This is a genomic window from Streptomyces hazeniae, from assembly GCF_031845485.1.
Lineage (GTDB): Bacteria > Actinomycetota > Actinomycetes > Streptomycetales > Streptomycetaceae > Streptomyces > Streptomyces hazeniae.
Genome location: NZ_JAVREQ010000031.1, coordinates 1 through 57,671, shown reverse-complemented (window position 1 = coordinate 57,671; position 57,671 = coordinate 1). Strand labels below are relative to the sequence as shown.

General features: G+C 66.3%; 39 protein-coding genes (1 of these 39 running past the window's edge). 34 read left to right on the top strand and 5 right to left on the bottom strand.

Annotated features, from left to right (window positions below):
- A protein-coding gene (locus tag RM572_RS25720; RefSeq protein WP_311675774.1) for a hypothetical protein crosses the window boundary here: on the bottom strand, positions 1-757 show its 5' portion. It extends 470 nt beyond the left edge of the window; only the first 757 of its 1,227 coding nucleotides appear in the window; its start codon is at positions 755-757; its stop codon lies beyond the left edge, outside the window.
- Positions 758-774: 17 nt separating this feature from the next.
- Positions 775-2,004, bottom strand: a complete 1,230-nt coding sequence (locus RM572_RS25715; protein ID WP_311675773.1) for an ATP-grasp domain-containing protein — start codon at positions 2,002-2,004, stop codon at positions 775-777.
- Between the two features lie 879 nt (positions 2,005-2,883).
- On the opposite strand from RM572_RS25715, the gene RM572_RS25710 reads away from it, so the two are divergent.
- From RM572_RS25710 to RM572_RS25580, 27 genes are all read left to right on the top strand, one after another.
- Complete coding sequence (locus RM572_RS25710) at positions 2,884-5,133, top strand: non-ribosomal peptide synthetase (RefSeq protein WP_311675772.1); 2,250 nt, start codon at positions 2,884-2,886, stop codon at positions 5,131-5,133.
- A 98-nt stretch (positions 5,134-5,231) separates the two neighbouring features.
- Complete coding sequence (locus RM572_RS25705; RefSeq protein ID WP_311675771.1) at positions 5,232-6,764, top strand: pyridoxal phosphate-dependent aminotransferase; 1,533 nt, start codon at positions 5,232-5,234, stop codon at positions 6,762-6,764.
- A gap of 53 nt (positions 6,765-6,817) precedes the next feature.
- A complete protein-coding gene (locus RM572_RS25700; RefSeq protein WP_311675770.1) occupies positions 6,818-10,831 on the top strand; it encodes a non-ribosomal peptide synthetase in 4,014 nt (1,337 codons plus the stop codon).
- Positions 10,818-11,651 carry a class II fructose-bisphosphate aldolase gene (locus tag RM572_RS25695; RefSeq protein ID WP_311675769.1) on the top strand — a complete coding sequence of 278 codons (834 nt, stop codon included), beginning with the start codon at positions 10,818-10,820 and terminating at the stop codon, positions 11,649-11,651. The genes RM572_RS25700 and RM572_RS25695 overlap by 14 nt, the downstream gene beginning before the upstream one ends.
- Positions 11,651-12,526, top strand: coding sequence for an HAD-IA family hydrolase (locus RM572_RS25690; RefSeq protein WP_311675768.1), 876 nt, complete (start codon positions 11,651-11,653; stop codon positions 12,524-12,526). Before RM572_RS25695 ends, RM572_RS25690 begins: the two co-directional genes overlap by 1 nt.
- 14 nt (positions 12,527-12,540) lie before the next feature.
- The gene (locus tag RM572_RS25685; protein WP_311675767.1) at positions 12,541-13,674 is read left to right on the top strand and encodes a Rossmann-fold NAD(P)-binding domain-containing protein; all 1,134 of its coding nucleotides are present in this window, start codon (positions 12,541-12,543) and stop codon (positions 13,672-13,674) included.
- 72 nt (positions 13,675-13,746) lie between these two features.
- Complete coding sequence (scoE, locus tag RM572_RS25680) at positions 13,747-14,616, top strand: (3R)-3-[(carboxymethyl)amino]fatty acid oxygenase/decarboxylase (protein WP_311675766.1); 870 nt, start codon at positions 13,747-13,749, stop codon at positions 14,614-14,616.
- 88 nt (positions 14,617-14,704) lie between these two features.
- Positions 14,705-15,928: a methionine adenosyltransferase gene (metK, locus tag RM572_RS25675; RefSeq protein ID WP_311675765.1), complete on the top strand. Its 1,224-nt coding sequence runs from the start codon at positions 14,705-14,707 to the stop codon at positions 15,926-15,928.
- 1 nt (position 15,929) lies between these two features.
- On the top strand, positions 15,930-16,673 hold the full coding sequence (locus RM572_RS25670) for a thioesterase II family protein (protein WP_311675764.1): 744 nt from the start codon (positions 15,930-15,932) through the stop codon (positions 16,671-16,673).
- A gap of 40 nt (positions 16,674-16,713) precedes the next feature.
- A complete protein-coding gene (gene ccrA, locus RM572_RS25665; protein WP_311675763.1) occupies positions 16,714-18,039 on the top strand; it encodes a crotonyl-CoA carboxylase/reductase in 1,326 nt (441 codons plus the stop codon).
- A 38-nt stretch (positions 18,040-18,077) separates the two neighbouring features.
- Positions 18,078-18,617, top strand: a complete 540-nt coding sequence (locus RM572_RS25660; protein ID WP_311675762.1) for an FcoT family thioesterase — start codon at positions 18,078-18,080, stop codon at positions 18,615-18,617.
- Between the two features lie 10 nt (positions 18,618-18,627).
- On the top strand, positions 18,628-18,942 hold the full coding sequence (locus RM572_RS25655; protein WP_311675761.1) for an acyl carrier protein: 315 nt from the start codon (positions 18,628-18,630) through the stop codon (positions 18,940-18,942).
- Positions 18,939-22,865 (top strand): type I polyketide synthase, encoded by a 3,927-nt coding sequence (locus tag RM572_RS25650; RefSeq protein ID WP_311675760.1) that lies wholly within the window; start codon positions 18,939-18,941, stop codon positions 22,863-22,865. The genes RM572_RS25655 and RM572_RS25650 overlap by 4 nt, the downstream gene beginning before the upstream one ends.
- The gene (locus RM572_RS25645; RefSeq protein ID WP_311675759.1) at positions 22,852-24,435 is read left to right on the top strand and encodes a long-chain-fatty-acid--CoA ligase; all 1,584 of its coding nucleotides are present in this window, start codon (positions 22,852-22,854) and stop codon (positions 24,433-24,435) included. Before RM572_RS25650 ends, RM572_RS25645 begins: the two co-directional genes overlap by 14 nt.
- Before the next feature lie 74 nt (positions 24,436-24,509).
- Positions 24,510-26,066, top strand: a complete 1,557-nt coding sequence (gene mtnA, locus RM572_RS25640; protein ID WP_311675758.1) for an S-methyl-5-thioribose-1-phosphate isomerase — start codon at positions 24,510-24,512, stop codon at positions 26,064-26,066.
- A complete protein-coding gene (mtnB, locus tag RM572_RS25635) occupies positions 26,063-26,749 on the top strand; it encodes a methylthioribulose 1-phosphate dehydratase (protein ID WP_311675757.1) in 687 nt (228 codons plus the stop codon). The genes mtnA and mtnB overlap by 4 nt, the downstream gene beginning before the upstream one ends.
- Entirely contained in the window at positions 26,746-27,324 is a 579-nt protein-coding gene (locus tag RM572_RS25630; protein ID WP_311675756.1) for a 1,2-dihydroxy-3-keto-5-methylthiopentene dioxygenase, read from the top strand. The genes mtnB and RM572_RS25630 overlap by 4 nt, the downstream gene beginning before the upstream one ends.
- Positions 27,321-28,040, top strand: coding sequence for an acireductone synthase (gene mtnC / locus RM572_RS25625; RefSeq protein ID WP_311675755.1), 720 nt, complete (start codon positions 27,321-27,323; stop codon positions 28,038-28,040). The genes RM572_RS25630 and mtnC overlap by 4 nt, the downstream gene beginning before the upstream one ends.
- The gene (locus RM572_RS25620; RefSeq protein ID WP_311675754.1) at positions 28,037-28,849 is read left to right on the top strand and encodes an S-methyl-5'-thioadenosine phosphorylase; all 813 of its coding nucleotides are present in this window, start codon (positions 28,037-28,039) and stop codon (positions 28,847-28,849) included. The genes mtnC and RM572_RS25620 overlap by 4 nt, the downstream gene beginning before the upstream one ends.
- A 203-nt stretch (positions 28,850-29,052) precedes the next feature.
- Entirely contained in the window at positions 29,053-32,097 is a 3,045-nt protein-coding gene (locus tag RM572_RS25615; RefSeq protein ID WP_311675753.1) for a non-ribosomal peptide synthetase family protein, read from the top strand.
- Positions 32,098-32,183: 86 nt separating this feature from the next.
- Entirely contained in the window at positions 32,184-32,891 is a 708-nt protein-coding gene (locus tag RM572_RS25610) for a leucyl/phenylalanyl-tRNA--protein transferase (protein WP_311675752.1), read from the top strand.
- Between the two features lie 38 nt (positions 32,892-32,929).
- The gene (locus RM572_RS25605; RefSeq protein WP_311675751.1) at positions 32,930-33,703 is read left to right on the top strand and encodes an N-acetyltransferase; all 774 of its coding nucleotides are present in this window, start codon (positions 32,930-32,932) and stop codon (positions 33,701-33,703) included.
- Positions 33,704-33,783: 80 nt separating this feature from the next.
- Positions 33,784-34,839, top strand: coding sequence for a methyltransferase (locus RM572_RS25600; RefSeq protein ID WP_311675750.1), 1,056 nt, complete (start codon positions 33,784-33,786; stop codon positions 34,837-34,839).
- Positions 34,836-36,644, top strand: a complete 1,809-nt coding sequence (locus tag RM572_RS25595) for an acyl-CoA dehydrogenase family protein (protein ID WP_311675749.1) — start codon at positions 34,836-34,838, stop codon at positions 36,642-36,644. Before RM572_RS25600 ends, RM572_RS25595 begins: the two co-directional genes overlap by 4 nt.
- Positions 36,641-37,312: a thiaminase II/PqqC family protein gene (locus RM572_RS25590; RefSeq protein WP_311675748.1), complete on the top strand. Its 672-nt coding sequence runs from the start codon at positions 36,641-36,643 to the stop codon at positions 37,310-37,312. Before RM572_RS25595 ends, RM572_RS25590 begins: the two co-directional genes overlap by 4 nt.
- A 55-nt stretch (positions 37,313-37,367) precedes the next feature.
- The gene (locus RM572_RS25585; protein ID WP_311675747.1) at positions 37,368-38,597 is read left to right on the top strand and encodes a cytochrome P450 family protein; all 1,230 of its coding nucleotides are present in this window, start codon (positions 37,368-37,370) and stop codon (positions 38,595-38,597) included.
- A 163-nt stretch (positions 38,598-38,760) separates the two neighbouring features.
- A complete protein-coding gene (locus RM572_RS25580) occupies positions 38,761-39,303 on the top strand; it encodes a pyridoxamine 5'-phosphate oxidase family protein (protein WP_311675746.1) in 543 nt (180 codons plus the stop codon).
- Between the two features lie 184 nt (positions 39,304-39,487).
- Here the strand turns inward: RM572_RS25580 and RM572_RS25575 are convergent, their stop codons facing one another.
- Positions 39,488-40,876: an MFS transporter gene (locus RM572_RS25575; protein WP_311675745.1), complete on the bottom strand. Its 1,389-nt coding sequence runs from the start codon at positions 40,874-40,876 to the stop codon at positions 39,488-39,490.
- Positions 40,877-40,973: 97 nt separating this feature from the next.
- Between RM572_RS25575 and RM572_RS25570 the strand changes: the two genes are divergently transcribed.
- Both RM572_RS25570 and RM572_RS25565 read left to right on the top strand, forming a co-directional pair.
- Entirely contained in the window at positions 40,974-41,564 is a 591-nt protein-coding gene (locus tag RM572_RS25570) for a TetR/AcrR family transcriptional regulator (RefSeq protein ID WP_311675744.1), read from the top strand.
- Positions 41,565-41,906: 342 nt separating this feature from the next.
- A complete protein-coding gene (locus RM572_RS25565; RefSeq protein ID WP_311675743.1) occupies positions 41,907-42,191 on the top strand; it encodes a heavy-metal-associated domain-containing protein in 285 nt (94 codons plus the stop codon).
- A 905-nt stretch (positions 42,192-43,096) separates the two neighbouring features.
- On the opposite strand, the gene RM572_RS25560 is transcribed toward RM572_RS25565, so the two are convergent.
- Together RM572_RS25560 and RM572_RS25555 are read right to left on the bottom strand one after the other, a co-directional pair.
- Positions 43,097-43,660, bottom strand: a complete 564-nt coding sequence (locus RM572_RS25560) for a hypothetical protein (protein WP_311675742.1) — start codon at positions 43,658-43,660, stop codon at positions 43,097-43,099.
- Positions 43,661-43,681: 21 nt separating this feature from the next.
- Positions 43,682-44,602 carry a hypothetical protein gene (locus tag RM572_RS25555; RefSeq protein ID WP_311675741.1) on the bottom strand — a complete coding sequence of 307 codons (921 nt, stop codon included), beginning with the start codon at positions 44,600-44,602 and terminating at the stop codon, positions 43,682-43,684.
- Positions 44,603-44,881: 279 nt separating this feature from the next.
- Between RM572_RS25555 and RM572_RS25550 the strand changes: the two genes are divergently transcribed.
- From RM572_RS25550 to RM572_RS25530, 5 genes are all read left to right on the top strand, one after another.
- Positions 44,882-47,326 (top strand): DEAD/DEAH box helicase, encoded by a 2,445-nt coding sequence (locus RM572_RS25550; protein WP_311675740.1) that lies wholly within the window; start codon positions 44,882-44,884, stop codon positions 47,324-47,326.
- An 827-nt stretch (positions 47,327-48,153) separates the two neighbouring features.
- Positions 48,154-49,710 carry a DUF2397 family protein gene (locus RM572_RS25545; RefSeq protein ID WP_311675739.1) on the top strand — a complete coding sequence of 519 codons (1,557 nt, stop codon included), beginning with the start codon at positions 48,154-48,156 and terminating at the stop codon, positions 49,708-49,710.
- Positions 49,707-51,026, top strand: coding sequence for a DUF2398 family protein (locus RM572_RS25540; protein WP_311675738.1), 1,320 nt, complete (start codon positions 49,707-49,709; stop codon positions 51,024-51,026). The genes RM572_RS25545 and RM572_RS25540 overlap by 4 nt, the downstream gene beginning before the upstream one ends.
- Entirely contained in the window at positions 51,023-56,047 is a 5,025-nt protein-coding gene (locus tag RM572_RS25535) for an SbcC/MukB-like Walker B domain-containing protein (RefSeq protein ID WP_311675737.1), read from the top strand. Before RM572_RS25540 ends, RM572_RS25535 begins: the two co-directional genes overlap by 4 nt.
- Positions 56,044-57,300, top strand: coding sequence for a TIGR02679 domain-containing protein (locus tag RM572_RS25530; protein WP_311675736.1), 1,257 nt, complete (start codon positions 56,044-56,046; stop codon positions 57,298-57,300). Before RM572_RS25535 ends, RM572_RS25530 begins: the two co-directional genes overlap by 4 nt.
- Positions 57,301-57,671: the final 371 nt, after the last annotated feature.

Genomic DNA, 57,671 nt, shown 5'->3' with positions numbered 1-57,671 from the left:
CCCAGTCAAGGCCGATCGTGTCAAGGAACCTCATCGCACAGCGCGCTAGCTTCTCGCCGGTCTCGTCATCGAAGGGTGGCGGTGGAGGGACCATGATGTAGCTGGTCACGGAGCTGCCCCGCCCCACGGTCTGCTCAAGGGAGAATGCGATGACGTAGTGTCGGCCGCCGAACGTCACGGTCTCGACGCTGTAGACGGCGTCGCTATCGATGCGCCGCTCAGCGAGGCAGGGACAGGTCTCGCCCCAGGAGTCGGAGTTGATGAGTTTCTTGACATCCTCCGGAGCCCTGAGGTGGTGCACGCTGGCGCTGCCGGCTCCCGTGATCGGCTTCACGATCACATCCGGGCCATGCTCGCGATAGAAATCCTCCAAGTCGATTGCGGAGGTGACCTTGCACCACGGAACGGCGAGGTCGTGGGCGCCTTCGAGCGCCTTTCGCGTCCACACTTTGTCGCGCGTGATCGAGGTGGGCCATGGGGCGAGGCCCTTGATTCCCAGCGCGTCCGCGATGACCGCAGAGGTCTCGATTCCGAATTCGCTGAAGGACACCACGCCCGTGTACGGGCGCTCTTCGTGCAGACGACGGGCGAGGGCCAGACACAGTGCAGGCTGCCCCACCGGCGCTTCCTGGACATGCTCACACTGGGCAAGTACGTCGGCGTCGAGCCAATACCCCGTCTCGGTCGGCCCGAAGTAGGTAAGGTCGAACCCGCAGTCGATCGCCTTCTGGATGCAGTCTGTCCAGCCGCCGATCATGAGGAGACGGGGCCTGCTCACTTGCCCTCCGGCTTCGTGTGGACACCGAGCTTTCCCAGCGCTGATACCACGTTATGAAGGGCTAGTTCCGCACTAGCGCCCGTCGCGAAGAGAACGGCGACTGCTCCGGTCTGGTCTGTCGTCGAGGGAACGAAGTCGCCAGGGCGTCGAAGCGGATAGAGAGTTGGCTCTCCCGGGTGATGGGCCAGAAGCTCCTCCCCGGCGAAGCCCTCGAAGACACCGACCTCCTGGGCGTAGACGAGGACTTGTGCAGTCCCACGCTGAGGCATCAGCTGTGCGTCCATCAGCGCTGGCCGCTTTCCCAAGGCCAGATCGATGAAGGCCTCGTGAACATTGACACCGAACGTCTGGTGGATCGATTCCCCAACGAGTGCTCCGCCCAGCCGCGGATTGATCTCCACGATCTCGAACCCCTCGCTGGTGACAATGAACTCGGTGTGAGTGAAGCCCTCCCGGTAACCCACGGTCGACAGGATGCTGCCGACCCAGTCCACCAACTCCTTCGCCTTGGCCTCGGGAAAGGCGACGGGGAAGCTGAGAGTGTCCTCGCGAAAGTAGGGTTCGGGAGACAGCGACCGGCTCGTGATGCCGAGAATGCGAGTTTCGCCACCCCACGACAGCGTCTCCGCGCTGTACAGAGGCCCGACGAAGTAGGGTTCCGCGGTGAGCGCGCCACCGCGGACCTGCGCCGACTTCCGCGCAGCATCGATCACCGGGCGGAGATCGCTGGGTGTCTTCACCAGCCAGACATTCTGGCTCGAGCTGCCGGCTACGTCCTTCACCACGCAGGGGTAGCCTAGTTGCTTGCTTACCTCCCCAGCCTCAGTGGTGTACGGGTCGAAGACCACACTGGGGGCTCGCGAGAACCCGTGGTTGTGTAGATGGTCGCGCAGCTCTCCTTTGCTGCGCAGGAGTGCAACCGCGTCGCCACTCTGCCGCGGCAGTCCCAGTTGCTCGGCCGCCTCGATAGCAGGCATGCTCCATAGATCTGTCATGCGGACGATGCCTTGAAGGTCAGCGATGTTGCGCAAGGCGGAGACAACCTTGACAACATCAGATGTGTCCACGTCTACGACGTTGACACCCACACTCTCTGCGCGCGCCAGTTCGTGCTGGTAGAAGCCTCTGTTGCAAGTTAACAGGAATAGATCGTGGCCTCGACTGCGAGCCGCATCAACCAAGTACCCCAAGCCGAAATTGAGCGTTTCGATGACGGCAATAGCCATCGGGTTTACCTCCATTGCTGGCAGCTGTTAACGCCATGGGCGAAGCAAGCGAGCGAGAACCGAAATGGCCACCTCCGTGCGCCGAACCATTACATACGGACGGCGACTGCCGGCCCCCCAAGCGGCATAGCTGAAGGTAGACGCTACACGAGACCCGGAGGGGGCTCAATGAAGGCTCTGAGGCCGGCAGAGACAGCCGCGACGTGGCAGAGAATAGGCCACGACAGGCAATAACGAGCCACCTGTTGCCACGAGCAACGTTCAGGATTTTGTTCCACTATGTCCGTTTGTCGATGTCGTGTTCGTATGTCTTGAAACTTGCAGTGGCTCAAAAGTGCCACTGGGGTCGAAGCGCCTTCCGGATGCGCGCATGGCCTCGTTAATTCCGGCCCTGATGCTGTTGCCAACTGCATGCAACAACGACTTTTGGGAAAATGGCAATGGGGTATTCCGCTTATCAAACCGCTTGACCGGTCCGATGCTGCGGTGGCAGGGTTACTCGGGCTCGCTGCTCAGCGCCATGCCTTGAGCTCCATGCACTGTTCGCACTTCACGAATTTCCGAGAAGGACTCTAGTTCGAAGTCTGTGCAAAAAACCGGGGGGACGAGCACGTGATCTCTGATCGCCGTAATGATAAATGCGCAAATCCCGGAGCCGTCGAATGCCAAGAGTCGTTGTTGGCGGCTGTTCGAAAAAAGATGACGGCAACGCCCTTATTTGAGCTACCGCTTCCCCGACGTCACCGGGCCGGGAGGCAGGTCTCGGGAGCCTCAGGGTGTAGCAAGATATCGGGCAATCTCGCATCGAAACTGAAATCCTGCAGTTCGACGTACGAAGTGCCACCCCACGCGGTCCTCTTGACGGCTTTCGCTGTCCTCATGCACCGCTACACCGGTAATGAAAGTATATGCATCAGGACCCGCCTCCGTGCTGGCGGCTCGGAACTGCGTCGCCATGCAGCGCCGGTCTGGTTCTCGGCCGGCTCCGCGGATACCTTCGCTGAGCAGCTTCGTGTCACTTCCCTTGCATTAGCCGACGCGGACGTTATCCCAGATACCGTGGCCATCGCTGACGTTCTCGCCTCTGCGCAGGTAGCCTGCTACTTTGGGGGCCCTGCACCCTCGGAAACGAATGACGGTCACAAAATCGCTGTACAGCTCGTTAGGGAAGTCGACGAGCCCGCAGCCTGGACCCTGCACTGGTACTGCAACGACACCGAAATTAGTGCCACTGCCTTCGAGCGCCTTGTCGGTCACTTCGGGGTCCTGCTGGAATCAGCTCTCACAGCACCGGAAGCCCCGCTCGGTGAATTGTCGATGCTTACGGCAGCCGAGCTCCGCCAACTGGCCGAGTGGACATCCACGGAGGCTGCGAATCCCGAAGGCACCGTCATCGACCTTCTGGAGCGCTGCGCAGCGCGCCTTCCGCACGCGTCGGCAGTAGTCGGTCCCTGGGGAGAGCTCTCGTACGGCGAGCTTGCCCGCCGAGTGACACACCTGGCTGGCCAGCTCCGAACCGCAGGAGTGACTCGTGGAACCAACGTCGGCGTCCTGATGCGGCGATCACCTGGCCTGTACATCGCCATACTGGCGGTTATGAAGGCCGGCGGCGCCTACGTGCCGCTTGACCCCGATCACCCACCGCAGCGCATCGCCACCGTGCTTGACGACTCATCTGCCTCTCTCCTCATCACCGATGGTGCCCCCGGCAGCCACCTCTGCTCGGGGGTCAGTCTCATGCAGGTCGACGCCGGAGGAACTGCAAAAGTACCTCTGTCCGGGCCGTGCACGTTAGAAGGGCCAGCTAGAGACGACGTCGCCTACGTCATCTACACCTCCGGGACAACAGGACTCCCCAAAGGGATACAGGTTCCGCACCGGGCGCTCGCGAACCTTCTCTGGCACTTCGATAATGAAATAGGGCTCCGGGAGGAAGACACCGTGGGCGGCATCACCACCGTCGCCTTTGACATGTCGGTGCTAGAGCTTTTCTTGCCACTCGTCCGCGGATCTCGTCTAGCACTCTTATCGCGTGAAACAGCTACGGACGGGCTGGCGCTACGCGACGCGCTAACCGAGTACTCGATCTCATTCATGCAGGCCACCCCCATGACCTGGCGCATGCTCATCGACGCCGACTGGCAAGGTGACAGTCGTTTCACTGCTGTGTGCGGTGGCGAGACGACACCGCCCGACCTTGCTGAGCAGATCCGGCAGCGAGTCGGCACTGCATGGAACTGCTATGGGCCTACTGAGACAACCGTCTGGTCGACCTCACATCGCATACAGGGACCCGCTAGCCCTATACCAGTCGGTCGTCCCATCGCCAACACAGTCCTGCGCGTACTTGATCGAAACGGACAACTGGTTCCTATCGGGCTTCCTGGCGAGCTGTACATCGGTGGCGCCGGCGTCGCATGTGGCTACCTCGGAAAACCCGATCTAACAGCCCAGCGATTCCTGCTGGACCGCCACGACACCGGCCCACACCGGAAGTTCTATCGCACCGGTGACATCGCGCGCTGGACCGAAAGTGGGGAGCTGGAGTACCTCGGCCGTACAGACCGTCAGGTGAAAGTCCGCGGCTATCGTTTAGAACTTGAGGAAATCGAAGCCGTCCTCAACCTAGACCCACGAGTTCGTCACGGCGTTGTCGACGTCCGCGAGAACGGCTCCGGAGATCAGCAGCTGGTCGGCTACATCGTCCCCGTCGAGCCGGGTGAACCAGAGCTCAGGGAGATCACGGCAAGGCTGAATCGCCTACTTCCGGATTACATGATTCCCCGGCCTCTCATGGCTCTGCCAGAGATTCCGCTGTCAGCCAACGGGAAGGTCCTCCGGAAGCAGCTGCCTTCTCCTCAGGAGACTCGGAGGCCACCCATGGTGCAGTCTTACGAGAGTGAACTCGAAGAGCGGTTGGCCAAAATATGGGCTGAAGTTCTTGCGGTTGAATGCGTGCTTCCAGAAGACAACTTCTTCGACCTCGGAGGGACATCGCTCCTCGCTCAGCGCGTAGCCGCCCGCGTTCGGGAAGAATTCCACGTTCGGCTCAGAATGTCTGCGCTGCTGCAACACCCAACCGTGCCCACACTCGCACAGATTCTCAAAGGTCGAGCTCGCCTCGTCTAACCATGCCACCCCCGGCATCACGCAGCTCAAGCAGAAAGCTGCCGATCCGGAGAACGCCGAATCGCTAGCCCGGCACACAAACCTGCTTGGAGAGAGCCATGTCTGATTCCCGTCAATCCAAAGAGGAAACCGGCCCTCTCTGGGACGCGATCGGCAAGTTCCGACGTGGTCGTGACGCTATTTCCGGGCTGGACAGTAAAGGCAACCAGAGCAGCGCCGGCTGGTTCGATCGCGACGTCATCTCTCTGGCCCACGGCGAGGGAATCCGCAGACCACACCCGACGGTCGTAGGAGCCGGCGTCACGGCGCTCCTGGATTCCGAGGAAAACTCCCTGGACAACTACCTCTACCTGCGCCGGGCCGATGACTTCGAAGACGCCCTCATCAACCTCTTCAAGAGCCAGGACATCCCCGAAGGCATCGCAAGCAACCTCTGCGTGGACAGCGGAGTAACCCGTCTCTTCTTCGGCTTCTTTCACGCCGTCGCCGAACCGGGCGACGTGTTCCTCACCGCCCAGACGTATTACCAAGGCATCAACATGTGGTGCGACCTGGCCAAGGTCCAGTTGGAAAGCGTGGAAACCGACGCCGAGCACGACCACAAACTGACCCGGGCCGCACTGGAGCACTGGTACGAACGCTACGTCTACACCGGTCGTGTACAACGACCTCGCGGGATCATTCTGTTCAACCCCAGCTACACCGGTGCGCTCTACGACGCCGATGAACTCGCCGCACTGGGCGAGTTCATCATCGAGCACGACCTCGTGGTACTGGAAGACGCCATCTTCTTCCGTACTGAGTTCCCCGGACACCGGTCCATCCGGCTCGCATCGCTGCCCGGCATGGCCGAGCGGGTGGTCACTGTGGATGGAGGTTCCAAAGCCTATGGCCTGGCTAACCTCCGCATTGGCTGGGCTTGCGGCCCCAGCGACGTCACGGAGCGCATAAACTACCACACGATGGTCGCTTCCATGACCATCCCCTCTCAGGTCAAAGCCATGGCCCTGGCGGCACTACGCGCTCCCGACGAATACCTCCACGGCAACGCCCGGGAATGCATGGCCCGTGCGGCACTCGTCACCGAATTGGTTCACGCCGTAAACGAAGAAGTCGCCCTCGCTCTCAGCTTCACCCCCCGCACTCCATTTCTGCGCGTAGCACATCAGCCAAAAGCCGGCCACTCCATACTCCTCGACGGCAACGGGATGCGAGGGCTGCGCTTGCCAGACGGTGACCTCATCGAGGACAGCACAGACGTAACCCGGTACTACCTCAAGGAAGAGAAAGTCTGCTTCTCACCGGCGATCTCCAACGGCTTCACCGACTGCATCTTGCGGGTGTCCTACGGCTGCCTGGGCTCCGAACACACCTACGCCCACCCGCAACGAGCCGAGACCACGGCTGCAGCCCGAGCCGTCCTGCATCACGCAGACCCTCGCGTATTCGGAACAGACCTCGACGACCGACTCCGACGGGCTGGCATCGACCCGGACTGGGCCTGTCCCGACGGCACGAACGACGGGTTCGAAGCAGGCCGTTCCATGCTCCGTGAAGCGTTCCTGAACCGCATCACCCCGGCCGCCGTGCGCCTGGCCCTGGACAACAAGGACGCCATCGATCCCCGCTGAGCGGCGAACTCCCTACCTAGTCCTCACCATCCGAAGGCAGTGAGAGAACCGGTATGACCTTCCAGGACACTTGGAACCACACCCAGGGCTCCTCGTACACCTCAGGAACGCCACTACAGCCCACACCGCTGCAGGAGGCGTACCTCGTCGGTCAGAGCGAGTACTTCGAACTCGGCAACGTCAACGCGCACCTCTACGAAGAGTTCGAGGTCACCGACCTGGACCTCGGCAACGCCACGCGCAGCCTGCGCACCCTCATCGACCGGCACGATGTCCTGCGGCTGGTAGCCCGTGCCGACGGCCGGCTGAAGGTACTCGACCGTGTGCCGACCTATGAGATCCCGGTGATCGACGCGACAGCTTGGGACTCCGAGAAGGTGGAGGAAGAACTCGCACAGACGCGGGACCGCTTCGCGCGCCAGGGGCCGCCCACTGACTGCTGGCCCCTGTTCGAAACGCTGTGCTTCCGGCTCGCCGGAGGCCGCTACCACCTCTTCGTGAGCGCCAGCCTGCTGCTGCTCGATGTCCACACCGAGGGACTATTGCTGTCGGAATTTCTTCAGCTGTACCGCGACCCCCACGCTCCACTGCCCCCGTGCTCCCTGACCTACCCCGACTACAGCGACTCGCTCCAAACCGAAGCTGCGGCTGACGAAGAAGAAGCATGGCAGTACTGGAGCGAACGGATCGCTGATCTCCCGCCCGCCCCAGAACTTCCTGTCCAGCAGGCCGACAGGCGCGAAGACGGATCTGCGTTCATCCGCCGGCGATACCGCATGAACGCCGACCAGTGGCAGAAGCTGAAGGACCGGGCCTCAGCCGCCAAGCTCACGCCCACCAGCGTGCTCTGCGCCGCCTACGCGCAGGTGCTGGCCCAGTGGAGCAAGAAGCCCAACTTCACACTCAACGTCCTCGCCTCACGACGCCTGCCGCTGAACGAAGACCTGCCTCACCTGGCAGGCAACTTCGGCACGACCATCCCCCTCGCCGTCGAATGCCAGAGCAACGCCTCCTTCACCGACCGCGCCCGCGCTGTGCAGACGCTCATGTGGGACGCCGTGGAATACGCAAGCGTCAGCGCCATCGACATCTCTCGGGAGGCCGCTCGCCTGCGTGGCTGGAACAGCCAGTCGGCGCTGCCCGTCGTCTTCGCCAGCGGCCTCGACATGGACACCACGGAGCTCGACAACCCGCCCTTCCCAGTGCGGGAAGTCAGCGGCGCCCTCCAGACCCCCCAGGTTCACCTGGACCACCAGGTCTACGAGTTCAACGGCGCCCTGGTATGCAATTGGGACGCGGTGGAGGGGCTGTTCCCTGACGGGCTGCTGGACGAGGCCCTCGACACCTACCACCACCTCCTCAACCGCCTAGCGAACGAAGAGGCGGCCTGGGAAGAACCGGCCGAAAGCCTTCTGCCCGCCCCGCAGGCACGTGACCTCCAGCCGGTTCCGACGGACAGCTGCCAGGGACTGCTGCACACCCAGTTCCTGGAGCAGGCAGCACACCACCCCGACCGTGTCGCCGTCGCCGCGAAGGGCCGGCGAATCAGCTACGGAGAACTGGCCCGCTGGTCCGCCGTCATTGCCGAGCGGTTGCGTGCTGCGGGAGCAGGGCCCGGAAGCCTCGTCCCGGTCGTCATGGACAAGGGGTGGGAGCAAGTCGCCGCCGTAATGGGCGTCGTCCGCTCGGGCGCCGGGTACCTGCCCGTCGATGCCGCCCTCCCCGCTACGCGCATCGAATACCTCCTGGGACAAGCCGAAGGTGGCATCGCGCTAACCCAGCCGTGGGTCGACGAGCAACTGAGCTGGCCCCCCGGGACGAAGCGTCTCATAGTCGACGAACACTTGGAGAAGAGCACGCCAGGGGACTGGCTGGCACCAGGCCCCGCCACTCCGCAGAGCCTCGCATACGTCATCTACACATCCGGGTCTACAGGACTGCCCAAGGGCGTGGCCATCGAGCATGCCGCCGCAGCGAACACCATCGACGACGTCAACACCCGGTTCGCCGTGACCGCGGCGGACAAAGTCCTCGCCCTCTCCTCTTTGAGCTTCGACCTGTCGGTGTACGACGTCTTCGGGCTGTTGGCCGCGGGCGGAACGATCGTGCTCCCGTCAGCGGACCGCATGCGCGACCCAGGCCACTGGCTGCAGCTGCTCCGCGACGAACACGTCACGGTTTGGAACTCCGTGCCAGCCCTGATGGACATGCTCACCAAGTACGCGGCGACAGCACCGAGCGCCGCCTCGGACCTAAGACTGGTCATGATGAGCGGGGACTGGATCCCCGTCACCCTGCCCGACCGCATACGCGCCGAGTTCGACGTGCAAGACGTCATCAGCCTGGGCGGCGCGACGGAAGCCTCCATCTGGTCAATCCTCTACCCCATCGGGCACGTCGACCCAGACTGGCGAAGCATTCCGTACGGCGCGGCCATGGAGAACCAGCGCGTCTACGTCCTCGACGACTCACTCGAACCCCGCCGAACCTGGGCAGTGGGGGAGCTGTTCATCGGCGGGGTGGGTGTCGCGCTCGGCTACTGGCGGGACACAGCACGCACCGAACAGCGCTTCATCACCCATCCCCGGACAGGCGCGCGGCTCTACCGCACCGGCGACCTGGGCCGCTACCTGCCCAGTGGAAACATCGAGTTCCTCGGCCGCGAAGACGGCCAGGTCAAGATCCAGGGCTACCGCATCGAACTGGGCGAAATCGAATCCGCACTGCAGCGGAACCCCGCCGTTCAGGACGCGGTCACCGCCTCCCACAAGACGGCCAACGGCAACGTCCTCGTCGCCTACGTGGTCCCGACCGAACCGCCGCTGAACGCCCAGCAGCTGCGCGAGGACCTTGCCACGCAACTGCCGTCCTACATGGTCCCCACTCGCGTGATCCCCCTCGACCGCCTACCCCTGACCAGTAACGGCAAAGTGGACCGCGGCGCATTGCCCGACCCGGACCTGCGGCACGAGAGCAACCGCCCGGAAGCGGTCGAGCCGCGTGATCACGTCGAGACCGGACTGGTGCGTATCTGGGAGGACATCCTCGATACGACCGGCGTCACCGTCGCGGACAACTTCTTCGACATCGGTGGCAACTCCTTCGCCGCGATGCGGGTCATCGCCGCCATCCGCCGGGACTTCGATGTGGACCTTCCGCTGTCGGTGCTCTTCGAGGGAGCGACGATCGACAGCCTGGCACGAGTCGTCCGCCAGGGCAGGACAACAGCTGACGAAGACTCCCAGCTGCTCGTTCCCATCCAGCCGGAGGGTAGCCGTCTTCCGTTCTACTGCGTGCACCCGGTGGGCGGAAATGTCATGTGCTACAACCCCCTCGCCCGGCTCACCGGAGGCGACCAGCCCTTCTTCGGGCTGGAATCAGCCGGGCTGTCCGCGGCATCGGTGGCCGAACAGAACGTCGAAACGATCGCCGCGTCCTATGCCCGTGCCGTGCTCGACCACAGCGCGGGGAGCCGATTCGCCATCGGCGGATGGTCCATGGGCGGCGTCATCGCCTTCGAAATGGCACGACAGCTGGCTGAAGCAGGACACCCGCCGGCTCACGTGGTGCTCATCGACACTCCCTTCCCCTCCTCGGGGGAGCCCACAGCTCCCCGCAAGGCCGACCTGGCACTGCGATTCCTGACCGACTTCCGCTCCGGTAAGCAGCCGGGGGACAACGAGGCAGCGCAACTCGCGCAGTGCCCGGACGCCGCCACCGCGCTGGACGTGGCCCGACTGATGATCCGCGCCGGCGGCCTGCCGGCGGACACCGACGAGCAGCAGGTGGCGAGGCTCTTCGCGGTTTTGGAAGCCAACACCCTGGCGCTCGCGCAGTACACCGCCGGCCCCTACAGCGGCCCGGTCCGGGAGTTGCGAGCATCCCACGGCGTCAGCAGCGATCACACGGCCGCTACCACCCCATGGGCATCCGTCGCTCCTCAGACCACGGTGCGGGTCTTCAACGGCGATCACTACTCGATCGTCCGCGAGCCCGCTGTCGTCGATGTGGCGCGGGAACTGTCCCAGATCCTCGACGGCCCTGGGAGCACCGATGCAGCTCACTGACCTTCTGGGCCCTGCCCTGCGTGACGGTTATGCCGTGCCCGCCTTCAATGTCGTAGACGGGGCAATGATGGCGGGAGTGGTCGCCGCCGCACACCGCGTGCACTCGCCGGTCATCCTCCAGGTCTCCGAGCGAATAGCCCGGGCACTGGGGCCCAAGCACTTCAAGACTTCCTTCGACCAGCTGGTCGCCGAGACCGACACCACGGCGATTTTGCATCTCGACCACTGCGGTGACCCCGCTCTTGTCGAGGCCTGCCTCAGCGCGGGCTGGGATTCCGCACTCTACGACGCCTCTCACCTCCCATTCGGCGAAGCCGTGCGCACCACCACCGAGGTAGTACGGACGGCAGAACGGTACGGAGCACAGATCGAAGGCGAGTTCGAGCGCATCGGGCGCGTGACTGTGGCCGACGAGCCAGCGGTCCGCCCCGTCTCTGACTCCGTCACGTTCATACGGAAGACCGGCGTCGCGTGCTTCAGCCCCGCAGTGGGCACCTTGCACGGCCGCTACGTGACGGCACCACGCCTGCAACCGGAACGCGTCGAGGAGATAGTGCGAGCCTGCGGGATACCGCAGGTTCTCCACGGAGCCACTGGCTTGGACGACGCCGTGCTTCAGGAATTCGTCGACAGAGGCGTCTCTAAGATCAACTTTTCGACAGTCCTGAAAGGTGCCCACACCGACGCAGTCCGAAGCCACGCCGCGGAACGGGGATACGAGCTGGAGCCCCTCAACCTCTTCCTGGACATACGCACACGGGTGACCAAAGTGGCAGAGCACTACATGGTCGTGCTGCAGAGCCATGGCAGGGCGTCCTGATGCCGGCATTGATCTTCGACTGCGACGGTGTCCTCATCGATACCGAGCAAGGCGGGCATCTACGGGCCTTCAACGAGATGTGGCGCGAGTTCGGCGTTCCGTGGCAGTGGTCTCCTGCCCAGTACGCCGCGAAGCTCAAGATCTCGGGAGGCAAAGAGCGTCTCCGCAGCCTCCGGCATGACGTCGACTTCCGCACGGTATGGGATGTGCCCACTTCCCCTTCCGCCTGGGAGCAGACCGTCGCCGCGTGGCATCGCCGCAAGACGGAAATCTTCCTCGACATCGTCCGAAGCGGAGGAGTCACACCAAGACCGGGCGTCCGCCGCCTCGCGGAGGAAGCAGCGAAAGCCGGATGGTCCCTCGCCATCGCCTCGGCAAGTGCTCAAAGGTCCGTTCAAGCCGTGCTGAAGCACGTCATGGGAAACGAGCTGGCCTGCCGTTTCACTGTGCTGAGCGGAGAGTCCGTGGCAGCCAAGAAACCGGCTCCAGACGTATATGAACTTGCCGCCCGTGCCATCGATGCCAAGCCGTCGGACTGCGTCGTGGTGGAGGACAGCCGCAACGGCCTTGTCGCCGCGTTAGCCGCGGGCATGACATGCGTGGTCACTCCCACGGAGCTCTCCCGCTCTGAGGACTTCTCAGGCGCAGCGCTCGTCATCACCTGCCTCGGAGAGCCGGCGGCCGAACAGGGGTCCGTCCTGGCCAATCCGCACGGCGTCCCGGTCGCCGACCACGTCGACCTCGGCCACCTGCGGCAGCTCCTTCAGACCGCCCAGATGTACCGAACAGCGCTACACCCCCTGCCCCACTCCAACCGACCCCCTACGGACACAAGCCGCCGAGCTCCCAGCGCCGTCCGCACCACCGATTCGTAACCGGAGAAACAAGAATGACGCAGCCCACTGTCATGATCGTTGGCCTTGGCAACATGGGAGGCCACGTCCTGGACATGCTGATCCGCAGGCCCGACAGCCCCCGCATCATCGTCGCCGGCCGAGACGCCGAATACCTCGAGCGCCGAGCGAACCTCTCCGTCCTCGCCGCGACGCACCTGGGCTACCAGCCGAACGTGGAAACCGCGGTCATCGACGTCCACGACATCGACCACACGGCCGAGACCCTGGCACACCTACGACCGGACATCATCCTCAGCACGGTGAGCCTCCAGGCGTGGTGGGTGGTGACCGAACTGCCCAAGCCGATACTCGACGAGCTCAACCAGGCCGAAATCGGCCCCTGGCTCCCGATCCAGCTCACCCTCATCTACAAGCTGATGCAGGCGGTCCGCGCTTCCGGCATCGACACCAAGGTGGCAAACGCCGCCCTGCCCGACGCCACCCACCGGATCCTCGACTCCGTGGGACTCGCCCCGGACATCGGCATCGGCAACGTCGCCAACGCCATACCCGCACTGCGTCGCGCAGCTGCCGAAGAACTCGGTGCACCGCTGCCGCAGGTGACCGTCCGCCTGGTGGCCGAGCACTTCGCCACCACCCGCCTTCCTCGCAAGGGCCACGCCGACGGGGCACCATTCCACTTCTCCGTGTACCGGGACGGCACCGACGTCACCCAGACCGTCGACGTGGACCAGGTCCTCAAGACAGCCGCAGCCCGGTACCCCCGCATCGGCGGAAAGGTGGGCGTGATGCTCACCGCCGCGTCCGCTGTCACCGTTCTCGACGCACTGATGAGTGAAAACGAGATCCTCGTCCACTCTCCCGGAGCGCTGAACCTCATCGGCGGCTACCCAGTCTGGGTCAGTAACAGCAGCGTCTCGCTCGCCCTGCCCGACGACCTAAGCCTAGAAGAAGCCAAGCGCATCAACATGGGCGGACTCGTCTACGAGGGCATCGACGAGATCCGAGACGACGGTTCGGTCCGCTACAGCGAGAAGAACATGGCCGTCATGAAACGGGTCCTGGGCTACGAGTGCTCCACCATGCGCCTCGAAGACAGTGAACACCAGGCGGAAGAGATCGCCGCCCGCTACGCCCAGCTCGTCGAACGCGTCGGCACCGCCTGACTCCGAACCCCATCCCCCCCCAGGTGCCTTCAGCCCTGCATGGCCCGAGCGCACTGCCCCTGGAGCAGCCACATGGACATCACTCCCCAAGAGCACGGCAAGTTCGGAGCAACAGTGGAAGGCTTCGACGCCCTCATCTCTCCGGACGACGACGTCGAGGCCATTAAGCAGACCGCCTACACCCAGAAGATCGTTGTTCTTAAGAACCAGAAGCTGACTCCCCAGCAGTTCGTGGCGCTGGGACGCCGATTCGGTGAGCCCGAGGTGTACTACCAGCCGATGTACCACCACCCCGAATGCAAGGAGATCTTCGTCTCCTCCAACGTCCCGCAGGACGGGGAACGAGTCGGTGTACCGCAGACCGGAAAGTTCTGGCACTCCGACTATTCGTTCATGCCGCGACCCTTCTCACTCACCTTCATCTATCCGCAAGTGGTGCCGAAGAAGAACCGAGGCACCTACTTCATCGACATGGGACGCGCCTACGCGAGCCTGCCAGAGCGACTGAAGCAAGCCGCTGCCGGCACCCGCGCCCGTCACAGCTCCAAGCGCTACTTCAAGATCCGGCCCACCGATGTCTTCCGGCCCATCGGCGAGATACTGGCCGAAATCGAGAAAGAGAACCCGGACGTCTTCCACCCCACAGTGGTCACGCATCCGGTGACGGGCGAAGAGATCCTCTACATCAGTGAGGCGCTGACGCACGAGCTAATGCAGAAGGACGGCACCCCGGTGGACGAAGACGTCCTCCAGGAGCTGTTCGATTCCACAGGGCAGCGGGATACGACGTTCACGCACGACAACATCCATCTGCAGAGCTTCGAAGAGGGCGACCTGCTGATCTGGGACAACCGCAGTCTGATCCACCGGGCGCTCCACACCAGCACCCCGGAGCCGGCGGTGTCCTACAGGGTCACCGTGATGGATATCCACGACTGGTGACAAAAGCGGTCCGGCGGCGGACCAGACCCCCCAGGCCGGTCCGCCGCAACGCATGCGTCAACTCAACCCCGCCACCCCAGGGAGCGATGTGTCCCGCCGCCTGTTCACCTCGGAGTCCGTGACCGAGGGCCACCCCGACAAGATCGCCGACCAGATCAGCGACACCATTCTCGACGCCCTGCTCAAGGACGACCCGACCTCCCGCGTCGCCGTCGAGACGCTGATCACCACCGGTCTGGTCCACGTGGCCGGCGAGGTCACCACCAAGGCCTACGCGCCCCTCTCCACCCTCGTGCGCAACAAGGTCCTCGAGATCGGCTACGACTCGTCCAAGAAGGGCTTCGACGGTGCGTCCTGCGGTGTCTCGGAGTCCATCGGCGCGCAGTCCCCGGACATCGCCCAGGGCGTCGAGGAGGCGTACGAGAAGCGGGTGGAAGCTGCCGCCGCAGGTGAGGACACCGACGAGCTGGACAAGCAGGGTGCCGGCGACCAGGGCCTGATGTTCGGCTACGCCTGCGACGAGACGCCCGAGCTGATGCCGCTGCCCATCACCCTGGCGCACCGCCTCTCCGAGCGGCTCTCGGCCGTCCGGAAGAACGGCACCATCCCCTACCTGCGCCCCGACGGCAAGACGCAGGTCACCATCGAGTACGACGGTGACAAGGCGATCCGTCTGGACACCGTCGTGGTGTCCTCGCAGCACGCGGCGGACATCGACCTCGACTCCCTCCTCGCCCCCGACATCCGCGAGTTCGTGGTGGAGCCGGAGCTGAAGCAGCTCGTCGAGGACGGCATCAAGATCGAGACCGAGGGCTACCGGCTGCTGGTGAACCCCACCGGCCGTTTCGAGATCGGCGGCCCGATGGGCGACGCCGGGCTCACCGGCCGCAAGATCATCATCGACACCTACGGCGGCATGGCCCGCCACGGCGGCGGCGCCTTCTCCGGCAAGGACCCGTCCAAGGTCGACCGCTCCGCCGCCTACGCGATGCGCTGGGTCGCCAAGAACGTCGTCGCCGCGGGCCTCGCCACCCGCTGCGAAGTGCAGGTGGCGTACGCCATCGGCAAGGCCGAACCGGTCGGCCTCTTCGTGGAGACCTTCGGCACCGCCAAGGTCGAGGTGGAGAAGATCGAGCAGGCCATCTCGGACGTCTTCGACCTCCGCCCGGCCGCGATCATCCGCGACCTGGACCTGCTGCGCCCGATCTACGCCCAGACCGCCGCCTACGGGCACTTCGGCCGCGAGCTGCCGGACTTCACCTGGGAGCGCACCGACCGCGTCGACGCACTCCGCCAGGCCGCGGGAGTGTGACGTGACCAAAGTCCAGCATGCCACCAGGCAGTGGCTCCTCTGCCGCCGCCGCAATCCCGACGCCCAAGTGCGGATCTACTGCTTTCCCCACAGCGGGGGCTCCCCGGGCGAGTACGTCCGCTGGGCAGATGACCTGCCCGACGCGGAGGTCTGGGGCGTTCAACTGCCCGGGCGCGGCAGCCGGACGTCGGAGAACGCCATCACCGACATGCACCACCTCGTCCAGGCTCTTATGACACAGCTGGACTTCCCGGAGCCATTCATGTTCTTCGGACACAGCCTTGGCGCGCTCATCGCCTTCGAAACAGCCCTCCGGCTCTCCACGGAGGAACGAGTCACCCCGAACTGTCCTCTGCTGTCGGCGATGTGGCCGCCGCACGCACAGGTAACGAGGCCCGAGGTGTCGCACCTGGACGACGCGGACCTCCTCGCCTTCGTCGACGGGAAGTACGGAACGGTCCCCGAGGAGATAAGGAACGACCCGGACATGGCCGCGCTCATGGCACCGGCCTACCGCGCGGACCTCCAGCTACTCGCTGCCTACCGACACCAACCACACGCGCCGCTCGACATCCCTATGACCCTGTTCGGCGGAACAGAAGACCCGATCTCCGGAGAGCTGGCCGGCTGGCGTGAACACACACGGCATGAACCGCACACGCACCTGTTCCCCGGGGGCCACTTCTACTTCCGTGACCGCCCTCGCGACTTCATGACCGCACTGCGCCACACCGTCTTCTGCTAGCCACTCGCACCCGCCTCCAGCCACGACAGAGAGGGACCTTATGGACGCCCTGGCCGAAGCCGCCATAGCCGGCGCATCTCCCACCGCGCTCGAGGACGAAGACGTACCCACCCTGTACACGGCTGCGCACCTCCGTGCCGAGGACGTCGGAATGTTCGACGGAACGGACGACGAAGACGTCCGTCGCTCGTTGCGCATCGGAAACGTTCCGATGCCGAGCCTCGCACCGGATGAAGTTCTCGTGGCGGTCATGGCGAGCTCCATCAACTACAACACAGTTTGGTCGGCCACCTTCAAGCCGCTGCCCACCTTCAACTTTTTGAAGCGATACGGCAGGCAGAACGCCGACGCCAAGCGCCACGACCAGCCCTACCACGTCGTCGGGTCGGACGCTGCGGGCGTGGTGGTGCGGACGGGGGCGGGCGTACGACGCTGGAGCATCGGCGACCACGTGGTCGTCTCCTGCATCCAGGTAGACGACCACGAGCCGGCGACCCATGCCGACAGCATGCTCGGAGCAGAACAGCGCGCATGGGGATACGAAACGAACTTCGGTGGTCTCGCTCACTACGCGGTGGTAAAAGCGAGCCAGCTCCTGGCCAAGCCGGGTCACCTGACATGGGAAGAGTCGGCCAGCACCATGCTGACGGCCGCGACGTCGTACCGGATGCTCATCAGCGACAAAGGTGCACGGATCAAGCTCGGTGACGTCGTACTGATCTGGGGAGCAACCGGAGGGCTGGGCGCCTTCGCGGTCCAGCTGGTGAGGCAAGCAGGCGGTATTCCCATCGGAGTCGTCAGTACCGAGGCCAAGGAGCGAGCCCTCCGCGCACTCGGGTGCGACGTCGTCATCAACCGCGAGGAAGCCGGCCTGACCGGCGACTCGAGACCCGAGCAGACCATCGAGCAGGGGAAGCGTCTCGGCCGGCTCATCCGCAAAGAGGTCGGCGAGGATCCTCACGTTGCCTTCGACTACGTGGGAAAGGCCACGTTCGGAATCTCGGTTTTCGTGGTCCGCCGCGGCGGAACCGTGGTGACCTGCGGCTCCAGCACCGGATACCAGCACCAATACGACAACCGCTACCTCTGGATGAATTCCAAACGCATCCTTGGCAGTCACGCGGCCAACCTCAACGAGCAAGCTGAATGCAGCCGGCTCTTCGACCTTGGAAAGCTGTCCCCAGTTCTGTCCACCGTCTACCCACTGGCAGAAGCAGGCGAGGCAGCCCGGCTCGTTCAGCGTAATCAGCACATGGGGAAGGTAGGAGTTCTCTGCCTCGCACCGAAGGAAGGCATGGGAATCACAGACCAGACGCTGAGAGACAAGATTGGCGAGGCACAGATAAACCCATTCAGAGTCGCCTGATGCTGGAGTTGCCCCGCTGACCCAGAAGGAGAGAGAGTGTGACTTCTCAGCAAACGCTGCCCGCAGACCTGAGTTCTTTGGAAGCCGACAAATTGCTGCTCGACCGCGTGCTCGAGCCGTATAAGACGAACTGCCGGTACCTCAAGACCGCACGTGTCGAGCAAGGTGACTGCCTGACCCTCCACGCCACGTTCGAGATACCCGAATCCTGCTATATCGCCGCCACCGGGCATTTCAACTCGGTGGAGTTCAACATCTGCTACAACCAGATGGCCTACTACCTCATCGCCAAGGCCGCCCAGGAGTCGCTCATCGAGCCCTTCGACTCCTGGACCATGGCGGACTACTGGCAACGCCAGCTCCCGAACGTCCTCATCGCGGACTTCCAGAGCAAGTTCCGCAGGCCCATGCAAGGCGCCGCCTTCTCTGGCACCCTGACCTTTTCGAAGATCACCCAGCGCAGCGGAGACCGCCCACTGGTGATCATCGAAACCGTGTGTGGGTATTCCGACGGCGCCGGTGGGCACGCCGACGGAGCCGTCAAACTCGTCATCACCAACCCACCCTCACCCCGTTGACGAGGACACCATGCCTTCCACCTCTGTAAACCTGCAGCAGCTGCGCGCCCTCCCGAAGACCGACCGGGAGATGCTCCTAGAGAGCATCGTGCTCCGGACATTCAGGGAACACCTCTTCCTGGAGGACTCCGACGACCTCTCCGTGGAAGAGAACTACTTCGACCTTGGGCTCACCTCGCTCCAGCTCACAGAGGTGAAGGAACACATTGAGCACACTTTCGAATGCGAGGTTGACACCACCCTCCTGTTCAACGACCCCACTATCGCGCAGTTGCTGGAGCACCTCGATGAACTCATCACTCAGAACGGGGGGAGTCGTCAGTGACTGAGGCATACACAGATGTTCCCATCGCGATCGTGGGAATGGGCATCCGCTTCCCAGGCAACAACAACACGCCGCAGGACTTCGCGGATTTCCTCAACAACGGCCGTTCCGGAATCACAAAGCTCCCGGAAGGCCGGCTGCCACAAGGCGTTCCCGACGACGTCTGCACCGACGGCGGCTACCTGACGGCCATCGACGGATTTGACTCCGGCTTCTTCAACATCTCACCCAGGGAAGCAGCCTTCATCGACCCACAGCACCGGCTGACCCTTGAGACAGCCTGGGAAGCCCTGGAGAACGCCGGCATCGACCCCACATCGCTGCGACACGGCGACACCGGCGTGTACGTCGCCGTCACCGGCATGGACTACGCCATGGAGATCGCCCGACTACCGGTGGACCAGGTCGAGTTGTACGCCGGCACCGGCATGTTCCACTGCGGCGCCTCAGGCCGGGTGTCGTACTTCATGGGGCTCCGCGGCCCCAGTATGAGCGTCGACGGCGCCTGCGCATCGTCTCTCGTGGCCGTACACCTGGCGGTCCAGGGATTGCGCATGGGCGAATGCAGTCTCGCCCTGTGCGGTGCAGCCAACCTCATCAGCGATCCCGCATATCCCGTGATGGCCAGCCGCTCCGGAGTGCTCGCCGACGACGCCCGGTGCAAGACATTCGACGAAGCGGGCGACGGCTATGTCCGTGGGGAAGGCGTCGCCATGATCGCGCTCAAGCGCCTCGACGACGCACGACGCGACGGTGACCGCGTCCTGGCCCTCATCCGCGGATCCGCTGTCCGGCAGGACGGCGAGAGCGCAGCGCTGATGGCGCCCAACGGCAAGGCACAGGCGTTGCTCATGCGGGCGGCGCTGAACAACGCCGGACTCGCTGCCGACGACATCCAATACGTGGAGGCCCACGGCACTGGGACTGCGCTCGGAGACCCGATCGAGATCAGCGGCATCACCGAGGTCTTCTCCGGCTCCCACTCCGCCGACAAACCCATCGTCGTGGGGTCGGTCAAGACGAACATAGGGCACCTGGAATCGACCGCCGGTATGGCCGGCCTCATCAAGACCGTCCTGCAACTTCAAAACCGCACCATCTACCCCCACCTCAACTTCGCCACCCCCTCGCGCAGCATTCCATGGGACCGCTCGCCGGTGAGGATCCCGGTCGAGCCGACACCGTGGACAGGCGGCAGCCGACGCGCACTGGTCAACTCCTACGGCGCAACGGGCACGATCGCTTCCGTTGTCCTGGAGGAAGCCGACCCTGAGCCGAGCAGTTCCACGCAACATGACAGCGTCGACGCTCCTGTCGTCTTCACGTTGTCGGCGAAGAACGCGAGGTCCCTGCATGGGCAGCTCGACGCCTACGCAGCCTTCCTGACCGACACTGGAGACACCGACCTGGCGGACCTCTGCTACACGTCGAACGTGGGGAGAGCGCACCACCCCTGGCGCGTTGCGGCCGCCGTGCGGAGCACCGCAGAGCTCACTCGGTTCATCGACCGTCAGCGCAGCCACCACGACCGGCGACCGCCGACAACCGCGAGGAAGCACATCGCACTGATGTTCTCGGGCGGCGGCTCCCAGTACCCCGGAATGGGGCTGCCCCTCTACCAGCGGTTCCCCGTCTTCAAAACGCACATCGACCGGTGCAGTGACCTCTTCGAGTCGTTCGTCGACTACTCGGTTCGCGACGAAATCCTGCGGGACACCGACGGGCAGCCGATACCGACCGGGGCCGGTGTCCTGACGGCGAGGCTGTTCTCACTGGAGTACGCCCTGGCGAAGCTGTGGCTCTCGATGGGTGTACGCCCGAGCGTTCTCATCGGCCACAGCCTGGGGGAAATCGTTGCCGCCACGATCGCCGGCATCTTCAGCCTCGAGGACGCAGTACAGCTCGTATCACGACGGGGCGAGCTGCTGGACAAGACCTCCACCGGAGCGATGGCGGCGGTAGAGGCCCCCCGGGAACAGATCGAAGCACTCCTGACATCTCACCCAGACCTCTCCCTCGGAGCGGTCAACGGCCCCAGCCAGTGCGTTGTCTCTGGAGGCGCAAACTCCCTGGCCGAAGTCGCGGCACGCCTGGAGAGCGCCGGCGTCAAGGTGAAACGCCTTCAGGTGCCCGTCGCCTCCCACTCGCCACTGATGGACGAGATCTCCGACGACTACCGCGCCGTGCTGGAGCAGATGGAGTACTCCGAACCGGAGTTCGCGATCGCTTCCACCACCACAGGACGGATTGCGCAGCCGGGAGAGATGACAAGACCAGACCACTGGATGCGCCACCTCCACGACACCGTCGACTTCGCCGACGCCTTCCGCGCCATCGAAGACCGCGGACGGCACATCTTCCTCGAAATCGGTCCTGGCACGGAACTCACGGGCATGGGCCGAGAGTGCGCGAGCGACGAAGGACACCTGTGGCTCGGAAGCATGCACCGCAGCGACCGGTCCGGGACCACCATGCTGCAATCGGCCTCCCGGCTGTACAGCGCAGGCCTGCCCATCTCCTGGAAGAACTGGCACCAAGGCGCTGAAGGGACGCGCGTAACCCTCCCGACGTACGCGTTCGACCGCAAGCCGTACTGGCTTCCCCAGCCTGACGGAACCGTCACGACCACCACCTCCGCCCAGCTGCACCCGCTCCTTGGGCAGGAAGTACCCAGCGACCCCGAACACCTGGCAGAGCCAAGGACCTTCGAATCCCGTATCAGCGCCAGCCGGCCTGCATACCTCGCCGAGCACGACCTGAACGGAACCCCAGTCTTCCCGGGCACCGGCTTCGTCGAGATGCTGATGGCATTGCAGGACGCGGTGTTCGGCGAAACCACCCGCCCAGTGCACGAGCTGACGTTCCACGAACCGCTCTTTCTCTCCGCGAACTCCGTAGCCCTACGCACCTGCGCACACCAGGAGCCCGAAGGCGCCCTGCGCGTCGAGATCACCAGCCGGATCGGCTCCGTCGACCACACGGTAGACCGGCTGCACGTCAGCGCGCACATCAAACCCCACACCGACCATGACGACGGCACCAATTTGCGCCGTACAGCCGACCGCCTGCGGCCCCTGCCCACCTCGGAGGACACTGCAGAACTCACGCTGAACACCGCAGACTTGGACGCCCACTTCCAGCAGCACGGCGCCGGCTACGGCCCCACATTCCGGACCCTGCGACGGGCCGAGCGATACGTCGATGCCACCGTCATCGGAGTGATCGAAGGCCGTCGGGCCGCACCGGCGGACTTCCTGCACCCAGCCTTGCTGGCCGGCGCGCTCCAGAGCTCCGCCGGACTCTTCCATGACCGCATGGCCGAGGACACCGCATTCGTCTCGGTGGGCGCTGAGCAGGCTCAGCTCTTCCGCAAGCCCCGAGGCACCGTCCTGCGCAGCATCCTGCGGGCAGTCCACAACGAGGAAGAACAGGTAACCGCCGAACTCGCCGTCCTCGACGAAGACGGCAGCCCGGTGTTCTGCATGACCGGCCTGCGGTTCCAGCGTGTATCGACAGCCCCCACATCACCACGGCACGGGACCTCGAAGGACCACTCCCAGAGCGCAGACCCCAGTGCGAACGAGCACGCCGCACAGACCCCAGCGTTCGACCTGCAGGAGTGGAACGGCATGTCCGAGGAGCAACGCCGGGAATCCGCCAACGCCTTCCTCCTGGCAACCGTCACCCAACTGCTCCACTACTCCGATCCCGGCGACATCCCCGAAGGCGTCTCCTTCTTCGAACTCGGAATGGACTCGCTCATCGCCGTACGGCTCAAGAACGTAGCGGAAACAGCGTTCCGGGTGCCGCTGGACGCCCGGACCATCTTCCAGAACCCCACGGTGGAGGCCCTGGCCGACGCCCTGGTCTCCAAGGCCGCGCCCGATGCACCGACTGAGGGGGCCTCAGATGAACAAGCTTGACAGAGCTCACAAGACGGAGAGCCTGGTGGAGACGATCCGGTGGAACGCCGCACGGTTCCCGGCGAAAGACGCGATCGTCTGCGACACCCGCGCCCTGACTTATGCCGAACTGGACGCCGAAAGCGACCGGACGGCGAGCGCCCTCAGGTCGGTGGGCGTCAACCGCGGAGTACGTGTCGCCTACCTGGGGAAGGAATCGGAGAACTACTACGACGTCCTCTTCGGATGCGCGAAGTCCGGTGCAGTGCTTGTACCCATCAACTGGCGCCTCTCCCCACCTGAGATCAAGCACATCCTGAGCGACGCCACAGCGCAACTCATCTTCGTGGAAGAGGAGTTCCTCGCTGCTGTGCAGGAGATCGCCTGGTGCCTACCCGATCTCCGCTTCACCGTGGTGCTGGACGGCCCCGACGGTCCGGGCAAAGGCCTGGAGAGTTGGAAAGCCCAACACCACGGCGCGCTCGACAGCGTCGCCGCAGACCGCGACGACCCGATCGTCCAGATCTACACCAGCGGCACCACGGGCCTACCCAAAGGTGTCGTCCTCGCCCACCGCAGCTTCTTCGCCGTACGGGACATGCTCGAGCGTGCGGATTTGGACTGGATCGACTGGCGGTCTGACGACACCAGCCTGATCGGCGTGCCGGGTTTCCACGTCGGCGGACTGTGGTGGGCGGTCCAAGGACTCAACGCCGGTGTCACGAACATCGCGATGCGTGCCTTCGTCAGCGGCGAGGCGCTTCGCCTGATACGCGAGATGGGCGTGACCACCACATGCATGGTGCCGGCCATGCTCCACATGCTGACCTCCGAGCAGAGCGCGTCACCGCAGGCATTTCGCACGCTACGCAAGGCCGTCTACGGCGGGTCCCCCATCTCCCAGGCGCTACTCGAACGTTGCCGGGCCGCCATGAAATGCGACTTCGCCCAGATCTACGGGCTTACAGAGACAGGCAACACAGCCGTATGCCTGCCACCCGATGCGCACACGAGAGGAGGAAACCTCCTCAAAGCCGCCGGCAGGCCCTACCCCGGCGTCGACGTTGTGGTGCTCGACCAGAAGGGAGAAGAGCTGGAGAACGGCGCAGTAGGCGAGATCTGCATCAAAACCCCCGCCCGCATGAAGGAGTACTGGCGCCTTCCCGCCGCGACCGCCGAGACAGTACAGGACGGCTGGGTGCACACCGGAGACGCCGGATACCTGGACGCCGAGGGCTTTCTCTACATCTGCGACCGCATCAAGGACGTCGTCATCGTCGCCGGCGAAAACGTCTACCCGGCCGAGATCGAAAAGGCACTCGAACAACTTCCCGACGTTGCCGAGGCCGCTGTCGTCGGTGTCCCCGACGAGCGATGGGGCGAGGGCCTGCACGCAGTAGTCGTCCTCGCCAACGGCGCCACTGCGACGCGCCGCCAGCTCGCCCTCGGCCTCCGGGACCACCTAGCCGCCTTCAAAATCCCGACCAGCTGGGAGTTCACCGACTACCTGCCGCGCAACCCCAGCGGCAAAATCCTCCGGCGCCGGCTCCGCGAGCCCTTCTGGAGCACCCGCGAGAGGAACGTCGGCTGAAAGCCCCCGACCAGTCAGTTCACCGCTCCCCACTGTGCCTCCCCCGGGAGGCACCGATGAAGACGAGGATGTGCATGGGCGCAGCGACCCCGCGAAAGCCCGGCTTCTCCCTGTACTGGGAGAAGGACGCCGTCATGGCCGTGGACCAGCGCGCCTTGCCACACGCGTTCGAGCTCCTGCGCTTGGACAGCGTGGACACGTTGATCGCAGCCATACAGAACTTAGCCGTCCGAGGAGCGCCAGCCATCGGCCTCGCAGGCGCCTTCGGAGTCGCCCTGTCAGCCCGGGCACACCACGCCGCCGGTGCAGTGGACGACACTGCTGTGCAAGCCGATGCCGCTCGCCTGGCAGCAGCCCGACCGACCGCCGTCAATCTCGCTTGGGGAGTGCGGCGAGCACTCGGAAGACTCCCGGGCGGCCCCCAGGCGGTACTGGACGAGGCGATGCAGATGGTCGCCGAGGACGCCGCAGTCAATGCCGCTGCTGCGCGACGCGCCGCGGAGCTCGTCGGCTCACTCCTACCCGATCGACCTCTTCGCCTGCTGACCCACTGCAACACCGGCCGGCTGGCCACGGCCGCCGGCGGCACGGCTCTGGGAGCCATCCTCAAGCTCGCCCACCACAGTCGAGTGGCCCAGGTGATGGTCGACGAGACGCGGCCTTTGCTACAGGGCGCCAGGCTCACCGCCTGGGAACTCGGCGAGGCCGGGGTGCCCTACAGGATCTGTGTCGACTCGGCGGCCGCGGCCGCGATGTCACAAGGGCTGGTGGACTGCGTCCTGGTCGGCGCCGACCGGATCGCAGCCAACGGCGACACTGCCAACAAGATAGGGACCTACGGCCTCGCTCTCGCCGCCGCTCGACACGGCATCCCGTTCATCGTCGTCGCGCCGGAGTCCACATGGGACCACGACCTGCCAGACGGCAGCGGGGTCGCCATCGAGGAACGTGACCCCGCAGAGGTCACGACCTACGCAGGGACAGCGGTGGCCCCAGCGGAAGCCAGCGTGTTCAACCCGGCCTTCGACGTAACCCCCGCTGAGCTGATCACCGCGGTCGTCACCGAGGACCGCGTGGTGCGTCCACGACCCGGCCACCATGAGAAGCCTCTGCGGCACCGTATCGCCGAGCTGGTGAAGGAGTTCCCCGACTACCCCAAGGCCAGCATCCGTTATCAGGACCTCTCGCCACTCTACGCCGACCCCGGCCTACTGGCCGACGCTTCCGAACACGCCTGCAATCACTTCTCGGGACGGTTCGACCGCGTTGTGGCCGTGGAAGCCCGTGGGTTTGCTCTCGGTGCAGTCATGGCGGCTCGCGCAGGCGTCCCGCTCACCCTCGTGCGCAAGCCTGGAAAACTGCCTGGAGAGGTGCAGTCCGTGAGCTACGCGCTCGAGTACGGGGAAGACCGGCTGGAAGTTCAGCAGGGCGCCATCGCACCAGGGGAACGAGTGGTGTGCGTGGATGACGTTCTCGCCACCGGCGGAACCCTCCGCGCGACAGCTGAATTGGTCGAAGCCTCCCAGGCCAAGGTCGCCGGAGCAGTAGTCCTGGTCACGCTGTCCGGCCTGCTCGGGGCTGCACAGCTGCAGCGTTACGACCTCCTCTCCCTGTGTGAGGTGGCCGCATGACGAAGACCGAGGAGCAAAACAGCCTGCCCACTGCCGCCGGCGAGTCTCTGGCTGACCTCTCCCGAATCCTGTACACACGCGGCTGGATGCCCGGAACCTCCGGCAACCTGTCCGTGCGCCTGTCGGGGAACCACGCATCCACAGCGCTCATCACAGCCAGCGGACGCGACAAGGGAGAACTCACCGCCAAGGACATGGTCGCCGTTCATGCCACGACCGGTGAGGAGGTACTCCTCCCGGGACGGCTGAAGGCCTCAGCAGAGACCTCCATCCATACAGCCGTCTATCGCAGGACCGACGCCGCAGCCGTCGTCCATGTCCACTCGCCGTACTCCACGGTGATGGCATGCCGCGCCGCCGAAGCCGGCCGTACAACCGCACTGCTTCTCGAGCGGTTCGAACTACTCAAAGGCCTCGGTCTCGACGACCCTGCGCGAACCGAACTACCGGTCTTCCGGAACTGGTCCGACGTGCGGCTGATCGCCGACGAGGTAGCGACCTACCTGGCCTCCCACCCCGGGGCACCCCCCGGCCTGCTGATCGCCGACCACGGCATCACCACCTGGGGTCGCGACCTGGCCCAGGCCCGCAACCGACTGGAGTGCATCGAGGCCATCTGCCAACTGCTCGTACTCGGCGCCAGAGAGGGCCGGGCCGAAACGACGGAGGAGCTCTATCAATGACGCTGCTGCAGGTAATGCGACAGGACGCCCCCGACGAAATCGTGCTGCGCACACGGGACACCTCCCGGATCTCCGCCCTACTGCGGGAACTCGGGGTGGAGTACGGCCAATGGGAGCTGCACCTCAACGCCACCGCCGACACCACGCAGGAAGAACTGCTGGCCAGCTACCGGCCCGAGGTGGAGGCGCTGTGTAAGCGAGACGGATTGGTCCTGGTGGACGTGGCCAGCCTGCACCCGGAATCCGGAGAAGAGTGGGCGGAGCGTGCTGCCAAGGCCCGAGCCACCTTCCTCGAAGAGCACCGCCATGCCGAGGACGAGGTGCGGTTCTTCGCCCACGGCACCGGCTGCTTCTACCTCCACATCGCGGACAACGTCTACGCCGTCGTCTGCGAGGCCGGCGACCTGCTGTCCGTGCCGGCCGGGACACTGCACTGGTTCGACATGGGACCACAGCCGGACTTCGCCGCCATCCGCTTCTTCAAGGAAGAAGACGGCTGGGTGGGCGACTTCACAGGTGATCCGATCGCCCAGAAGTTTCCCCGCCTCGACGCACTTCTGGCAGGCGACCGATGAGTACCCCCACGGTCGTCCTCGACATCGAGGGAACGGTCGGCTCAGCCACCCATGTCCACGACGTTCTCTTCCCCTACGCACGGGAGCGGCTGCCGCAGTGGTTCGACGAGCACCGTGGGACGGCACCGGCCGTAGCGCTGCTCGCGGAGATCCGTGACCACCTGGACACCGAGTCAGTCGACGAAACCCGCGCCGTCGCAGCACTCCGTGCATGGAGCGACGCGGACGTCAAAACGCCTCCACTGAAGAAAGTCCAGGGCTGGATTTGGGCAGCCGGATACGCCGACGGATCCCTCACCGGCCACGTCTACGACGAAGTCCCCGAGGTACTTCACCGTTGGAAGCGGTCGGGAACCACGCTCTACATCTACTCCTCCGGCTCAGCCGCCGCCCAGAAGAACTGGTTCGCACACACTCCGTACGGCGACCTCACCCCCCTGCTGAGCGGCTATTTCGACTTGACCACCGCGGGATCCAAGAAGCACCCCGACTCCTACCAGCACATCGCCCAATCAACCGGAACGCAGCCTGCCAGGACTCTGTTCCTCAGCGACTCCGCAGAGGAACTCGATGCCGCAGCCGAGGCGGGCTGGCACACGGCCGCGCTGCGCCGACAGGACGACCCGCGCCCCTCACCCGTACCAGGACATACGACGGTCCGGTCGCTGCGCGATCTGGAACTGGACCAGCTGATGAAAGGAACGGCACGACTGTGACCGACGCAGGAATCCGAGCGGAGATCGGTGTCATCGGCGGCAGCGGCTTCTACGAACTGCTCAAGGAAGCCGAAGAGGTTGCGGTCGAAACACCATACGGAGAGCCGTCCGATGCGATCTGCGTGGGCGAGGTCAGTGGCCGACGCGTGGCCTTTCTGCCGCGCCACGGCCGTCACCACAGCCACGCACCACACAAGATCAACTATCGGGCGAACATGTGGGCTCTGCGCTCACTGGGTGCGCGCCGGGTACTAGCACCGTGCGCAGTCGGGTCGCTGCGCAGGGAACTGGGTCCGGGAACACTGGTCGTGCCCGACCAGCTCATCGACCGGACCAGCGGCCGGGTGCAGACCTTCTACGACGACGGCGCCGTCCATGTGTCCTTCGCCGACCCATACTGCGGACACGGACGCACCGCTCTGCTCAAGGCCGCTGCCGGTGCGGGACCCGAAGCGCACGACGGCGGCACCATGGTCGTGGTTGAGGGGCCGAGGTTCTCCACCCGCGCGGAGTCCCAGTGGTTCGCTGCCGCCGGCTGGACCCTGGTGAACATGACCGGACACCCGGAGGCCGTGCTCGCCCGGGAACTGGGACTGTGCTACAGCTCCATCGCCCTGGTGACCGACCTGGACGCAGGAATCGACGCTGACGAGAGCGTCTCGCAGGAGGACGTCTTCAAGGTCTTCACCGAGAACACCGCGCTGTTGCGCAGCGTGATTCTCGAGGCGGTGCAGCTGCTCCCAGAGCATGCGGAGTGCCCGTGTGCCCGCGCACTGAACGGCATGGATCTTCCCTTCGAACTGCCCTGAGGTCTACCCAGCAGAATGTCATCTCCTCGGCGAGGGAGCCACCTGTGTAGGACCACGCCTGACCGATGACCGTTTCGCGTTAGCCGACGCCAGCGACTCCAGCCTGCCTTCATTCCGGGAGCTGGCGCGGGAAAGCGACCGTGCCCGCCGGGCCGAAGCAGTTCACCGCGATGTACTGCCCGACACCCAAACCAGGGGGACAGATGTCCACTGACGGAAACACCTTCGTACACGACCAGTTCGCTCTCCGCGCCACCACACAACCGAGCTCAATCGCAGTAGAGCAGGGCGAACGGAAGATCACCTATGCCGAACTGGACCGGCGGGCGAACGAACTGGCCCACCGGCTGCACGCCCACGACATAGGCCGGGGCTCGGTCGTCATGACCTACCTGGAGCGCTCGATCGACCTGGTCGTTGCGTTGCTCGCCACGCTGAAGGCCGGGGCCACCTACCTGCCTGTGGAGCCGGGCGTCCCCGCCCAGCGCACAAACGCATACCTGACGGAGACGGACTGCCGGGCCGTCATCACCACCACCGACGGTCGACATCCGTTCGACGACCACGGCCCCGTACTTCTGGACCCCGGCACGGCCGGAAAGCCCTCCTCCGCGCCCTCAGCCGGACCCCCGCAGACGGTCCTCGAGGAGACGGACCTCGCCTACATCATCTACACATCAGGCTCGACCGGAGCACCGAAGGGCGTGCAGGTCGAACACGCCTCGCTCAGCTACCTGTTCCGCGAGATCAACGAACGATACGGAATCGGACCGGAAGACCGTGTACTGCAGTTCGCAGCTGTCACCTTCGACACCTCGATCGAACAGATCCTCGTCACCTTGCTCAACGGAGCCACCCTCGTTCTCCCAGACCGCATCTGGGCGCCGAGCGAACTCGCCAGTGAGTTGATCAAGCGACGCGTCACCGTCATGGACCTGACCCCCTCATACTGGCGCGCATTCCTGTCCGAGCTTGCCGGTACGCCGACCCAGCTCCCGGTCCGGCTGACGATCGTGGGCGGCAGCGCCATCAACGCCGAGGACTGCCGCAGGGCACTGCGGCTCATGCCGGCCTCGCGTCTGGTGAACGCCTACGGGCTGACCGAGACGACCATCACCTCCTGCACGATGGAAATCAGCACGCAGAACCTGCCCGAGCGAGGCGCGGCCCCCGTCGGACGGCCGCTGCCGGGCACCGTCGTCCATGTGCTCGGTGCGGACATGGAAGCTGTGCCGCCTGGCGCGCACGGCGAGATATACATATCCGGCCGGGGAGTCGCCCGCGGGTATCTCACCGACGGGGCGGACCACACGCGGTTCCGGCCGGACCCTCACGCGGACCACACCGGGACGCGGACGTACCGCACCGGTGACCTTGGTGGCTGGACCCCTGACGGGAACCTCGTGATCGCGGGGCGAGCCGACCGGCAGATCAAGATACGCGGCTTCCGTGTGGAACCTGCTGAGATCGAAGCGACGCTCTCCTCCCACGAGGCGGTTGCCGACACTGCGGTGAAGGCCCACAGCCGCCGCGGCGAGCTGGAGCTCGCCGCCTACTACGTCCCTGCCCCGGAAAAGGCAGCAACGATCAGTGCGCGGGAGTTGCGCACCTTCGCAGCCGACCGGCTCCCCAGCTACATGGTTCCAGCGTCCTTCACCCGGCTCACCGAGATGCCGGTGAAAACCAACGGCAAGGCCGACCTGGCCGCCCTCCCAGAACCAGAGCACGGAGCAAGGACCACTCCTGCGCCTGCGCAACCCCACACCGCAGAGCCGGCCGCCGGACTCGTCGAACAGGCCGTGGCAGGCATCTGGCGCCAGGTACTCGACCTGGAACACGTAGCGCCCGAAGAAACCTTCTTCGAGCTGGGCGGAGACTCCATCCGCGCTGCCCAGCTCCTTGCGAAGGTCCGGGCATCCCTCGGCATCATGATCACCCAGGTGCGTCCGCTGATCCGGCTGCTGCTCGACGGGGCGACCCTCCGAGACTTCGCCTGCGCGATCGAGTCTGCAAGGGCCGGAACATTCTCCAACGACGCCAAGCCCGTCGACTTCGCCGCCGAAGCCCTACTGGACGTCCCCATCAAGCCGGAGCCAGCCAATCCGGCCTCCTGGGACAAGCCGTCCCACATCCTGCTCACCGGCGCGACCGGATTCCTCGGCATCTACCTTCTCCGTGAGCTGCTCGCCACGAGCGACGCCACCATCCACTGCCTGGTCCGATCAGACGATGCCGCGCACGCAATGGAGCGCATCCAGGCGAACGCACGGCACTACTTCAACGACGACCTGGACGAGCACCGCAAGAGGGAGCGCCTCCACGCGGTCCCGGGCGACCTGGCAGAACACCGCCTCGGGCTGACGGAGGAAGAGTTCGACCGGCTCGCCGGCCTCGTCGACGTGATCCACCACCCCGGCGGCCTCGTCAACTTCATCTACCCCTACGCACACATGCGCGCGGCCAACGTCGAGGGGACCCGAGAGATCATCCGCATGGCCGCCAGGTACCGCAACACTCCGATCCACTACACGTCCACCATGGCCGTAATCTCAGGCTTCGGAACCGCAGGGGTCCCTCAGGTCACCGAAGAAACCCCCTCTGACCACGTCGACCACCTGTCCGTGGGATACGTAGAAAGCAAGTGGATCGCCGAGGCCCTACTGCAGGCCGCCGCGCGGGAAGGGCTTCCCGTCGCCATCTACCGGGCCGCCGACATCTCCGGCGACCGACAGACAGGTGCCTGGAACACGGCAACGGAAATGTGCGCGATGAAGAAGTTCATCGTCGACACCGGAACATCCCCCGTCGCGGAGCTCCCCCTGGACTACACCCCCGTGGACTGCTTCGCCGCCGCAGTTGCGCACATCGCCTCCCAGAAGCTGCCAGCCGGTGACGTCTACCACCTCACCAATCCCGGGAAGGTGAACGTCGCAGCTCTCACCGAACGACTACGCGCCCGTGGACACACGATCCGTGACGTGCCCTGGAACGAGTGGCTGGACCAGGTCGTCAAGATCGCGGTGGAGCAGCCCGACCACCCCATGACGCCTTTCGCGCCACTCTTCATCGACCGGTGCTCCACGGGAACCATGAGCGTGGCGGAGATGTACCTGGAAACCACCTTCCCCGCGTTCACACGACACAACGTGGAAGCCGCACTCGAAGGCAGCGGCATCGAAATCCCGCCCGTGGACGCCGAAATGCTCGATCGCTACATCCAGTACTTGACCAGCATCGACTTTCTGTGAGGGCGGACATGAAAAATGCAAGCCTTCCTCGGCTGAAGCGGACCTGGGAAAGCATCGACCTGGCGACGGCTCCTTGCGACGGCCCTGTGGCATTCGGCGACAACCTGGACGCGCAGACCGTGCTCGGCGCCTACCGGCATGGTCTGTATCCCTTCCCCGCCGACACCCTCGAACAGCGCCTTCTCAACGAGATGAGCTACGAGCCCGATGTGGCAGCCGGGCGAGTAAAACTCCTCGACGACTCTGCGGAGCCCTACTCGGTCGCTTGGTGTTCACCCGACCCCCGCCCCCTCATCCTTGTAGAACAGGCCCGCGTCCAGCGCAGCCTGCGCCGACAACTGCGCAAGGCGACCAACTGGGTCACCACAGCGGACGCCTGCTTCGAACGAGTAATCCAGCAGTGCCGAGAAGGCCGCGCCGAGCGATGGCTCACCGACGAACTGCTGGCAAGCCTGTGCAGCCTGCACAAGAGCGGTCATGCACACAGCGTCGAGGTCTGGGACGACGGCCAACTCATCGGCGGCACATTGGGTGTGCGCATCGGAGCGGTCTTCAGCGCCGACTCGCAGTTCACCCTGCGCAGCGGGGCGGGCAAGGTCGCGGTCACCGATCTCACGCGCCGCTTCGCCGAAGCCGGCGGACTCGCCATCGACGTCCAGCACGACGGTGACCACGCCAGGCTCCTCGGGGCGCGTCCCATTCCCCGACCGCAGTACCTCGACATGCTCAACGCCCCGCACCAGGGCGCACCCCTCCCCACTGAAGCGCTACCCGCCACACGCCTGGCCGACTGAAGCCAGCGTGCGGGCAACCTCACCACTGGAGATCCAACATGTCCCTCACCGCTCTCGACACCGGGCTGCACGTCGCCAGCCTTGCCGAGCGACCCGACCTTGAGTCAGCCATGCTGACCATGGAGTCGTCGTGGCCGGCATACATCCAACCCGACCCGATCCTTGTGCACTGGGCATTCGAACGGCACGCCCAGCACCAGCTCGTCGTGCTCGACGACGAAAACCGGGTGGCCGCCCGCGCAGCCAGCGTGCCCCTGGCCTGGAACGGAACCCCGGACAGCCTCCCCGACACAGGCTGGGACGAGGCACTGCGCCAGTGCATGGCCGACACCTACTCCGGCGAAGAACTCAACACAGTATGTGCGCTGGAGATCGCCATAGCGCCCGACCGCAAGGCCCAGAACCTATCGGCCCGCACCCTTGCCGCACTCAAGGACCACGCTCGGCGACTGGGACACCACAACTTGGTCGCACCGGTGCGTCCCAGCCTCAAGCACACCCAACCGCACCTCTCCATGCAGGAGTACACCACCCGTACGCGCGAGGACGGACTTCCCGAAGACCCCTGGCTGCGGGTGCACGTGCGCGAAGGCGGCCAGGTCCTCAAAGTCTGCCCGGTATCGATGACGATCTCCGGCAGCCTCACCCAGTGGCGGGCATGGACGGGCCTGCCCTTCGACACCAGCGGGCCGGTCGAAGTACCCGGCGCACTGACCCCCGTCGTGGCCGACGCCGAACACGACCACGCGGTCTACATCGAACCGAACGTCTGGGTACGGCATGGGCTCTCCAGCCAAGCCCGGCACACCTGACCTGCCTGAACGCCTCTCACCCACCTCAAATATCGGACCGCCCTGGTCCGTTAGTCGATCCACCACGGAGGACCAAACCGATGACCGCAACGCAGAACGACAAGACCGAGAAGATGAACCTGCGCTCAGCACTGATCGAGCGGATCGGCGGCTACATGACGGCCCACTCGATCGGCGTGGCCGCCGAGCTCGGTCTGGCGGACCTGATCAAGGACGGAGTACGCAGCAGTGAGGAGATGGCCGCCGAAAGCGGAACCCACGAACCGTCGCTGCGGCGTCTGCTGCGCACTCTCACCGCAGTCGGCCTGACTACTGAGCCCGAGCCCGGCTGCTTCGCCCTGACCGAGGTCGGAGCGCAGCTGCGCTCCGACTCGCCTGATTCGCTGCGTGCCTTCTCCCGCATGTTCTGCCACCCGATCCTCCTCAAGGCGTGGCTCGGCCTCGGACACTCGGTCGCCACAGGAGAGCGCGCCTTCGACCACATCTACGGCAAGGACTTCTACAGCTACATCGCTACCGAAGAAGAGGAAGCCAGCGTCCTGTTCAACGAAGCGATGAGCGAGGAGTCCAGGATCGCCGCAGGCCAGCTCGCGGCAGGATACGACTTCTCCGGCGCCAAGAAGGTGGTCGACCTCGGCGGCGGCGACGGGACACTTCTCGCCGCGATCCTCCCGACCCAGCCGCACCTCAAGGGCATCGTCTTCGACAGCGCCGCCGGCGTGGCCGAGGCACCGGACACCCTGAAGAAAGCAGGCATAACCGACCGGTGCGAGGCACGGGCGGGTGACTTCTTCGCAGACATCCCCACCGACGGCGACCTCTACATCATCAAGAGCGTCTTCCAGGACTGGAACGACGAGGACTCCCTGGCCCTGCTCCGCTCCTGCCGCGCTCAGATGCCTGACTCCGCCACGCTGCTCATCGTGGGCTCCGTGCTCCCCGAGACCGCGTCCACAGACGACCCGATCAAGTTCTTCACGGACCTGAACATGCTCGTCAACTCCGGTGGGCGAGAGCGGACCGAGAGCGAGTTCCGCACCATGCTCGAGGAGACCGGCTTCACCGTTCAGTCCGTGCAGCTCCAAGCTGCCGGCCCCCTGTCCATCATCGAGGCCACCCCCGCGGCGGCCCGATGACGGCGCCCGGCTTCGGCGCGGAGCTCTTCCTCGGACGGCTCCGCGCCGACCTCCTCTCCCTCCCCGAAGGCGACCCGAGGCGCCTCGACACAAACGAGGAGCAGTTCCTCAGCAGCCTGCGGGAATTCTGCGCAAACAAGATCGACAGCACCTTGATCGAACGAGAGGACTGCATACCGGACGAGGTGATCGAAGGGCTCAAGGACATCGGCGCGTTCTGCATCAAGATTCCGCGCGAGTACGGCGGGCTCGGCCTGTCCGGCCTGTGCTATCTGCGGGCACTGATGCTTGTGTCCTCCGTTCACTCCTCTCTGGGGGAACTGCTCGCAGCCCACCAGGCCATCGGCCTCCCGCAACCACTGGTCCTGTTCGGGACGGAAGAGCAGAAACGCGCGTTCCTCCCGAGGTGCTCACGCGAGATCTCCGCGTTCACCCTCACCGAAGCCGACATCGGCAACGACCCCTTCCGCATGCACACCACCGCCGTCCCCGACTACGAATCAGACACCTACACGCTCAACGGTGTGAAACTCTGGGTGACCAACGGCGTCCTCGCAGATCTCCTCGTCGTGATGGCAATGGTGCCCCCCTCCGGCACCGGCGACGGCGGCATGACCGCGTTCGTGGTGGAGGCCGACTCACCAGGCGTCACGATCGAGCACCGAAGCTCCTTCCTCGGCCTACGCGGTCTTGAAAACGGCGTCATCCGCCTCCACAACGTCGCCGTTCCGGCCGGGAACCGTATCGGCAAAGAGGGCGAAGGCCTGGACGTTGCCCTCACCGCGCAGGACACCGGCCGGCTCTCACTGCCGGCCGCCTGCGCCGCGGCCGCGAAGTGGAGCTTGATGATCGCCAGGCAGTGGACCAGCACACGAGTGCAATGGGACCGGCCGATCGGCGAGCAGGAAGCGGTCGCAGGCAAGCTGTCGTACATCGCATCCACCGCCTTCGCCTTGGAAGCCATGGTCGAGGTCACCGGGCATCACGCCGACGCAGGCAAGAGTGACACCCGATTGGATGCCGAACTGGCCAAGCTCTTCGCTTCCGAGAAGGCGTGGCTGGTCGCGGACGAACTCATGCAACTCCGCGGCGGCCGCGGATACGAAACGGCGGAGTCAGCGGCGGAACGGGGGGAACGCGGTGTCCCGGTCGAGCAGCTCATGCGCGACCTGCGCATCGGGCGAATCTTCGACGGCTCCAGCGAAGCGCTGAAGACCTTCATCGCTTCGGCCGTCACCGAGAGCATGCACTCCACAGCCGAGCCCGTCGCCCCGCCCCCGGCTGCAGGCGACGACCACACTCACGCCGTGGCCGACGAAGCACCCACTGGCCTTGTCACGCACCTCGACTTCGCCTACTCGGCAGCACGCCGACTGGGCGACCTAGTCGGCGAACTCGCAGGTCTCCCCGAAGCCGCGCCGCCGGACGACCGGCAACGCGACTGGGGCCGACTCGTCGACATCGCTGCCGAGCTGTACGCGATGAGCGTGAGCTGCACTTACGCAACCGCCCTGACCGCCCACGGCGACACCCCCGTCCAACTTGCCGACGTGTTCTGCGCACAGGCGAAACGCCGCGTGACCACACTCTTCGATCAACTGGTGAACAACACCGACGCCCGCGATCGAGTAGCTGCCCGGCACACCCTCGACGGTCACTACACGTGGCTGGAGGAAGGCATCATCGACGCCTCCGTCGACGGGCCCTGGATCGCTCAGCCCAAACCGGGCCCTGCCACGGTCCCGAATTTGCGCCGCGCCGTACCCGCGCAGCCGCGTCGGCGAAACGCCGGAGGAACCCGATGAACCAAGACACGACCGCTCTGATCCACTCGGCCCGGCAGCGCATGGCCGAACAGCCGACGGACAACCGGTTCCTGGACCTGCTCGAGGCCGGCCAGGTGTCCAAGGAGCATCTCTGCCGGCTGGCCGGTGAGCTGTACCACCTCGTACGCAGCGACGGGCGCAGCTTCGACCTCCTCGCCTCTCGCTTCTCCCAGGACCCGGCCGGCGACCTGTTCTCCGTGATGGCGGAAGGAGAACTGGAGGCGCTCAGCCTCCTCCTCAACTTCGCCGAAGCGCTGAACATGAACGAGGAACAACTGGCGGCATACGAACCCGAACCGCTCGCCCACGCCTACCCGGCCTACCTGGCACAGACGGCCGCGTTCGGCACACGAAGCGACATGGTCCTCGCACTGCTCGCCAACGTCGAGGAATCTGGACAGCACTACGCCCGAGCAGCGGCTGCCCTGGAATCCCGATACGGATTCGACGAGAAGGCCATCGAGCACTTCCACTTCTTCGCCGACACCCCACAAGACCTGCTGGACCAGGCGGTGGCGACGCTGCAAGCGGGCCTCGCTGACGGCGACGAGCCAGCAGCCGCAGTGCGTACTGCCTGGATGGTCAACGCCTACGAGAACTGCTTCTGGCAAACCCTCGCCGCGCCGCTAGCCACCGTGACCGATTGACCGGCGCCACCCGAGAGCCAACGACTCTCGAACGGACTACTTCGAAGGGCACATCGTGATCACCTTCAGCACCTCACCCACCACCACGCTCGACAGCTCCGGCGGCCGATGCATGTACGAACAAGTGGACAGCCTGCGCACCATGGGACCCGCTGTTCCCGTCCAACTGCCCGAAGGCGTCGGAGCATGGTCGGTCACCCGAGGAGACATCGCAGAGCTGCTCCTTACCCACCCGGGCGTCTCCAGGAACCTTAAGAAGAACGTACCGAGCTACGAGCCGGGCTCTGTGCCCTGGCTGTCCCCCTGGGTGGACGTGGACTCCATGGCCACTGCTGAGGGAAAGGAGCACCTGCGGCTGCGCAAGCTCATCACGCCGGCGTTCACCCCCCGTCGTGTCGCAAAGATGCGGTCACAGGTCGAGGCCATCGTCGACAGGCTGCTCCACGAGCTCGAGTCACACCCGGGCGACGAGCCCGTCGACCTGCACGCCACCTTCTCCTACCGCGTGCCCACCGAGATGATCTGCGACCTCTTCGGCGTCCCGGACGACCAGCGGGCCCAGGTCCTCGCCCTCTTCGTAGCCGTCGGCCAGACCGACGTGAGCGAAGAAGAGTCGCTCGCCATCAACAACGACCTGGTCACCACGATGCAAACCCTCCTCGAGACCAAGCGTCAGGAGCCAGGCGAGGACTTGACCAGCTTTCTCCTGGCAGCACACGAAGAAGGAGACGACCCCCTCACCGAGCACGAACTCATCTCCACCCTGCTCCTGATGATCGGCGGCGGCAGCACCACCACCATCAACCTCATCGACCACACGGTGCGTGAACTGCTCGCCCACCCCGAACAGCTAGCCACCGTTCGCGCCAACCCAGACAGGTGGACCGACGCGATCGAGGAGTCGCTGCGCACCCACTGCCCGGTCATGCACCTGCCGATGCGCTGGGCCGTCGAAGACATCGATCTGGGCGAAGGAGTTGTTATCCGAGCCGGCGACGCCATCCTCATCTGCTACGGCGCCCACGGCCGCGACCCGGGCGTCCACGACGACCCCGGCACTTTCAACATCGACCGGGCCGACAAGGAGCATCTCGCCTTCGGAGCAGGCGCCCACTTCTGCCCCGGCTCACACCTCGCGCGACTTGAGGCACAGATCGCCCTGCCCGAACTGTTCCGCCGCTTCCCGCGCCTCGAACTCGCCATCGAATCTCACGAGACCGAGCATGAACACACCTTCATAGGCAACGGCCTGACCGCGCTGCCGGTGTTCCTCCGCCACAAGTAACCGAATTGGAGACCTGCAGCACGACCTGGAGGCCGGCAAGAGTCTCGGCGGAGATTCTTGCCGGCCCGGGCTCCACCAACAGCTGGACTCACGACTGCAGCTCGTCGCATGGCCCCACGGGTGGAAAGAGCCGGGGCCTCCACCGCAACCACCGGAGAACCGGATGAGTGAGATCGCACCTGCAAGCACGTCTCAGGCTACTGAACCGGAACTGAAGAATCTTGCGAACAGGACCCGGCGGCTGCTCAGCCAGGCCCGGTACCTCAACCTAGCCACCGTCTCCTCCGACGGCCGCCCGTGGGTGGCGACCTTGGAGTACGCCTGGTTCAGCGACCCACTGCGCTTTGTATACGGCTCTGCTGTCAGCTCTCAGCACAGCCGCGACGTCGCGGCCTCACCACGGGTCAGCGGATCACTCTTCTTGGCAGGTGGCAGCGCCGGACTGGATATCGAAGCGGTCGACGGCGCCCAGTTCAGCGGGATGTGTGCCGAGATCTCCGGTGCGGACCTTGGCCGGTACCACGCCGCCTTCTACGAAGCTCTCTTCCCCGACGACCAGCAGCGTGCCCAGTGGATGCTGCCGCCTCCCTCGCTCCAAGCCCCTGCAGATCATCGGCTCTACCTGATCGAGGTAGAGCAATGGTGGCTGATCGACACTCGCACTTGGGAGCAGGACAGGATCGACCGGCGCGTCGAGTTGCCATAGAAGGCGTGCCGCACGTTGTGAAGGGCGGGGCGTCGCCGGGCTGAACGTTGCCTTGCGGCCCCTCCCGGCCACAGCAGCTGTGCCGACCAGCGGCGCCCGCGGGCACCCCACGTCATCGAACCTATAAAGCGGCACGAGCTGCGGTGTGGTCGGGAGGGGCCTGGTCCGGATCTGTGCGACTGCGTCACTCAGAGCGGGGGTTCGGTGTGACGATGATCGCCAAGAGAGCGGCCGCCACGGCAACGACCGCGGCTGTCGTGAAACCACGAGAGAAACCCGCCGAGTCAGTCCCGGCGATGCTCGCCGCCGCCATGCTGGACACGACGGCGGCGCCGAGTGAGGCTCCGAACTCGTGGAACGTGCTGACGATTCCCGACGCCAAGCCGGCTTCGTGCGGTTCGATCTGGCCCAAGGCCGTGGCAGAAGCCACCACGAACACCACACCCGTACCGGCGGCAGCGACTCCCACACCGATCACCATTGCCGTGGTTCCAGTTAGCAGCGCCGGGACTGCCATCCCCGCGGCGGCAAGGAGCAGCCCCAACACACCCAGCACGCGAGGCCCTGTGCGGCCGATGACACGACCTGCGCCGTTCGCGCCGATCATGGTGGCCACCGCAACCGGAAGGAAGAGGAGGCCCGTGGTCAGCGCATCGTATCCCCGGTAGTCCTGCAGGTAGAACGTACCGAGAAAGAACACCATGATCATCAAGGCTGTGGCTACGAGGATCAAGAGGGTCCCCGCCGCGACCGGTCGGCGGACCAGCAGCCCTACATCCATGAGCGGACTCTCGGAGAAGCGCTGCCGAGCCACGAAGGCCGCGTACAGGATCGCTGAGCCCAGGAGGAGAGCAGCCGTCGTCCAGGTGACCCAGCCCTGATCTCCGGCCCTGATCAACGTGTAGGTCAGCGTTCCCGTGGCCGCGGTCACCAACACCGCACCCGGCACGTCGAGTCGGCCCTTCGCCGTGGTGCGCTGTTGCGGCGGCAGCTGCATCCGCAGGGTGAGCAGCAGCACGAGGCCCACCGGGACGTTGATGTAGAAGACCCACGGCCATCCCGGCCCGGCGGTGAGCACTCCTCCCAGCAGTACGCCGAGAGCAGCGCCGCTGCCGCCCAGCGAGGACCAGATGCCCAGCGCCTTGTTGCGCTCTTCGCCCTCGAAGATCGTGACAACGAGCGACAGTGCGGCGGGGGAGAGCAGCGCTGCTGCGAGCCCCTGGGCGATGCGGCCTCCCAGAAGCATGAACCCGGAGGTGGCCAGACCCGCGGTCAGCGATGCGGCGGCGAATAGCACCAGCCCGAGAAGCACCAGGCGGCGAGCTCCGAACAGGTCGGCGGCACGTCCTCCCAGAAGAAGGAGACCTCCGAAGGTGAGCGTGTAGCCACTCACCACCCATGTGAGCGTTTCCCGTGCCAGTCCCAGGTCTGCGCCCATATGCGGCAGAGCGATCGCGACGACGGTGACATCGAGGATCAGCATCAGTTGCGCGATGCCGACCAGTCCGAGAATTTTCCAGCGCCGGGGGTTGGGACTGGGCGTCTGACTGGCGGACGCCACGGATTCGGCCATACCTGACTCTCCTTCATGCGGTAAGTCGTACAGTGCAGTTCAAGTTACATGGGGCTACCATAGCTCGTACAGCTGTGTTCGACCTCGAAGGAGGCCCATGTCTCAGCCAGCCGCCAAAGCGGCCCGCAGGGCGGACGCGCAGCGCAATGCGGAGAAGATCCTCGACGCGGCTGTCGCCTGCCTGAGCCGGAACTCCGACGCCAGTGTGAGCGAGATCGCGCGAGCGGCGGGCGTCGGCCGGGTGACCCTGTACGGTCACTTTCCGTCCCGTGAAGCTCTGGTCGAGGCCGCGTTGACCCGGCTTCTTGCCAAGGGGAATGCGGTCCTGGAGGGACTCGACCTTGCGGGCGACCCGCGTAGTGCCCTTAGGGAACTGATTGAGTCCAGTTGGCTCTTGATGGCCCAGGCCAGCGCAGTCTTGCAGGCAGCCCAGGCCGTTCTGCCCCCTGGTCGGGTGCGCACTCTTCATGAGCACCCTGAGCAGCGTGTTGGTGACCTGGTCCGCCGAGGGCAGTCGGAAGGGGTCTTCCGGGTGGACCTGCCAGCTGGGTGGTTGGTCAGCCTCCTGCATCACGTGATGAAAGGGGCAGCGGCAGACGCGGCCCAAGGGCGCCTCGACCAGGCAGACGCGCCGCGCTTCATTGTGGACACGGTTCTGGCCGCCTACATGCCCGTTGACAGAGGCTGAACGACTCAGAAGAAGCGGCGGCGTCACGTCAGCGCGACGGCTGACGCGTCCGTCGCGCATCTGCCGGCCATGTCGGTTTGCTCGCTGCGGAGTCCGGCTGCGTCGTCTGCCTGGGCTCGCCGTGGGTATCGCGGCCAACGCCGTTGCGGCTGCCATCTCCAGCGCGGTTGTTCATCGCGTTGCCTTCTTCGAGCCGGCGCAAGTGCGCCCGGATTCCTATCAGCGCGACACCCGACCTCACGCTCCAGCACTTGCGCTCAATACGGGGGCGGGGTATATCTAGACTCCGATCCGCTATACCCCCACCGGGTATATGCGACAGCTTCAATAGCGGAGGAACTCATGTCGGACTGCTGCACCCCTGACGGCAGCTGCTCCACCAGCAATGGCGAGGCCACCACCGCGGTCGCGGATGCACAGAAGACCGTCTACAGGGTGTCGGGCATGTCCTGTGGTCACTGCAAGTCCACGCTCACGGCGGCGCTCGGCGAGCTCGAGGTCGTGCAGAGCGTCGAAGTGGACGTGGACGCCGGCCAGGTCACGGTGACGACCGGAGGCGCTCCAGACGACGCCCTGATCGCGGAGATCGTCGACGACGCCGGCTACGAGCTCACCGGCCGCGCCTGAAGATCCCCCCCCTCCACGTGCGGGCCAGTCCTCGGACTGGCCCGCACGTAGGCCAAACCGTCAACGGCCCATAGAGCAACAACGACTACGACGGCACCCCCGCAGCCGAACCCGAACTCGCCATTGACGGGATGGCTCGAGCCTCGCCCCCGACGCCCCGCCAGGCGGTGCTCGCACGTTCCCTCCAGCGACAAAGCCTGAAGCCAACGCCTGAGCCGCGCCCAGGCGTGTGTTGTGGCGTAATGCCGTTCGTGGGACACGCGCAAGCGCCATGCCCTCCCGCAGCCACCGTCACGGAGCGCGTTGACGTGCCACATCACGCCATCGAAATCGCGCTGGCCAGGACCGCCGCACCGGCGAACTCACCCGCGCGACGTAGTCTCCCCGCCGCCAGCAACGACGACGGCCCCGCCTCCTGCCACTAGTGCGCGCCAGAGCCGAGAGATCCTGCGCCCTCAAGGGCCTCAGACGGCGCAGTGGAAGACTCCTGCCCATCGACGTGCTTGCCACCCACTACCGGACGCGGCGGGCAAGGGCCATCTCCACATCGACTTCTCTCCGGCCGACCACGAGCGTTGACGCCGTGCCGCGGCCGAACGAAACGAGGCTGCCAGCCACTACCTGGAGCAGTTGGCCACTGCAGCCGTCACGGAAGAGGAAGCGCAGCGCGCGCTCTGCAGTCCGCACTCGAGGGGTGCTGGGCCGGCCCCCTGCGAGAAGTGCTTCTTGCCGCCCACACCTTTACCCGACACCAAACCGAACACTTTGCGGAATGACTGCCGTCGTGAAAGGGGAGCTCGATGGCAGCGCAGCTGTCGGGGCGGGGCGAAGTGGCGCCCCTGGGCGGGGTCGGTCGCGCTGTCGACCCCGGTGGCGGAGTGTCCGCAGGGCTCACCCTGGGGCGCTTATGGATTGGGACGTGTGCGGTCTGGTTGCCGGCGTAGCCAGTGAGGGTCACGCACCGGTGTGGGCACGGAGCCGTTTTCCAGCAGGTCCGCGTCGGAGATACGCATCATCGTGTCAAACAGCCACACCAGCCGCCCGAACCTGAGCCCTGCGAAGACCATCGCGTACTCGAAGACGAACCGGGCGGACATCGGATCCTTCTCCCGGTCGAGGGAGAGCGCTGACAGGATCAGTAGACAGACCAGAGCAGTGCCTTGTAGGAGACTGCGCCAGCTTTGCCGGAGCTTTGCGCTGTGGCGCCCGCGCACGGCCCGCAGTCTGGCGCCGTGGGCCGCGGTGTAGATGGAGATGGCGATGGCGCTGAGCCCGCCGATCGCCGAGACGACGCCCGCGGCGGCAGCGTACAGATCCGTACGCTGCCCGCTGTCGATCCACTTCAGCCAGTCGCCCGACCCGGTGCCGCGGACTGTCAGCACGTGGGTGCCGACCACGGTCGCTGCGATGAGGTAGTCGATGTGGAGGTGTTCGGACCAGCGGTCAGCAATCCCAGCGCGTACGCCCACGTGCCCCCCTGTCGCCCCAGGTCACAAGTCCCCTGCGTCCACCGCCAGGCGCAGGGCGTCCTCATGTTCAGCGGCTGCTCCAAGGATGGCATCCACCGCTGACATGATCCGGATGGAGTTCCCTTCGGCGTCGGTGGCCGGTACGCGTTTCTTCGCTGTGATGCTGTGCTCCACCAGCTCCACCAGGCGCGTGTGCTCCGGGCCCCCAGGGTCGGAGTACACCAACCGGGCGCGGGCGCGCTCGGCGCCGGTGACCACGTCGGAGATCTCTTCCAGGTCGGCCAGGAGACGTTCGCGGTGTTCCCTGAGGACCTTTTTCTTCGGCACGCTAATGATCATGGTCACGCTGATCTCCCCGTAGGACTCGCCGGCCACGTGCAGCGTGCGGGCAAGACCGCCACGCCGGTCGCTGAGGGCGCCCAGCTTGTTCGCCATGACCTTGACCTCGACGCGGCTCGCACCGGAAGCAGTCTTGAGTTTCTCGATCTCGGAATGCGCGACCACTGGACGCAACTGGAGCTGGCTTCCAGGGAACAGGCCGATCCCGTTCAGCCACGTCTCCAACCCTTTGTGGCTGGGGGCGGAGACTCCTCCTTGCATGATTCCTACGACGTTGCCGAAAGACAGGAAGCAGATTACGGAGGTGTCCAGGTAGCCTTCCTGGGCCGTCTGCTCCAGCTCACGGAGGTGACCGGTGTCGAAGTTGAGAACGGACAGCCACTCGCCTGCGTCTTTGACCCGGTGCAACAGCAGGTGGTCCTGCATGTGGTACGTACGAACCGAGCCCACGAGATGCGAGTCGCCCTCGTGCGAGCGGCCCTCGACCGGGGCACGCGACAGGTCGGCCAGTGCACCGTCCCAGTCCATCAGCTCAGGGATCCGCCTGGCTTCCCCTGCTTTCACGGTAACGATCTCGTAGAAGCCGACCGTGCGTTCTTTCATATGGCCCAACGTGGCCAAGGCGTACCCCCTCAAGTACTCGGCGAGCAGCTGCGGCCCGTGCCTCGAAGGCCACCCAGACCCGCGTCACTGCACAAGCGATCCTAGGCCGTGTCAACGGCCACTCCGGTTCCAAAGCGGCAGTTGACGCGAATTCTGACAAGCCGCGACGAGCCCACGCCGATGCGCCAGCGCAACGCTCGCGAAGCGACGCTCAGCTCTACCGATGGATCAGAGCACATGCAGCTCCGTCCGTGCCGGGGGAGAGGCCATGATGGCGTTATGGCCGCCACGACTGAGACCAGCAGCACCACTGCCACCGGCGTCCGCGGGCAGCGCCGCGTACTACGCCCGCATCAGGCCCAGGCTCGTGACCGTCTGGTGCGGCATCTGCGCCGCCGTGCCCGTGGGCTGTATGTGGCGGCCACCGGCTCCGGGAAGACGCTGACCGCGATCCGTGTCGCCGAAGACCTCGGCGCCCGCCTGGTCCTGGTCGTGGTGCCGACGCTGGACCTGGCCGCGCAGACCGCCCTCGCCTGGCGGGCGGACGGCCGCCGCGAGCACATGGTGATCGTCTCCTCCATGGACACCCGGGGCCACGACACCCTGGCCGCGCAACGTGTCGGATCGACCAGCGACTCCGAGGCCCTGGCCGCGCTGATGTCCACCACTGCCCGCAACCACGTCCGTGGCCTGATGGTGATCTGCACCTACGACTCCCTCGACAAGATCGAAGGCACCCAGCACACCGGCCACACCGTGCCGCCGTTCGACCTGGCGATCATGGACGAAGCCCACCGCATCGCCGGCCGCGCCGACAAGAAGTGGGCCGTAATCAACGACGCGAGCAGGATCCGCGCGGACCGCCGCCTCTACATGACCGCCACCCCCCGCAGCTTCACCGCACCCGAGCTCGCCGACTCCGCCGACACCACCCACCCCCGCCAGCGACGCAGCACCACCTGGGCTCACGACACCGCAGCCGCGCTCAACTCCATGGACAACCCCGCCGTCTACGGCCCGACAGTCCACGAATACCCCCTCGCCCAGGCCATCGCCGACGGCGTGGCGGCCGACTACCGCATCGTCGTCCCCACCCTCACCGACACCGAACTGCGCGCCCGCCTCAACCTCCCCACCACCAGCACCAGTGACAACGAGGCCGGCCCCCGCACCGAGGACGCCCTGCGCACCACCGCCCTCCACCTGGCCGTCCTCAAAGCCATGACCGACCACGCCCTACGCCGCGTCCTGGTCTACTTCCACCGCGTCGAAGACGCCAAAAGATTCACCCGCGAACTGCCCCACACTCTGCGCCAGACCCGCCACACCACCCCCGACACGCCCCCCGGCAGCACCCCGGAGTTGTTCTTCGTCCACGGCGACCACACCCCCGAACAGCGCACCGCCCTCTTCACCCGCTTCGCCCAAGCCGACACTGCCATCCTCGCCAACGCCAAACTCATCTCCGAAGGCATCGACATCCCCAGCGTCGACGCCATCGTCTTCGCCGACCCCACCCGCAGCGTCATCCGCTGCGTCCAAGCACTCGGCCGCGCCCTGCGACCCGACGTCAGCGGCAAGACCGCCAGCCTCATCGTCCCCGCCTACGTCCCGCCCGGCGCCGACCCCGAAGACATCCTCGGCACCCCCTACGAGCCGGTGTGGGCCATCACCAGCGCACTGGCCAGCCACGACCACCGCATCCTCGAACGCCTGCCGAACAAGACCCGCCGCCTCTCACGCGAGACCAGCCGCCTCATCCAGCGCCGCTGGCACTTCGACTTCACCACCCACCCCGAAAGAATCGCCCGGGGCATGGATCTCATTGCCCTCAACCCCCGCGGCCCGGCCTCCCGCGCCCGCCGCGAAGGCCTCACCGCAGCCCAGGCCTTCCACGACACCCACGGCCACCTCGACGTCCCCGCCAACTACACCGACCCGGTCGGCTACGCCCTGGGCCGCTTCATCACCACCATGCGCGAAGCCCACACCGCCGGGCGCCTCGACCCCGACTTCGCCGCCGAACTCGACGCCCTCGGCATGGTCTGGGACAAGCACAAAGCCGCCTGGCGCGCCCGCCTCACCTCCCTGGCCGACTACCACGCCGCCCATGGCCACCTCGCCATCCCCACCACAACCTCGGACGGCGCCTTCCTCGCCGAACAGCGCTCCCACGACCACAAGGGCCGCCTCGACCCCGGCCGCGCCGCCGAGCTCGACGCCATCGACCCCGACTGGCGCCTGCCCTACGGACCAGACTGGCACCGCAAGTACCACCTGCTCCGCCGTCACCTCGAGTCAGGCCATGACCCCGCTTCCATCCAACCCGGCACCCGCCTCGCCACCGTTGACATCGGCACCTGGCTCCACCGACAGTTCACCCGCTGGACCACCCTCACCGACAAGCAGCGCTCGATGCTGACCATCATCGGGGCCGAACCCGCCACCACACCCCGGCCGCGGCGAAGGCGCCGTAGCTTCGAGGACACCGCCCGCATCCTCAAGCTCTTCCTCCACCGCGAACGCCGAGCCCCCACCGCCCGCGAATCCATCACTGTCGACGGTGAAGAGATCAAGATCGGCCCCTGGCTCGCCAAGGCACGCCACAAACAGCGCGCCGGCCTCCTCCCCGCCGCTCACAGCGCTCTGATGGACGAGCTGTTCGACGGCGACTGGACCAACGACACGGCTGTCCCTGCACACTTCGACCAGCGGGGGCGGTGAGAGCCTGTCTCTGAACCGGATCGGCTGGGTGGCTGTCTGGACACCAGCGCGGAACTTCCCCCGCGCCTTTGCGCCATCCGGAGGGGTTCCCCAAGGCCGACGGCCGCGCGCGTGCATCCATGGGTCGGTTTCCGGCGCGTGGTCCTGAACGAACTGGGCGGCGGGGGAGAGCTGGGCTGGACGCGCTGCGCGATCGTCCGATCCCCTTCCCCGATCCGGACAGGTCCCGTGCATCTTCGAGATGTGTGGACCCCTGCGCAGGGTTGGGGCGGCATCAGTGTCGGGCTCGGCCGAGCCGCGTTGCACCCACGGTGGTCCCCGACGGCCCAGTAGCGATCGACGTGCCGTGCTCGGTGCACCGCAAGCCTCGTGTCGCCGGTGGTGTTGGTCCATGTCGTGAAGCCCCCCAGAGGCCGTGGAGCTCGGGCAGGAGAGCCAGTTCGAGCTCGGCGCTTTGCTGGTAGGTGTGGAAGAGGGCTCGGTGGTTGGGGAGGGGGCAATCGAGAACTGCGCGGGCGCGCGTTGCAACGTTCGCGGGATGTCTGGCACGACGCACGCGCCAAACCCACGCCCGGCACGTCACGACCCCGTGATGCCGACCACCTCGCCGGCTGCGCGCATCACGGCAGCGTAAGGACTACCGCCGGCGATGCCCCTCCGTGTGCGAACCGCGGCCACCACAACGCCCTGCAGGCACATGTAGACATTAATCGCAGGATTCCGGCAGTCAATGTCACTGGCGACGGATACCGTCGCAGACACCAACCAAGCAGGCCGTGAACCCAAGGCGGCACGGACGCCGCGCGGGAGCTGAAAAGGGGTGGGAGATGAGCCGACCGCGGATGTGGTGGCAGGAGGTCCACCCAGGCGACTGGGCGGCGTTCGCACTGCCCGATGACCTGGTCCGGGAGCGCTACACCGCACTGCTGGCAGCCCTGGAGGAGCTGTCCACACGCGGCCCGATGTCCACACTGGCCGACATCGGCACGCAGCTGCGGGCCATCGGCTACCACGATCCGCTCCCCGAGCCGGACCTGCTCAAAGCTTTGGATCAACTGGCGAAGTGGGGCTTCGCCGAACCCTTCCGTGACTACGCAGCCCCCGTACGCAACCTCCAGGGCATGGTCATCCGGCAGGAGGCGTGGGCATTGACCCGCAAGGGACGCGGTATCGTCGCCGCCGTCCGGGCAGCCGTGGTCGACGTTCGCCGCGCGCTGCAACTGCCCAGCCGCCTGCTGGACAGCGTCGAGCACACCGTGCGCGGCACCCTCGACCACCTTACCGCCGACCACGGGCTGCTGCCGGTCGATCTGGAGGACGTGCGCACCCGCATCGACGAGCTCCAGCGGGTCACCGCCGACTTCTACGCCGCCCTGGCGCAGATGGTTCAGTCAGACGTCACCAACGACAGCCTCTTCGGCGACAACCGCGACCGGGTCATCGAAGCACTGCGGCAGTTCCCCCGCGAATACGGCCGAGCACTACGCCGGGTCGAGGCAGCACTGAGCGACCTCCAAGCGGCCGGCCCTCGCCGAATCGTCGAGGCCGCCGTCCCGCACGCCGGCCTGATGGACCCCGGCGACCAGCAGCACTGGGTCGACGAACGCGTCCGCCGCCTGGAAGACCTCCAGGCCTGGTTCCGCCCCGAAGGCACCATCCAGCGCCTGGTCGCCTCAGCCACCGGCGCCGTACACACACTTCTGGTCGCCATCGACCGGCGCTACACCGCGCGGCGGCGCGGCTCCGACCTGGGCGTGGACTTCCGTTCCCTCGCCTATAGCCTCCACGCCCAGCCGACCCCGGCCCAGGCACGACGCGTATACGCCGCCGCCTTCGGGGACTGGCCGGCCTGGCACGCGTTCATTGGCCCGACCGAAGAAGACGTCGCCCACGGCACCGCCGCCCAAGCCGGCACCGGCCGACACCAGGTAGAGGTGACCCTGCGCGAACACGAACGGCACGGCCCGTCCAGCGGCAGGCCCCGCAGGGTAGCCGACACCGCGAGGGACCGGGCGGCCGCACTGGCCGAAGCCGCCGACGAGGCGGCACAGCGCCGGCGTTTCGCCACCATGCTGATCACCGACACAGAGGTAGGGCTGCAACATTTCACCGGCCTACCGACCGACGCGGCGGTCATCCTGTTCCGCGCCATCGAGGTCGCCCTCGCCCAAATGGACCCGGCCACCGGGCGTGGACAGGCCGAGGCCGACGGAGCAGGCGTCGTGGTCCACCTCCGACGCGGCGACCCCCACCGGACCGTGACCGTGGCCCTCGCAGAAGGCCAGCTGACCGGCCCCGACCTGCGAATACGCGTCACCGCCGCCAGCCACACCGCTACGACCAGCCGGCAACAGCGCGTCCCGAAGACGTGGAGCGTGGCATGACAACGACGCCGCACCTACTCGACCCCGATCTGCGCGAGGCAGCCCGCCGACTCATCGCCACCGGTCGCCTGCGCGCTGAGAGCGACCCGGAGCTCTACCGCGCCGCCGTCAAAGGCGGCGCCACGCTCGCCCAGTTCTTCCGCACTGAACTCGGCTGGCGCATAGAGGTCCACGAAGTCGCCGAACTCATCCGGCTCCACAAACGGCGCACCGACGTCCCCGACGACCGCGGCCCCTACTTGCCCCGCGACGGCCGCGAAAGGCAGATGGCCCCCACCGAGGTCCTGATACTGGTCTGCCTGATCTGCGAGCAACTGTGGCGCCGCCCCCGCGTGAGCCTGCGCGAGCTGTTGCAGGCCGTCGCGCAGGTGTGCGCGGCCGAAGCCCTCACCGGGCGCCTGCCGCAGTTCCGCATCGTCGCCTCAGACGGCACCGGAAAGAAGGAAGCCCGCGAAAGCCGACGCTACCTGGTCGACGCTCTCAAGCTCTTGGTCGCCGAAGGGTCGATCACCGTCGACGCCGACCTCGACCGCGCCGTCGCCGACGAGGACAGCGACCTGGTCGTCACGGCATCCAGGGACCGCCTCGCCGCCAAGTTCTCCTCCCTTTCCCCCGCCCTACTCGGCCTCAACGACCTTCCGGCCAAGCAGCACACTGCTGCCCTGTCCGCCGAGACGCTGATGGACCACACCGAAACCGCCCCCGAACCAGCGAGCGCCCCGACCAGGGAAGAGCGGCGACTGAAAGCACTGCGCCGACTCGTCGACGACCCCGCCACTGACCCCCTCGACGACACCGCAGACACCACCGCCTACCTCCACACCCTCACCGGACGTGAACGAGCCCTGAGCGTCGTGTCCGGCCTCGGGCTGACTGCCACCGTCCGCCGCGACTGGTGGCAGACCACCGACCCGACCGGGATCGGCACCGGCATCGATTTCCCCCAAGGACGCCGCACCGAGCGGCAGGCAGCCCTCGCCCTGCTTGCCGAGCTGCCCCGCCGCGTCGACCCGACCAGCTTGCTTGCCATCACCGAGGTGACCGCCCTGTTTCAGCGCTACCGCGACAATCTGCCCCGCTGGGCAGCCGCCTACGACGGGCGCCTGACCGCCCTGGCCCGAGCCGCCACTGCCGAACTCATCCAAATCGGCCTGCTCACCCCAGAACCCGAACGTCCCGACCACTGGCACCCCACCCCCGGCATCTACCTCTGGCGAACCCAGCTGCGCCACCCGCCCAGCGCTGCGACGACACCTGCCGGGCCCAAACCCACCCCGCCCCGGCTGGACTCAGCACATGCAGGAGCTGACCGATGAGCATCATCGATCACCCCGCCCCCCACCCTGCCACCACCATGGCACTCGGCCAGCCCGGCGCCGAAGGCCGCTGGCAGCCCACCCGCGCCGGGATCGTCAACTCCTGGGCCTGGGCCAGTGAAGACCTGCTGTTCGCCGACGGCTGGCTCACCCTGGCCGGCCCCAACGGCTCCGGCAAGTCCCTGACTGCATCCATGCTGGTCACCGTCCTGCTAGACGCAGACACCTCCCAGACGGCCCTGTCGGTATCCGGCAAAGCGGCCGGCACACTCACCAGCCGCCACACCGACTTCAACGACCGGGAAGACCGCACCGGCGCCTGGTGGCTGGAGTACGGGCTGCGCGATGCGGACACCGGCGAGGTGACGTACCTGACGACCGGACTGTGGTTGAGGGCGACCGGCGGCCACCTCCACCGCGCGTTCTTCCTCACACCCGGCCGCATCGGAAGCGACCTGCTGCTGCAACGCGACCGCGAGCCGACCCGGATCGACGACCTGGCCGGTCAACTCGCCGCCGGCGGCGGGGAGCTTTTCACCGCCTCACCCAGCCTGCGCACCAAAGCGCTGGCCCATCTGCCGGTTGTCTCCGACGAGCGCGACTACAGGCACACCATCCGCACCCGCCTCTTCGCCCCACTCGACGAAGTCCAGTTCGACGCACTCATCGCCGTTCTGCGCAGCCTGCGCAGTCTGCGCACCGCCGAGGCCATCTCTCCCACACGCATGCGCCAAGTGCTCACCGACGCGCTACCCGCCCTCGACACCGAAAGTCTCACCCTGATCGCGGAGGCGATGGAGCGCATCGCCGAGCTGGAGACTCAGCTGCAGCGCACCCGCGAGGAAGCCAAACTGCTGCAGAGCACCGACCGCGCCTATCGTCGCTACCTCACCACCGTCGCCCAAACCCAGGCCGCAGCCCTGACGGCCGCCAACACCGAGTTCGACGACCAGACCCGCCGGACACGGGAGACGACCGCCCAGGTCAAAGAGGCCCAGGCCGCCGAGGCCGCAGCCGACCAGGAGCACACGGCCACCCTCACCCGTACTTCCCAGCTCGAAGGCCGCCTCGAAGCAGCCGACAGCGAGCTGCGCGGGCACGCCGGAGCCGACCTGCCGCACCGGGAAATCCGGGCTACCGAACTGGCTACAGCCGCCGACGAGGCCGCTCTACGAGCCGAACAGGCAACCACCGACGCGGCAGCGGCCACCGAACAGGCCGACAGCTCCGCGATCCTTGCCCACACCAGCCAGAACCACCTCCGGGACCTCGCGGACGAACTGCGCACCACCGCCACGACGCTCGGAGCCGAAGCAGCCATCGAACGGCTGTTGACCGCCACCGGGCAGCTCGCCTCGGCTGACACCGCCACCACGATCGACATCGACATCGCCCCCCTAGGCGCGACCCCTGGCGCCTGGGCCGAAGCACGCACCAGCCAGATACGGGCGGTAGACGACGCGCTGCGCCGCCACCAACTCGCCCAGGAAGCCGAATACACGGCCGCCGAAGAACTCCGCAGCACCGAAGACGAGGAGGACACCCACCGTCGCCTCGCCGCCGAAGCCACCGCCCACCGGCAGCACACCGAGGACGACCTCGCCTCCCGCCTGGCCGACTGGTCGGCCACCGCCCGCCAGTTGGAACCCGCCCCCGTAGAACTCGCCACCGGCGCCAACGACGAGCACCGCGTGGACCTCGGACGGCTCACCGCCTGGCTCGCCTCTGCTGCCGCTGCAGCCCGCGCACGCATCGACCTGCCCCGCCACCAGCAGACCGTCGCCACCGACGCCGCCCTGGCCACGGAAGCCGCCGCCACCGCGACGCGGGCCCACACCGCACATCAGGCCGCGCAGGCCACGGCCGCCCGGGCTATGGCCGCCCACCGCGACGTCCAGGAGACCGCCAGGGCCGAGGCCGAGCAAGCCGAACGGCAACGAGACCACACCCACGCCACCTACCAAAAGGCCGAGGCTGCCGCGCACGCCGACCTCGCCGAAGCCTGGCAGCGGTGGACCGACTGCGTGGCCGCCTCCGCCCGCACCGCCCGCAACTGGTTGCAAAACGTGCACCACTGGCGAGCGGACCTGGTCCACCTGTCGCCCGATGCCATCCACGTACCCGACACCCCGGCGGTGAACAACCCTGCGGAGGACACCGAAACCTGGCTGGCCGCCCTGCGCCCTGCCGCCATCGAACTGATGGCACAGCGCGCACACGCGGCAGCGGTCCCGCTGCTGCACCACCACGCTGAGGCAGCCGAGCACCAGGCCAACCTCGCCGCCGCCGACGTCGACGCCATCGAAGCCGAACTCGTCGCAAGCCGCCAGGCCGCTGCTACCCCGCCCGCCCCATCGTGGCGGACCCGCCAGGCAGGTGACGGCACCCCCTTGTGGGCCCTGGTCGACTTCGCCTCGCACCTCACCGACACCGAAGCCAGCCGCATTGAGGGCGCCCTGCTGGTCGCCGGCATCCTCGATGCCCTGGTCACCCCCGACGGCCGAGCAGTGGCCGGCGACCTCACCCTCACCCCTACCCGGCACCGAGCCGCCAGAACCACCCTGGCCGATGTGCTGCACGTCGAACCGGACCCGGCCATCGACCCCGACCGCGTCCGGCAACTCCTGCACGCCATTCCCCTCGACACCCCCGGCAGCGATCTGGCCACCGGCCAGCTGACCTCCGGTGTGCTCACCGCCGCCGCCCCCGACGGCTACCGGGCCGCCTACATCGGCCGAACCGCCCGCGAGCGGGCCCGGCTGGAGCGCGTCGCGGCTCTCGAGGGCGACCTGGCCGCCGCCGAACAGCGCCTGGCTGCCGCAGGGGAGGAGGTACGCCGACGCCGCCAGGACATTCAGGCCGCCGCCGACGAACGCGACGCCTTCCCGAACGCGGGGGCACTGCTGGCCGCACGCGACGACATGGTCCGGCTGCGGCGGGAGGCCGCCACCGTTCAAGGACAGACCGACGGCCGCATCGCAGCCGCCGAGCACAGGCGGCAACAGGCCCTCGCCGAGATTCAGACCGCCGCCGTTGCGCGCGCCGCACGCCTGGCCGCCGCCGAACAGGACCTGCGCCACGCTGAGCAGGCCGCCACCGAAGCCGGTACCCAGGCCGAGCAAGCAGGCCAGATACTCACCGAGCGGCAGCAGGCCGCACAGCGCAGCGAGGCCGCCCGGGAGGCCGCCTCCGACGCTCAACAACTAGCGGACGCCGAACAGGCAGCCTTCCCCCTTGCGGCCCTTGCAGCCGCCCAGGCTGCCCAGGGAGCCGAAGACGATGCAGGCGACGCTCTCACCCGCGCCCGCAGCATCGTGCTGGCCGCTGCCGAACGGCACCGCACGGCCGGCGAGATGGTCAAGAACGCTCTGCGTACGCTCAATCAGCGCGCCACCTTGCCCGACGGATCGCTCCTGCCCACCGAGCCAGCCGCTCTGGACCGGCACGCACGCGCGACCGAACAACTCGCCTCGCAGACCGAGGCATGGAAACACGCCGCGCTGCGGGCCACCGACCTCCTTCACCGCGCGCTCCACGACGCCGATGCGGCCAAGGAGTGGACGCTCCGCTGCGAACGCGCCCGCCAGGAGGCGGATACCGCACGCCTGGCCGCCCACCGCGAAGCCGCAGCCGTCGCCGAGATCCGCTCTCTGCACGGAGCCGAGTACGAGCGGCTGCGGCATCACCGCACGCAAACCGCCGAAACACTGCAGGCAGCCCGGGCGCAGGCTGAGAAGCTACTGAAACAGCGCAACGACGCCGCCGTACAGGCCGCTACCGCCCAGGCCACACTCGAGGGCATCGCTCCCCACCGGCAGGCCGCCGAATCCCGCCGTGACGCCTGCCTGCGCCAGCTCGGCAGGCTCGCCGAGGAAAACCTCCTCACCGTGCCTGACGACCTGCCCACCGATGCCTCAGGACGGCCTGCACACCTCACCGCCGGCCTGGCCTGGGCACGCCACCTGCTCTCCGACCGCCCTGCCTCCGCTGACCGCCTCACCACACTCACCCAGACACGCGACCGGGCTCTGGCAGCGCTAGAGACCAGCGCACGCACGGTTAACACCGCACTGGCCCGCTTCGACCGCCAGGTCACCCTGGTCAGCATCGAGGACACCGACTGGCGCCGCGCCATCGTCGCCGACCCAGGCGCCGCCCGCGGAGAAGACCTGCACGCCGCCGTCGAGGCCCTCAATGCCACCGCCGGCCAACTCGAGGACGACTTGCGCGCGGACATCAAGCAGACCCTGAAAACCAGCCTCTTTACCCGGCTGCGCAGCGATGTGCGCCTGCGCCGCGAAGCGGCCCAAGAACTGGTTCGCAAGATCCGCTCCACCCTGAGCGGGGTGCGCACCGGCGTCGCAGGCGTCGGCGTCCAGGTCGCATGGACGGTACGCGAAGACGAGGACGCCCAGCGCATGGTGGACCTCATCTCCCAGCCGCCCTCCGACGCCGTATTCGAGCAGATGTACGCGGTACTACGGCAGCGGATGGACGAGAAGGCCGGCGAGCCCTGGGCGGAACGAGTCGCCCACACCTTCGACTACCGCGCCTGGCACGACTGGGAGATCTCCCTGACCCACGCCTCATTCGGCGACGGCAGCGCGGAGAAATTCCGCAAGGTGACCGCCCGCTCGAACCCACTGGAGGCGCTGTCCACCGGCGAGCGGAGACTGGCCACCATGCTCCCGCTGCTCGCCGCCGCATGGTCGATGTACTCCGGCGACAGCTTCAAAGGGCCCCGTCTGCTGTCCGTCGACGAGATTGACGCGGCGTTCGACGAACCCAATCTGCGGCAAGTCCTGGCACTGCTGCGCTCCTGGGACTTCGACGTGCTCGCCACCGCCCCGTTCATGACCCCCATGATCAAACAAGAAGCCAGGAAGGTCATGGTCCACCAAGTGGTCACCGCCGGACGGCACCGGGTCACGGTTCCCTGGCTGTGGCAAGGCCATGGCGAACCCCAGCCCCTCACCCTCGACCTGCATCTGGACCACACCCACCGCGAGGAGCACACGTGAGCGCCGACCTCGACCTGATTGCCGAGGACCCTGACCTAGCTCCCCTGTGGACCGTCATCCACGACCGAATGTGCTCCGGCCAGGCCGCCGAGACGATCGCTGCCGTACGGGTACCCACGTTGACCCCGTCGGGGATCGCCACCCTGCGTTCCTGGCTCGACACCACCGCTCGCCGCCGGGGCGTCCGCTCAGCCGTCACCGTCGGCGCCTCCGGCGTCCGCGTACCGCTACGCGAACTGCTGACCCTCCTTGGCCTGACTGCCGAGCACCTTCCGTACCTGGTGGAACGCGCCGTCGGCCGCCCGGTAGTGGACCGAGCGGCGAACCGGCGCACGGCTGCAGCGCTACGCCAGGAACTGTGGGACTACGCGAGCGGAGCTTTGCCGCACGTGCCCGCTTTGGTGGCGCGGATGCGTGCGGCCGGCGTCGCGGACGACGACGCGGCCTCGGTACGCCGCATCGTCGACGCACTGGCCGCCGCGACCTCGCAGCTGCCTCGCAGCCCAGCAGTCTCTCTGGCGAAGCTCTCGCACGACTGCACGGGCGACCCGCACTACTTCGACCTGGACACCACACCCGGCGCCCGGCTGGTCGCCGCGATCGCCGAACTGGACAAGCGCTCTGAGCCAAGCCGCCCGGACCTGGTGCGGGCGCTGCTCGCCGATTACGGAGTGATCGCCGACCGGCTGTCGGCCACCGTCTTGCTGTACCGGGTGCAGGCGGTGGGTGACGGCCCGGTGGACCGACGGCTACGAGAGGCGGCCACACCGGTGGCGCTGACCCTGCTCGACCTGACCCGCACGCCACCGATGCTTGCTCCTCAAGTGCTCACCGTGGTCGAGAACCCTTCGGTCCTCGAGGCGGCCATGGCCTGCGACAGCCCGGGCCCGCTGGCATGCACCAGCGGTCAGCTCAGCAGCGTCGATCACACCCTTCTTCAGCTCGCGGTCGACCAGGGGATCCATCTCAGATACAGCGGTGATCTGGACGGAAGTGGTCTGCGGATTGCTGAGTACGTGGCACGGGTCTACGGGGCCGAGCTGGTTGCGATGGACGCATCGACGGTGCGAGACGCAGGCCCTGAGCCCTCATCAGTTACCCTGGGGTCGACTCCCGAGGCACGAGAAGCGACCGTATGGAACGCCTTGAAAGCGGGCGGACGGGCGATCTTCCAGGAACACGACGCTGTGTTGCGTCAGGTGCTGGGGCAGCCTGCACATTCGCCGACGGCAGGGCCTGGTGAGTGGTCATAGAGAGACTCTGGGGTCCGTCCGGGGACGAGGACTTCGTCCGTGAGTTCACCCCCGTGGGGGACGGAAGCGAGATCAGGATTTCTCGAAGGTTTTCAGAAGGAAGCACTCCGAGAGGCTGGACCTCCCCTCCCAGAGCGCCGGGTTCACCCCCCTTGCCGCTAGCCCGAATGCCCCGCTTCGCGGGGCATTCGAACTCGCAGGCGAAGCCGGAGAGTTCAGAGGTAGGGCAGCGAAGCGCCCTACCTCAGGCGCGCAGGCGCCAGCCGCGCGCAGCGCGGCACTCGGCGCAGCGCGCCGAGTTGACACTTCGTCACCGCCGCGCAACGCGCGGCGGCTTTCACTTGGAGAGCGCGCAGCGCTCTCTTACCCGC

Coding starts and splice junctions, on each gene's coding strand:
- RM572_RS25715 (WP_311675773.1), bottom strand. CDS start 2,004: ATGGCTATTGCCGTCATCGAAACGCTCAATTTCGGCTTGGGGTACTTG.
- RM572_RS25710 (WP_311675772.1), top strand. CDS start 2,884: ATGCACCGCTACACCGGTAATGAAAGTATATGCATCAGGACCCGCCTC.
- RM572_RS25705 (WP_311675771.1), top strand. CDS start 5,232: ATGTCTGATTCCCGTCAATCCAAAGAGGAAACCGGCCCTCTCTGGGAC.
- RM572_RS25700 (WP_311675770.1), top strand. CDS start 6,818: ATGACCTTCCAGGACACTTGGAACCACACCCAGGGCTCCTCGTACACC.
- RM572_RS25695 (WP_311675769.1), top strand. CDS start 10,818: ATGCAGCTCACTGACCTTCTGGGCCCTGCCCTGCGTGACGGTTATGCC.
- RM572_RS25690 (WP_311675768.1), top strand. CDS start 11,651: ATGCCGGCATTGATCTTCGACTGCGACGGTGTCCTCATCGATACCGAG.
- RM572_RS25685 (WP_311675767.1), top strand. CDS start 12,541: ATGACGCAGCCCACTGTCATGATCGTTGGCCTTGGCAACATGGGAGGC.
- scoE (WP_311675766.1), top strand. CDS start 13,747: ATGGACATCACTCCCCAAGAGCACGGCAAGTTCGGAGCAACAGTGGAA.
- ccrA (WP_311675763.1), top strand. CDS start 16,714: ATGGACGCCCTGGCCGAAGCCGCCATAGCCGGCGCATCTCCCACCGCG.
- RM572_RS25655 (WP_311675761.1), top strand. CDS start 18,628: ATGCCTTCCACCTCTGTAAACCTGCAGCAGCTGCGCGCCCTCCCGAAG.
- RM572_RS25645 (WP_311675759.1), top strand. CDS start 22,852: ATGAACAAGCTTGACAGAGCTCACAAGACGGAGAGCCTGGTGGAGACG.
- mtnA (WP_311675758.1), top strand. CDS start 24,510: ATGGGCGCAGCGACCCCGCGAAAGCCCGGCTTCTCCCTGTACTGGGAG.
- mtnB (WP_311675757.1), top strand. CDS start 26,063: ATGACGAAGACCGAGGAGCAAAACAGCCTGCCCACTGCCGCCGGCGAG.
- RM572_RS25630 (WP_311675756.1), top strand. CDS start 26,746: ATGACGCTGCTGCAGGTAATGCGACAGGACGCCCCCGACGAAATCGTG.
- mtnC (WP_311675755.1), top strand. CDS start 27,321: ATGAGTACCCCCACGGTCGTCCTCGACATCGAGGGAACGGTCGGCTCA.
- RM572_RS25615 (WP_311675753.1), top strand. CDS start 29,053: ATGTCCACTGACGGAAACACCTTCGTACACGACCAGTTCGCTCTCCGC.
- RM572_RS25605 (WP_311675751.1), top strand. CDS start 32,930: ATGTCCCTCACCGCTCTCGACACCGGGCTGCACGTCGCCAGCCTTGCC.
- RM572_RS25600 (WP_311675750.1), top strand. CDS start 33,784: ATGACCGCAACGCAGAACGACAAGACCGAGAAGATGAACCTGCGCTCA.
- RM572_RS25595 (WP_311675749.1), top strand. CDS start 34,836: ATGACGGCGCCCGGCTTCGGCGCGGAGCTCTTCCTCGGACGGCTCCGC.
- RM572_RS25590 (WP_311675748.1), top strand. CDS start 36,641: ATGAACCAAGACACGACCGCTCTGATCCACTCGGCCCGGCAGCGCATG.
- RM572_RS25580 (WP_311675746.1), top strand. CDS start 38,761: ATGAGTGAGATCGCACCTGCAAGCACGTCTCAGGCTACTGAACCGGAA.
- RM572_RS25575 (WP_311675745.1), bottom strand. CDS start 40,876: ATGGCCGAATCCGTGGCGTCCGCCAGTCAGACGCCCAGTCCCAACCCC.
- RM572_RS25570 (WP_311675744.1), top strand. CDS start 40,974: ATGTCTCAGCCAGCCGCCAAAGCGGCCCGCAGGGCGGACGCGCAGCGC.
- RM572_RS25565 (WP_311675743.1), top strand. CDS start 41,907: ATGTCGGACTGCTGCACCCCTGACGGCAGCTGCTCCACCAGCAATGGC.
- RM572_RS25555 (WP_311675741.1), bottom strand. CDS start 44,602: ATGAAAGAACGCACGGTCGGCTTCTACGAGATCGTTACCGTGAAAGCA.
- RM572_RS25550 (WP_311675740.1), top strand. CDS start 44,882: ATGGCCGCCACGACTGAGACCAGCAGCACCACTGCCACCGGCGTCCGC.
- RM572_RS25545 (WP_311675739.1), top strand. CDS start 48,154: ATGAGCCGACCGCGGATGTGGTGGCAGGAGGTCCACCCAGGCGACTGG.
- RM572_RS25540 (WP_311675738.1), top strand. CDS start 49,707: ATGACAACGACGCCGCACCTACTCGACCCCGATCTGCGCGAGGCAGCC.
- RM572_RS25535 (WP_311675737.1), top strand. CDS start 51,023: ATGAGCATCATCGATCACCCCGCCCCCCACCCTGCCACCACCATGGCA.